Annotated in this window: 45 protein-coding genes (1 of these 45 running past the window's edge); 19 read left to right on the top strand and 26 right to left on the bottom strand. The window is 70.1% G+C overall.

The window, feature by feature from the left end:
* Positions 1–1,962 (bottom strand): Hsp70 family protein (locus ACX80H_RS11095; RefSeq protein ID WP_459313421.1); only part of this gene is annotated, 1,962 nt, incomplete at its 3' end.
* A 280-nt stretch (positions 1,963–2,242) separates the two neighbouring features.
* Here ACX80H_RS11095 and ACX80H_RS11100 point away from each other — a divergent pair.
* Positions 2,243–3,532: a right-handed parallel beta-helix repeat-containing protein gene (locus ACX80H_RS11100; protein WP_459313422.1), complete on the top strand. Its 1,290-nt coding sequence runs from the start codon at positions 2,243–2,245 to the stop codon at positions 3,530–3,532.
* A gap of 73 nt (positions 3,533–3,605) precedes the next feature.
* Here ACX80H_RS11100 and ACX80H_RS11105 read toward each other — a convergent pair whose 3' ends face one another.
* The 9 genes from ACX80H_RS11105 to ACX80H_RS11145 all read right to left on the bottom strand — a co-directional run bounded on the left by ACX80H_RS11105 (position 3,606) and on the right by ACX80H_RS11145 (position 16,045).
* Complete coding sequence (locus ACX80H_RS11105) at positions 3,606–5,015, bottom strand: UDP-glucose dehydrogenase family protein (protein WP_459313423.1); 1,410 nt, start codon at positions 5,013–5,015, stop codon at positions 3,606–3,608.
* A gap of 79 nt (positions 5,016–5,094) precedes the next feature.
* Complete coding sequence (locus ACX80H_RS11110; protein ID WP_459313424.1) at positions 5,095–6,180, bottom strand: right-handed parallel beta-helix repeat-containing protein; 1,086 nt, start codon at positions 6,178–6,180, stop codon at positions 5,095–5,097.
* Entirely contained in the window at positions 6,177–8,018 is a 1,842-nt protein-coding gene (locus ACX80H_RS11115) for a right-handed parallel beta-helix repeat-containing protein (protein WP_459313425.1), read from the bottom strand. Before ACX80H_RS11115 ends, ACX80H_RS11110 begins: the two co-directional genes overlap by 4 nt.
* Complete coding sequence (locus ACX80H_RS11120; RefSeq protein ID WP_459313426.1) at positions 8,015–9,367, bottom strand: glycosyltransferase; 1,353 nt, start codon at positions 9,365–9,367, stop codon at positions 8,015–8,017. Before ACX80H_RS11120 ends, ACX80H_RS11115 begins: the two co-directional genes overlap by 4 nt.
* 519 nt (positions 9,368–9,886) lie before the next feature.
* The gene (locus tag ACX80H_RS11125) at positions 9,887–10,987 is read right to left on the bottom strand and encodes a glycoside hydrolase family 26 protein (protein ID WP_459313427.1); all 1,101 of its coding nucleotides are present in this window, start codon (positions 10,985–10,987) and stop codon (positions 9,887–9,889) included.
* Between the two features lie 5 nt (positions 10,988–10,992).
* Entirely contained in the window at positions 10,993–12,807 is a 1,815-nt protein-coding gene (locus tag ACX80H_RS11130; RefSeq protein WP_459313428.1) for an ABC-F family ATP-binding cassette domain-containing protein, read from the bottom strand.
* 29 nt (positions 12,808–12,836) lie between these two features.
* Positions 12,837–13,808 (bottom strand): 4-(cytidine 5'-diphospho)-2-C-methyl-D-erythritol kinase, encoded by a 972-nt coding sequence (locus ACX80H_RS11135; RefSeq protein WP_459313429.1) that lies wholly within the window; start codon positions 13,806–13,808, stop codon positions 12,837–12,839.
* A gap of 23 nt (positions 13,809–13,831) precedes the next feature.
* Positions 13,832–14,725 carry a 16S rRNA (adenine(1518)-N(6)/adenine(1519)-N(6))-dimethyltransferase RsmA gene (rsmA, locus tag ACX80H_RS11140; protein ID WP_459313430.1) on the bottom strand — a complete coding sequence of 298 codons (894 nt, stop codon included), beginning with the start codon at positions 14,723–14,725 and terminating at the stop codon, positions 13,832–13,834.
* A 351-nt stretch (positions 14,726–15,076) separates the two neighbouring features.
* The gene (locus ACX80H_RS11145; RefSeq protein WP_459313431.1) at positions 15,077–16,045 is read right to left on the bottom strand and encodes a TatD family hydrolase; all 969 of its coding nucleotides are present in this window, start codon (positions 16,043–16,045) and stop codon (positions 15,077–15,079) included.
* Between the two features lie 184 nt (positions 16,046–16,229).
* On the opposite strand from ACX80H_RS11145, the gene ACX80H_RS11150 reads away from it, so the two are divergent.
* The 3 genes from ACX80H_RS11150 to ACX80H_RS11160 are packed head-to-tail and all read left to right on the top strand — an operon-like array spanning position 16,230 to position 21,250.
* Positions 16,230–17,255 (top strand): AAA family ATPase, encoded by a 1,026-nt coding sequence (locus ACX80H_RS11150; RefSeq protein WP_459313432.1) that lies wholly within the window; start codon positions 16,230–16,232, stop codon positions 17,253–17,255.
* A gap of 39 nt (positions 17,256–17,294) precedes the next feature.
* On the top strand, positions 17,295–18,824 hold the full coding sequence (locus tag ACX80H_RS11155; RefSeq protein ID WP_459313433.1) for a DUF58 domain-containing protein: 1,530 nt from the start codon (positions 17,295–17,297) through the stop codon (positions 18,822–18,824).
* The gene (locus tag ACX80H_RS11160; protein ID WP_459313434.1) at positions 18,821–21,250 is read left to right on the top strand and encodes a transglutaminase TgpA family protein; all 2,430 of its coding nucleotides are present in this window, start codon (positions 18,821–18,823) and stop codon (positions 21,248–21,250) included. Before ACX80H_RS11155 ends, ACX80H_RS11160 begins: the two co-directional genes overlap by 4 nt.
* A 170-nt stretch (positions 21,251–21,420) precedes the next feature.
* Here the strand turns inward: ACX80H_RS11160 and ACX80H_RS11165 are convergent, their stop codons facing one another.
* Together ACX80H_RS11165 and rsmI are read right to left on the bottom strand one after the other, a co-directional pair.
* Positions 21,421–22,902, bottom strand: coding sequence for an NAD-dependent succinate-semialdehyde dehydrogenase (locus tag ACX80H_RS11165; RefSeq protein WP_459313435.1), 1,482 nt, complete (start codon positions 22,900–22,902; stop codon positions 21,421–21,423).
* Between the two features lie 138 nt (positions 22,903–23,040).
* Positions 23,041–23,910: a 16S rRNA (cytidine(1402)-2'-O)-methyltransferase gene (rsmI, locus tag ACX80H_RS11170; protein ID WP_459313824.1), complete on the bottom strand. Its 870-nt coding sequence runs from the start codon at positions 23,908–23,910 to the stop codon at positions 23,041–23,043.
* A 277-nt stretch (positions 23,911–24,187) separates the two neighbouring features.
* On the opposite strand from rsmI, the gene ACX80H_RS11175 reads away from it, so the two are divergent.
* Both ACX80H_RS11175 and ACX80H_RS11180 read left to right on the top strand, forming a co-directional pair.
* Entirely contained in the window at positions 24,188–25,819 is a 1,632-nt protein-coding gene (locus ACX80H_RS11175) for a dolichyl-phosphate-mannose--protein mannosyltransferase (protein ID WP_459313436.1), read from the top strand.
* A gap of 48 nt (positions 25,820–25,867) precedes the next feature.
* Positions 25,868–27,718 (top strand): AMP-dependent synthetase/ligase, encoded by a 1,851-nt coding sequence (locus ACX80H_RS11180; RefSeq protein ID WP_459313825.1) that lies wholly within the window; start codon positions 25,868–25,870, stop codon positions 27,716–27,718.
* 125 nt (positions 27,719–27,843) lie between these two features.
* Here the strand turns inward: ACX80H_RS11180 and ACX80H_RS11185 are convergent, their stop codons facing one another.
* Positions 27,844–28,869: a TIGR01906 family membrane protein gene (locus ACX80H_RS11185; protein ID WP_459313437.1), complete on the bottom strand. Its 1,026-nt coding sequence runs from the start codon at positions 28,867–28,869 to the stop codon at positions 27,844–27,846.
* A 781-nt stretch (positions 28,870–29,650) separates the two neighbouring features.
* A complete protein-coding gene (locus tag ACX80H_RS11190) occupies positions 29,651–30,643 on the bottom strand; it encodes a stage II sporulation protein M (protein ID WP_459313438.1) in 993 nt (330 codons plus the stop codon).
* Positions 30,644–30,757: 114 nt separating this feature from the next.
* On the opposite strand from ACX80H_RS11190, the gene ACX80H_RS11195 reads away from it, so the two are divergent.
* A complete protein-coding gene (locus ACX80H_RS11195; RefSeq protein WP_459313439.1) occupies positions 30,758–31,558 on the top strand; it encodes an RDD family protein in 801 nt (266 codons plus the stop codon).
* 27 nt (positions 31,559–31,585) lie between these two features.
* Here ACX80H_RS11195 and ACX80H_RS11200 read toward each other — a convergent pair whose 3' ends face one another.
* The 4 genes from ACX80H_RS11200 to ACX80H_RS11215 form a co-directional block, all read right to left on the bottom strand.
* Positions 31,586–32,875 carry a L,D-transpeptidase gene (locus ACX80H_RS11200; protein WP_459313440.1) on the bottom strand — a complete coding sequence of 430 codons (1,290 nt, stop codon included), beginning with the start codon at positions 32,873–32,875 and terminating at the stop codon, positions 31,586–31,588.
* A gap of 173 nt (positions 32,876–33,048) precedes the next feature.
* Positions 33,049–34,548 (bottom strand): adenosylhomocysteinase, encoded by a 1,500-nt coding sequence (gene ahcY, locus ACX80H_RS11205; protein WP_459313441.1) that lies wholly within the window; start codon positions 34,546–34,548, stop codon positions 33,049–33,051.
* Positions 34,549–34,605: 57 nt separating this feature from the next.
* The gene (locus ACX80H_RS11210) at positions 34,606–34,785 is read right to left on the bottom strand and encodes a Trm112 family protein (protein ID WP_459313442.1); all 180 of its coding nucleotides are present in this window, start codon (positions 34,783–34,785) and stop codon (positions 34,606–34,608) included.
* A gap of 92 nt (positions 34,786–34,877) precedes the next feature.
* Entirely contained in the window at positions 34,878–35,264 is a 387-nt protein-coding gene (locus tag ACX80H_RS11215; protein WP_459313443.1) for a DUF3499 domain-containing protein, read from the bottom strand.
* Between the two features lie 126 nt (positions 35,265–35,390).
* Between ACX80H_RS11215 and ACX80H_RS11220 the strand changes: the two genes are divergently transcribed.
* Positions 35,391–35,885 carry a metallopeptidase family protein gene (locus tag ACX80H_RS11220; RefSeq protein ID WP_140395055.1) on the top strand — a complete coding sequence of 165 codons (495 nt, stop codon included), beginning with the start codon at positions 35,391–35,393 and terminating at the stop codon, positions 35,883–35,885.
* Positions 35,886–35,918: 33 nt separating this feature from the next.
* Here ACX80H_RS11220 and ACX80H_RS11225 read toward each other — a convergent pair whose 3' ends face one another.
* Genes ACX80H_RS11225 through ACX80H_RS11235 form a run of 3 tightly spaced genes read right to left on the bottom strand, consistent with a single transcriptional unit; the run spans position 35,919 to position 41,880 of the window.
* Positions 35,919–37,688 carry a DUF5719 family protein gene (locus ACX80H_RS11225; RefSeq protein ID WP_459313444.1) on the bottom strand — a complete coding sequence of 590 codons (1,770 nt, stop codon included), beginning with the start codon at positions 37,686–37,688 and terminating at the stop codon, positions 35,919–35,921.
* Positions 37,685–41,383, bottom strand: a complete 3,699-nt coding sequence (locus ACX80H_RS11230; RefSeq protein ID WP_459313445.1) for a glycosyltransferase family 2 protein — start codon at positions 41,381–41,383, stop codon at positions 37,685–37,687. Before ACX80H_RS11230 ends, ACX80H_RS11225 begins: the two co-directional genes overlap by 4 nt.
* Positions 41,287–41,880: a WhiB family transcriptional regulator gene (locus tag ACX80H_RS11235; RefSeq protein ID WP_459313446.1), complete on the bottom strand. Its 594-nt coding sequence runs from the start codon at positions 41,878–41,880 to the stop codon at positions 41,287–41,289. The genes ACX80H_RS11230 and ACX80H_RS11235 overlap by 97 nt, the downstream gene beginning before the upstream one ends.
* Before the next feature lie 240 nt (positions 41,881–42,120).
* Here ACX80H_RS11235 and ACX80H_RS11240 point away from each other — a divergent pair, with 240 nt between their 5' ends.
* The gene (locus tag ACX80H_RS11240) at positions 42,121–42,897 is read left to right on the top strand and encodes a TIGR03089 family protein (protein WP_459313447.1); all 777 of its coding nucleotides are present in this window, start codon (positions 42,121–42,123) and stop codon (positions 42,895–42,897) included.
* On the opposite strand, the gene ACX80H_RS11245 is transcribed toward ACX80H_RS11240, so the two are convergent.
* Positions 42,872–43,414: a GtrA family protein gene (locus tag ACX80H_RS11245; RefSeq protein WP_459313448.1), complete on the bottom strand. Its 543-nt coding sequence runs from the start codon at positions 43,412–43,414 to the stop codon at positions 42,872–42,874. The genes ACX80H_RS11240 and ACX80H_RS11245 overlap by 26 nt on opposite strands.
* A gap of 301 nt (positions 43,415–43,715) precedes the next feature.
* Here ACX80H_RS11245 and ACX80H_RS11250 point away from each other — a divergent pair, with 301 nt between their 5' ends.
* The 4 genes from ACX80H_RS11250 (at position 43,716) to manA (ending at position 48,500) form a co-directional block, all read left to right on the top strand.
* The gene (locus ACX80H_RS11250; protein ID WP_459313449.1) at positions 43,716–44,870 is read left to right on the top strand and encodes a 5-(carboxyamino)imidazole ribonucleotide synthase; all 1,155 of its coding nucleotides are present in this window, start codon (positions 43,716–43,718) and stop codon (positions 44,868–44,870) included.
* 138 nt (positions 44,871–45,008) lie between these two features.
* Entirely contained in the window at positions 45,009–45,512 is a 504-nt protein-coding gene (gene purE / locus ACX80H_RS11255) for a 5-(carboxyamino)imidazole ribonucleotide mutase (protein WP_459313826.1), read from the top strand.
* Positions 45,512–47,083, top strand: a complete 1,572-nt coding sequence (locus ACX80H_RS11260) for an LCP family protein (RefSeq protein WP_459313827.1) — start codon at positions 45,512–45,514, stop codon at positions 47,081–47,083. The genes purE and ACX80H_RS11260 overlap by 1 nt, the downstream gene beginning before the upstream one ends.
* A gap of 49 nt (positions 47,084–47,132) precedes the next feature.
* Entirely contained in the window at positions 47,133–48,500 is a 1,368-nt protein-coding gene (gene manA, locus ACX80H_RS11265) for a mannose-6-phosphate isomerase, class I (protein ID WP_459313450.1), read from the top strand.
* Between the two features lie 72 nt (positions 48,501–48,572).
* Here manA and ACX80H_RS11270 read toward each other — a convergent pair whose 3' ends face one another.
* Together ACX80H_RS11270 and glpX are read right to left on the bottom strand one after the other, a co-directional pair.
* Entirely contained in the window at positions 48,573–49,616 is a 1,044-nt protein-coding gene (locus ACX80H_RS11270) for a lipid II:glycine glycyltransferase FemX (RefSeq protein ID WP_459313451.1), read from the bottom strand.
* 60 nt (positions 49,617–49,676) lie between these two features.
* Positions 49,677–50,729 (bottom strand): class II fructose-bisphosphatase, encoded by a 1,053-nt coding sequence (glpX, locus tag ACX80H_RS11275; RefSeq protein ID WP_459313452.1) that lies wholly within the window; start codon positions 50,727–50,729, stop codon positions 49,677–49,679.
* Positions 50,730–50,882: 153 nt separating this feature from the next.
* Between glpX and ACX80H_RS11280 the strand changes: the two genes are divergently transcribed.
* The 5 genes from ACX80H_RS11280 (at position 50,883) to ACX80H_RS11300 (ending at position 56,194) form a co-directional block, all read left to right on the top strand.
* A complete protein-coding gene (locus ACX80H_RS11280; RefSeq protein WP_459313453.1) occupies positions 50,883–51,629 on the top strand; it encodes a DUF4245 domain-containing protein in 747 nt (248 codons plus the stop codon).
* Positions 51,630–51,658: 29 nt separating this feature from the next.
* The gene (locus ACX80H_RS11285) at positions 51,659–52,273 is read left to right on the top strand and encodes a carbonic anhydrase (protein ID WP_459313454.1); all 615 of its coding nucleotides are present in this window, start codon (positions 51,659–51,661) and stop codon (positions 52,271–52,273) included.
* A 22-nt stretch (positions 52,274–52,295) separates the two neighbouring features.
* The gene (locus ACX80H_RS11290) at positions 52,296–53,771 is read left to right on the top strand and encodes a class II fumarate hydratase (RefSeq protein ID WP_459313455.1); all 1,476 of its coding nucleotides are present in this window, start codon (positions 52,296–52,298) and stop codon (positions 53,769–53,771) included.
* Positions 53,772–53,870: 99 nt separating this feature from the next.
* Positions 53,871–54,551, top strand: a complete 681-nt coding sequence (locus ACX80H_RS11295) for a TetR/AcrR family transcriptional regulator (RefSeq protein ID WP_459313456.1) — start codon at positions 53,871–53,873, stop codon at positions 54,549–54,551.
* Positions 54,548–56,194 carry an MDR family MFS transporter gene (locus ACX80H_RS11300; protein WP_459313457.1) on the top strand — a complete coding sequence of 549 codons (1,647 nt, stop codon included), beginning with the start codon at positions 54,548–54,550 and terminating at the stop codon, positions 56,192–56,194. The genes ACX80H_RS11295 and ACX80H_RS11300 overlap by 4 nt, the downstream gene beginning before the upstream one ends.
* Here ACX80H_RS11300 and ACX80H_RS11305 read toward each other — a convergent pair.
* Both ACX80H_RS11305 and ACX80H_RS11310 read right to left on the bottom strand, forming a co-directional pair.
* Positions 56,187–56,657 carry an NUDIX hydrolase gene (locus ACX80H_RS11305; RefSeq protein WP_459313458.1) on the bottom strand — a complete coding sequence of 157 codons (471 nt, stop codon included), beginning with the start codon at positions 56,655–56,657 and terminating at the stop codon, positions 56,187–56,189. The two genes, ACX80H_RS11300 and ACX80H_RS11305, sit on opposite strands and share 8 nt — an antisense overlap.
* Positions 56,658–56,662: 5 nt before the next feature.
* Positions 56,663–57,169 carry a prepilin peptidase gene (locus ACX80H_RS11310; protein ID WP_459313459.1) on the bottom strand — a complete coding sequence of 169 codons (507 nt, stop codon included), beginning with the start codon at positions 57,167–57,169 and terminating at the stop codon, positions 56,663–56,665.
* Between the two features lie 59 nt (positions 57,170–57,228).
* Between ACX80H_RS11310 and ACX80H_RS11315 the strand changes: the two genes are divergently transcribed.
* A protein-coding gene (locus ACX80H_RS11315) for a hypothetical protein (RefSeq protein ID WP_459313460.1) crosses the window boundary here: on the top strand, positions 57,229–57,671 show its 5' portion. Its footprint extends 319 nt past the window's final position; 443 of the gene's 762 nt are visible here — the first part of the coding sequence; it begins with the start codon at positions 57,229–57,231; its stop codon lies beyond the right edge, outside the window.

Genomic DNA, 57,671 nt, shown 5'->3' on the forward strand with positions numbered 1-57,671 from the left:
CACGGGAGGATCCGTCACGGGAGGATCCGTCACGGGAGGATCCGTCACGGGAGGATCCGTCACGGGAGGATCCGTCACGGGAGGATCCGTCACGGGAGGATCCGTCACGGGAGGATCCGTCACGGGCGGTTCCGGCGAAGGAGTCGGGTCCGGGATGGGCCCCTGAGTGGGACCCGCCGGCGGGAAGGGAACCGGCGGCGTGGGGTCGACCGGGCTCGTGCCCGGCTTCTGGACAGCACCGGGAGGGGTTGCCACAGAGGAGGATGGAGCCGGTGCCGGGCTGTTCCCCAACGGGGTACCGTCGGTCGACTCCCGGCGGGTCTTCGCTCCCTCGCCTGCAGCACCCGGGGCTTTGCTCGTGGCTCGTCTCGTGCTGTCGGGCGAGCTGAAAGAACCAGCCTCTGCGCTCTTCGCCTCACCCGCTGCCGTTGGTTCCGCGACCAGGATTCCTGCACGGGCCAGGAAGTTCGAACCGTCATCAGGCGCGACGACGGGCCCGAGCATCCCTTCGATCCCTTCTGCCTCCGCAGGAGTGGTAGCGCCCTCCGTCCCCTCACCGGGCACGGGCTCCTCGGCGGCCTCTGCCCGTGGGTCGCCCGCTAGCGCCGAGAGGGCTGCCAGTGGATTGGGAGAATTGGTGGCTGATGCAGTCGCGATGCCCAGCAACGCCACTGCTGCGGCGATGGCCCCTGCGCGCAGTCCGAGCCGCCTGTTCGACGTCATGGCCGCCGGTCCGTGGCGCGGCTCAGGAACCCTGGACGGTAGCCCGAATCCGGCTGCATTGATGCCCGGGATTGCCCTGTCGAGTCCGGGCGGACCGCCGGAGGTGACACCCTGGGAAGCAGTTCCGGCAGCAGGAGCTGCCTCCTGGTCCGGGGCGTCCTCCAGGGCGGCTGTCGCGAAGGCCGCACCGAGCGCAACCGACGCCTTGGGGTCCAGATCGACGGCGAGCGGTCGGTCGAATTCGACGGACAGGAGCTGTGCGACCAAAGGAATCCGCGACGATCCGCCGACCAGCAGGATCGCGGTCAGGTCCTCCGCGCTGACCTGCGCGCTCTCGAGGGCTGCATGCAGAGTGTCGATCGTCTCGGCGAGGGCGGGTTCGATCATCGCCTCGAACTCCGACCGCACCAGGCGTACGGAGGAGTGGGTTCCGGGAACCATCACGGAGACGGTCGCCTCGGAGTCCGATGACAGCGCCTCCTTGGCTTCCGCGCACTCCCTGCGCAGGCGATTGAGTGCCGTGACGACGTCTGGATCGGCCGGATCCAGGTCCGCGGTGGGGATTTTCGCGCTGTCGAGGACGTGGTGGAAGATCTCCTGGTCGAAGTCCGCCCCGCCGAGGCGTTCGAGCCCCTGGGGAACCCCGAGGACGCTGAACGAGTCCGCGTCGGACTTCCGTACGACCGTCGCGTCGAACGTGCCGCCGCCCAGGTCATAGACAGCAAGGGTGCTGCCGCCGGCGACGTGCTCGCGCGAGGCGTACGAGAGCGCGGCCGCCTCGGGCTCGGTCATCAGGACGACGTCGCCGATGCCCGCCTCGCCCAGTGCCCGCGTCAGGCGGGAGGTCCTGTGCCCACCCCAGCTCGCTGGATGTGTCAGGGTGACCACCTCGGGACGTTCGCCCTCCCGTTCGGCGGCCACCTCCACCACCCACGTGACCACGGCGGCGAAGAGTTCTTCAGGCCGGACCTCCCTGCCACCCACGATCAACGGGACGTCGTCGCCCATCCGCCGCTTGAATTCCCGGGCGACGCATTCCGGCTGCGAGAGTCCCCGGCGTTCTGCGGCCTCACCGACCAGCCGGGTGCCGTCCTCCCCGAGAAAGACGACCGTCGGTATCGATGCGGACCGGCTCCCCAGCGGCAGGATCTGTGGCGTGTCCGGCCCGGAGGTGCCGGCACGGACGACAGCAGCGGCCGTGAAGATGGTTCCTACATCGATCCCGAGACCGTAGCTCATAGATTCCCCACGTCATGCTCGTCATTGACCATTCCTCCCCAGCTAACAGGACAGCATGGAGCAAGACGAGAGTGGTGTCGCGCGCCCCCCTACTTGTCTTCCGCGAAGGACTACCTGATTCACGCAGCGGTGATTGGCACAAGTAATTCCGAGCATTTGCACAGGTTCCACTGTTTCTTGCAAGGCTGGTCCCGGAACTGTAGAGGCCCATCCGCGACCTTGGCTAGCCTCAGGTGAACTGGCCCGCGGAGCGCGGGAAGGTCTCTCCAGAAAGATGAGCATGTTCCCCTCCCCTATGCTGCGCACCGTCGGTGCCCGCACCGCAGCAGGCGCAGCCGTCGCCGCCATCGCTGCTTTTTTTCTCGCCGCCCCCGCCGTCGCGGCGACGCCTCCCGTCCTCGCCGACGGCGCGGTCCTCGCCAACAGCGTCCAGGCCGACGGCGTCTTCTCGACGACCGTCGCCGCCGCCGCCGGTTCCACGGTGAAGTTCAAGCTGGACGGGATCTACATCGGTCAGGACGCGAAGGCACCGTACACCTGGCCCGTGACCACCGGAGCCGGAGCGCATAAGCTCAACGCCCGGTGGGAAACGCCCGCCGGACGTCAGGAAGTCACCGTGTCCTTCACCGTAGCCGCCCGGCCGCCCGCCAAACCGACCCCCGTCGAGGCTCCCGCACCTGCGCCGGCGCCCGTACCCGCGCCCGCCGGCGTCGTGCAGGTCTCGACCGCGGCCGCCCTGAAGTCCGCGCTCGCCACCGCCCGGCCCGGCCAGGTCATCGAACTGCGTGACGGGCGCTATCTCGGTGGCTTCACGGCGTCGTCCTCGGGCACGGCGTCCGCTCCGATCACGCTGCGCGGATCCCGTAATGCAGTGCTCTCCACGGGCTCGATGTCCTCGGGCTACGGCCTGCACGTCACGGGCTCGAACTGGCGCATCACCGGCATCTCGGTCGCCTCGTCGGCCAAGGGCATCGTCCTCGACGGCTCGAGGAACACGGTGATCAGCGGCGTGGACGTCGGCACGATCGGCGCGGAAGCAGTGCACTTCCGCTCCGGCAGCAGCGACGGCGCCATCCTCAACTCCTTCATCCACGACACGGGCCTCCGGCAGCCCGAGTACGGCGAGGGGATCTACGTGGGCAGCGCCGCGAGCAACTGGGTCGGCGCGGTCCCCGACCGCTCGGACCGCATCTCGGTGCGCGGCAACCGCATCACCAACACCGCCGCGGAGGGTGTCGACGTCAAGGAGGGCACCACCGGCGGCGTGATCGCCGGCAACGTCTTCACGAACTCGGGCACGTCGGGTGCGAACTTCGCGGACTCCTGGGTCGATGTGAAGGGCAACGGCTACCGGGTGGAGGGCAACTCAGGACTCGGCACCAAGCTCGACGCCTTTCAGGTGCACGCGGTCTCCGCGGGCTGGGGCACCCGCAACGTCTTCACGGGCAACACGGTGCAGGGCGGCGTCCCCGGCTACGAGGTGTGGGTCCAGTCGGCCTCGCTCGGGACCACGGTCACGTGCAAGCCGAGCGGTGCCGCGCGCGGCCTGACCAACATCGCCTGCCGCTAGCCGCAGGTCCGGACGACGGCAGGGGCCGGGTGGTACATCCCACCCGGCCCCTGCCGTTCCCGCCGCTCCGTGCCTAGAGCGCGAGGGTCGGCGTCTCGTCACGGACGTCGCTGGCCAGTTCCACCGTCGCAGCCTGGGCCGGGCGGCCGAGTGCCCGGTACTGCCAGCCCTTCGACGTGTAGTCATTGGCGTTCAGGGCGTGCCGGCCGTCCAGGATCCGGCGGTGGCTGACCAGGGCGCCGAGAGTGTCGGGATCGGCGTTCCTGAACTCGGACCATTCGGTGAGCAGGGCGACGACGTCGGCCTTGTCCACGGCCTCGGTCATCGAGTCCACATAGTTGAGGTCCGGGTAGGCGCGGTGCGCGTTGGCGTTGGCCTCCGGGTCGTAGACCGTGACGATCGCTCCCTCGAGGTAGAGCAGCCGTGCCACATCAAGGGCCGGGGCGTCGCGGACGTCGTCGGAGTTGGGCTTGAAGGCGGCACCCAGGGCGGCCACGCGGACCCCGGCGAGGTTCCCGCCGGCGAGCTCGCGGATCAGATCGACGGTGCGCACGCGACGACGGTTGTTGATCGAATCGACCTCACCGAGGAAGCTCACGGCCTGTCCGACCCCGAGTTCCTCGGCGCGGTGCTTGAACGCCCGGATGTCCTTGGGGAGGCAGCCGCCGCCGAACCCGAGACCCGGCTTCAGGAAGCGTCCGCCGATCCGGTCGTCCAGGCTCAGGGCCTTGGCGAGGTGGTTGACGTCCGCCCCCGTGGCCTCGCAGATCTCCGCCATCGCGTTGATGAAGGAGATTTTGGTGGCGAGGAAGGAGTTCGCCGCGACCTTGACGAGCTCGGAGGTCGCCAGGTCGGCGACGATTACGGGCGTGTCCAGATCGAGGATGGGCTTGAACACCTGGCGGAGCTGCTCCTCGGCCCATGCGGAGCCGACGCCGAAGACGAGGCGGTCGGGGTAGAGCGTGTCCTGCACGGCGAACCCCTCACGGAGGAACTCCGGGTTCCAGGCGACCTCGAGCTCGGTGCCGAGCGGGGAGATGGACTGGACCAGTGAGGTGATGCGCGCGGCGGTGCCGATGGGCACCGTGGACTTGCCGACGAGCAGGGCCTTCCGGTCGATCCGCGCGGCCAGCGCGGTGAACGCGGCGTCGACGTACTTCAGGTCGGCGGCTGAGGAGTTGGGGGCCTGCGGAGTCCCGACGCAGACGAAGTGCACGTCACCGAAGGACGCTGCCTCGTCGAAGTCAGTGGTGAAACGCAGACGGCCGGAGTCCAGCGCCTCGCGGAGCTTCTCCGGGAGGCCCGGTTCGAAGAAGGGCACCGTGCCGGCGGCGAGCATGTCGACCTTGCGCTGGTCGACGTCGAGGCCGAGGACGTCGAAGCCCATGATCGCCATGCAGACGGCGTGGGTGGCCCCGAGGTAACCGGTGCCGATGACGGTCACCCGGGGTAGTGGCTGGTTGCTCTCCTGCGAAATGCTCATCGTTGGTCCTCTTTCTGGGTAAGGGGTATCGCGGATCGTCGGACGGAAGTCGTTGCGCTGATCGCGGGGGTTGGTCTGGTCAGCCGGAGGTGCAGGGTTCGTTCGACAGGCCTTCTCCGGCATCGGAGGCCGTGTTGCTGCATTCGACGACGTTGTCGCGCACGGGCTTCAACGAGTACCCGACTCCGGGTCCGTTGACCTGGGCGACGTTGTCGCGGAAGACGTTCTCGGTGCCCCAGCCGTCCACGATCTCGTGGGTCTGAAACCCGTCCTGGGGCGAGTCGGCGCCCGTGTTCCCGGCGATCACCCAGCCTCGGCCCTTGACGTCCACCCAGGAGTCGGCCTCGATGATCGCGGAGCCGTCGAAGCTGTTGGCCTGCAGGACACCGTCGGAGGTGCCCTCCTTGATGTCGACGTTCTCGGACGTGGTGCCGGAGATCGTGTTCCCGGTGATCTCGTTGCGGTCGCTGCGGTCGGGCTCGCAGTTACTGATGTCGCACCAGTTGCTCTCAGCGGTGCCGATGTAGATGCCCTCACCGAACTTGGGCTTGCGCAGGCCGGTGTTGCTGATGGTGTTCCCGATGACCCGGTTGTCGGTGCTGAACTTCCGCAGGTGAATTGCCTCGTCGCCGGTGGTGGTGACGGTGAGCCCGGAGATCACGGTGTTGGTGCTCTGGTCCACCATCACCCCCTTCTGGCCGTTGCGGACGGTGAATCCCTGCAGCACCCAGTAGGAGGAGTCCTCCAGATGGAACACGTAGCCGTCGTCGGTGGTGCCGCCGTCGAGGATGCTTTCCGCGTTGCCGCAGAGCATGATGGGCTGCTCGGCCGTTCCTGCCGCGGCCGCCGTGAAGTTGCCCGTGTACACCCCGGCACCGAGGCCGATCACGTCACCGGGCTGGGCCGCGTCGAGCGCGTTCTCGAGATCCGTCGAGTTCGCCACCCGCACCGTCGGCTCGGGGCACTCGACCGGTGTCGCCACCGGTCCGGGCGCCGGTCCGGGCGCCGGTTCGGCCTCCTGGCTGTTCTGCTGCCGGGGCTCCTGCTCGTCGCGCGCAGCGCCCCTGCCGTCCGTCCGGTTCAGGCCCACCACCACGACGACGGCTGCCACCACGAGGGCGAGCACTGCTAGGACGAGGGCGATCATCCCTCCGCGGCGCGTCACTGGGCCTTCCGGACGTCGTCGATGCGGACGATTCCTCGGCTGAGGGCCGTGAGGGGCACCCGTTCCTCGTAGGGGTTGCGGATGGTCCGCACCCGCAGGTGGCGCTTGCGGGTGAAGGCGGTGGCCACGAGCAGCGCGCCGAGCAGCAGCCAGATGAAGGTCAGCGGCTGGAAGACGGAGGTCATCACGCTGTGCAGGGTGGGGGCGGGATGCCAGTTCAGCAGCTCGTTCTCCTCCACCACCGCGCCAGTCGACCTCTCGTCCCAGATGGCGACGGTCCCGTAGCCGCCGACATCGTTGCCGGCGACCCGGGTGTCGGGCACGTTGCCGACCAGGGAGATACCGTGTCCGGACAGCGACGTCATGGTGTTCCGCGTGATCGTCGCGGTCGCGTCGCGGACATAGACCCCGGTGTCACCGCCGGAGATGGTGTTCCTTCGGATGTCGGCATGCGCCCCCGCCTCCCGGACGGCGATGCCCTGCTGGTGCTGGTCCCGGAACTCGTTGTCGATGATGCTCACGCCTTCCGCTGCGTAGTTCACGACGACGCCGACCTCGTTGCCCCGGATGGTGTTCCCGGTCACCCGCAGGTTGTTGCCGCCGCTGACCTCGACGCCGTAGCGCCCGTTGTCGGCGACCGTGCTCTTCACGACGCGGTTTCCTCCGTAGGTGACCACGGCCGTCCCCACGGCATTCGGGCCGTCCGCGAGCGGCTGGCCGTCGAGCGAGATGCCGTTGCGGCCGTTGTCGCTCGCCGTCACGTCCTTGAGCTGGACACGGGTGCTCGAGCGCCCCACGGTGATGCCGTCCACGGCGTTGTCCGACGACGTCGTGCCGGTGATCGTCGCGTCGGTGACGGAGCGGTGCAGCACGAGGCCGTCCACCAGGCTGCCGCTGATGGTGGTGTCGCGGATGGCGACGTCGCGGGCGTTCGTGACGAACAGGCCGAACGCGTTGTCGCGGACGGTCAGGTTGTCGATCCCCGCCGTCACCACGCTGTAGTCGAGGTCCGTCTGGTCGGCGAGGGACTTCAGGTCCGCTTCCGGCAGCAGGCGGGCGCCGGCGGGCGCCACCGGTTCGGCCGTCACGGGAGCATCCTGGAAGGTGCCGGCCGTGTCCGTGCCGGTCAGGGCGAGGCCACCCGTGTTGCCGCTCCAGAATCCGAGGGAGGACACGCTGGCGTGCGAGAACGAGGCGTGGCCGCCGATCATGCGGACGTAGGCGCGCCCGTCGGAGGTATCCGTGTCGGCTCCCGCGCCGTTCCAGCTCGTGATCTCCACATCGGACTCCTCGGTCCCTGCGACCGCGAGCGAGCCGCCGAGCGCGACGATGGACACGAAGGCGTCCTTGTTGCTCTGCAGGCGCACGGTGATCCCCTCTCCCCCGCTGATGGACAGGGTGGCGCCGGGTAGCACCACGATGTTCTCGGTCAGCATGAAGGTCGAGGACGCCAGTTCCTTGAAGGTGTCCGGGGCGAGCTTCAGCAGGTCCGCCGTGGTGTACGGCGCGGTGCGGGCCGGCAGGACGAGGGTGTTGGTGGCTCCGGTGTGGAGACGGTACGGCCCCTCGAGGCCGTCGACGCGCCACCGGGCGGCGGAGGCGATGGTCCGCACGTACACGAGGCGCTCCTCCTCGCTCTGCACGATGCGGGCCTCGCTGCGGGGGTCGCCGGTATACAGCTCGCCCTGCACGTTGCCGTTGGCTGCGATCTCGTTACGCCCGACGGCGTCGGCCTCTGCTTTCTTCCAGAGGTTGCCCGCAGCGATGAAACCCGCTCCCACGAGCGCGATGAACACGAGGGCGAGGATGCTGAGGAGGATCGGTTTCCTGCCGGTCATGCCACGGCCTCCCGTTCGTCCTGGGCGGTACCCTGCGCGGCGTCGGTCTTCGACTCGAGGCTTACGGCATCCTGGCCGTCGCCGCCGATCTGGTGCGCGTGGCGGGTGAGCCAGCCCTGCTTGTTCATGGTGGCGAACGCATAGAGCTTGATGGGCAGTGCCACCAGGATCACCGCGAAGGCGAGGACGGGCAGGATCAGGATGTCCCGAGGATGGCGCCGGAGGTGGGAGATACCGCGGACGCCGCGGCCGAGGAGCAGCCAGCACAGCGCGGCGGCGATACCCAGCGCCGTGAAGTCCAGCCGGTTGAAGATGAGGTAGAACATCGTCAGGCCCATGGTGACCGGCGTCAGGAGGATCTGCAGGACGGTGACCTTGGTGATGAAGGGCACCCGCCACAGCCAGCCGGTGCCGATCGCCGTCAGGTAGCAGCGGTAGGAGTTGCGGCTCCACCGGACGCGCTGCTTGACGAAGGCCCGGAAGCTGGCGGGGAACATCGAGAGGGCGCGTGCCGACGACTGGTGCACGGTCTTGTACCCCGAGGCGAGGACCAGCCAGGTGAGGCGGCCGTCGTCACCCGAGATGCAGCGCTTGCCGAGGAAGTACTCGTTCTCGAGGTGCTCGAGGACGGGCAGGACGGCGGAGCGGCGGTAGACGGCAGTCCTGCCGGAGATGCAGGGGACCGCGCCGGCCGCGCCCATCGCCGGCACGTAATCGAGGTAGCGCAGGTTCACGAGCCAGTCGGCGACACGGCGCCAGACGCTCGTGTCCCGCTTGTAGACGGTCTGGTGGGTGCCCACCGCGCCCACGAGCGGGTCGACGAACGGCATCTGCACATTCCGCAGCAGCTCCGGCTGCCACCAGGTGTCCGAGTCGGTGAGCACCAGGATCTCGTACTGCGCGAGGCGGATGCCGACGCCGAGTGCGGAGCGCTTGCCGACGTGGTGGAACAGGATCGGCTTGACCGTCGGGTCCTGCAGCGCCTCGATCCTGGCGTAGGCGTCGAGGTCCTCGACGTCGAGGACGATGATGATCTCGTCCGGCTTCTGCGCACGCCACGACTCGAGGGCACTCATCAGGATGTCGGGGTCCTCGTGGAAGGACGGAACCACGACGGACGTGGTGGCCCGGTGGTCCGTCACGATGGCCTTGGCCCGGTGGGACAGGATGAACCGGTAGAGCCAGAGGCCCCACACGATCGCCCCGGCGACGGCGACCGGGAAGTAGGGGGAGACCTCGGCCCAGAACGCGCTGACGTCGGTCCAGTCCAGGTCGGCCGTCCAGGCGGACCACAGGGCGTCGAGGGCGGGCCCGGCATCGGGGGCGGAGGCAGGCAGGATCGGGTGCATCGATGTCCTTCATCGGGAGGAAGCGGCTGGTGGACTGCACGTCAGCGGGCATGGTGCGCCCGACCGTTCCTCCGCGATCGGACTGCGGAGCTGGCAAGCGCTGGGTCACCGGAAGATCGTCAGTAACCTTCTGAACCGACATTAGGGGTGCCATTGATGAACGCGAACACCTGAAAATTCCGGGCTTCTACTTGGTACCAGGGCGTTGGCCACTCACGGTCGGGGCGGGTTTGCGGGTATTGACTCCCGACCGGAGAGAGGGCCATCGAGGCCCGGAGACGCTGTTCCGGTGCGCTTCCTACCCCTCTGACGTGGACTTTTGTTGCCCTGGCGTCTCACTGGAGCGCCGAGCCCGGCTGCGTCACCCGCCGGACGGGCACCTCTTGGGTGCACTACGGGTGTGCCGAACGAACGATCAGCTTTTATGCGCCATGTCACACAGAGTTTTAACAGCCCGACTCCCGGGCAAAATGTTCCCGAAACATGCCGTTAACATTCGGACCAGGTCCGGAGGGACCCTCACCGGTCGGAGAGAGCCGCTCGAAGGGCGTCGCGTGAGGCGTCGCTGCTGTCAATGCGCCAGTCGGACTCCTTCCGGTAGTCGAACCAGATGAACGCCAGGACGTCGGGCTGCGCCGCGAGGTAGGCCACCAGCCCTTCCGCCCACTCCGCTTTCGATCCGCCCAATTCCGTCGAGGCCGTCTCGCCGATCATGATGGGGACACCCGGAGCCAGTTGACGCAGCTGGCGCAGTCCCTCCGCGAAGAGCTCCCGCGGGGTGTGCCACGCCTCGTTCTCCCGTGTGGTGCCCCAGTTGTAGGCGTCCAGCGCCACGACGTCGACGTACCCGTCCCCGGGGTAGAAGGCCTTCAGCGGCAGGGAGTCGCAGGTCGGCGCCTCGGGATTCCAGACCCATGAGACGTTGGTTGCGCCGGCGTCGGCGAACAGGTCATGCACGTGGCGCCACGCGTCGACGTAGTCGGCAGGCTCATTGCCGTTGGTACCGGCTCCCCAGGGATACCAGGGGTAGTTCATCTCGTGCGCCAAGCGGAGAAGGACGGGCTTGCCGTAGGCACGCAGGGCACCGGCCCACTGCTGCAGGTACGCGTCGTGGTGACCGGCCGTGATGGTGCCCAGCGCGAAACGCGTCTGGTCCGGGCCCGTTGCGGGATCCCAGGGTTCCCAGGTCACGACGGGTGTGGCGCCCCGGGCGGCGACTGCCTCCAGACCGGCCCAGGGCACGGGCTCGGTGAAGTTCGAGTAGGCCATGATCAGGGACGGGCTCTCGCCGAGGGCGGTGGCGACCTCGTCCCACTGCCCCGGCGAACCGAACCCGCCCTCCGTCGCGATTCCGAAGGCGGGACGCTTTCCGCTGATGGCCGGAAGACCGGCGGGCCCCGGACCGCTGGAGGCAGGCAGGGAGCCGACCGCCGATGGTCGGCTGTCCGCGTTCCCGCACACCTCCTCCTGGCCGTCGTCCGACCCGCTCCCCTGCCCGCCCTGCTGCCCGCCCTGCTGTCCGGCCAGGAACAGGACGACGGCCAGGCAGGCGATGAGCACCGCAGCCACGACCAGGACAGCCCTCCGTATTCCCGTGGTCCCGCCCGTCGCCGCCGGCATGGGCCCTACTCCCCCAGGACCTCTGCGGTTTCCATCCACTGGGCCTCGAGGTCCTCGATCTCCGCCTGCAGCTCCTGCAGGCGGAGGTTGAGGCCGGCGATGTGCTCGAAGTCGGCGTCCGGCTTCGCGCCGGCGTCGTTCATCTGCTCCTGCAGCTTGCCCTTCTGCGCGTCGACCTTGGTGATCTGCCGTTCGATCCGGGCGAGGTCCTTGCGGGCCTGCCGCAGCTCCGCCTCGGAGGAGCTCCCCGTGGATCCGCCGCTGATGGCGGGTGAGGCGGCGCTCCCGGTGGCCGTCAGCGGACCTGCCGCCTTGCGCAGCTCGAGGTACTGGTCCACGCCGCCGGGCAGGTCCCGCAGCCTGCCGTCGCCGAGGAGCGCCATCTGGCTGTCGGTCACACGCTCCAGCAGGTAGCGGTCGTGGGAGACCACCACGAGGGTTCCCGGCCAGCCGTCCAGGACGTCCTCGATCGCGGACAGGGTGTCCGTGTCGAGGTCGTTGGTCGGCTCGTCGAGCATCAGCACGTTGGGCTCGCCGACGAGCAGCCGGAGCAACTGCAGGCGCCGTCGCTCACCGCCGGAGAGCTCGCTGACCCGCGTCCACTGCTTCTCGTTCGTGAAGCCGAGCTGCTCCACCAGCTGGCTCGCGGACACTTCCTTGCCGCCGACCGCGAAGACGCGCTTCTCGGATTCGATGACCTCGATGACCCGGCTGTTGCTCACGTCGTCGAGCTCGCGCACCTCCTGCGACAGCACGGCGGTCTGGACGGTCTTGCCCTTCTTCACCTTGCCGGCCGAGGGCTTCACCTCGCCGTTGAGGAGCCGCAGCAGGGTCGTCTTCCCGGATCCGTTGACCCCGACGAGCCCGAGGCGCTGGCCCGGCGCCAGCCTCAGCGTGATCTTGTCGAACAGCTGCCGGTCCTCGCCGTCGTCGAGGGTCAGGCTCACGTCCTCGAGGTCCAGGACGTCCTTGCCGAGCCGGGACATGGCCATCTTGCTGAGGGCGAGGGAGTCCCGCGGCTCGGGGACGTCAGCAATGAGCTCGTTGGCCGCTTCGATGCGGAACTTCGGCTTGGCGGTCCGGGCCGGAGCACCACGGCGCAGCCACGCGAGCTCCTTCTTGACGAGCTGCACGCGCTTGGACTCGACGACGGAGGCCATCCGGTCCCGCTCGGCGCGCGCGAGGACGTAGGCGGCATAGCCGCCGTCGAAGTCGTCGACCATGGCGTCGTGGACTTCCCACGTGTGGTTGCAGATCTCGTCGAGGAACCAGCGGTCGTGGGTGACGACGAGCAGGCCGCCCTCGGTGGCACGCCAGCGCTGCTTGAGGTGGGTGGCCAGCCAGGCCACGCCCTCGACGTCGAGGTGGTTGGTGGGCTCGTCGAGCATGATGACGTCGTCGTCGCCGATGAGGAGCTTGGCGAGGGCCACGCGCCGCTTCTGCCCGCCGGAGAGGGAGGACACCCTGGCGTGCCAGTCGACCTCGGAGACGAGGCCGCCCATCACGTCGCGGATCTTGGGATTCGAGGCCCACTCGTGGTCCGCCTGGTCGCCGACGATCGCCTGGCCCACCTCGAGGTCGCCGTCGAGCACGTCCGACTGGTCGAGGTAGCCCACGGAGACATCGCGCCGCTTGGTGACGCGGCCGGAATCGGGTGTGCTCCGCTGGGCGAGCAGGCGCATGAGGGTGGACTTGCCGTCGCCGTTGCGGCCGACCATGCCGATGCGGTCGCCGTCCTCGAGGCCGAGGGACACGTTGTCCAGGATGGTGCGGGTGACGAAGGCGACGCTGAGGTTTTCCGCGCCGAGGAGGTGTGCCAAGGAGATGCTGCTTTCGGTTGGAACGGGCGTCAGCCCGCGAAGTCTGGAGTGATCCGAGCCCCGTGCGCCGGGCCGTGCACGGACGCCGCCTGCAGTCCCTCGGACTCGAGGAGGGCCTCCAGCTCGGCGGCGTGGCCGGAGCTCTGGGTCAGGAAGGCGATGGTGGGACCGGAACCGGACACGATGCCGGCCAGTGCACCGGTGGCCTTTCCCCTGTCAAGGATATCGCCCAATGCCGGCGCGAGTTCGAGCGAGGCCTGCTGGAGGTCGTTGTGCAGCAGCGGGGCGAGGCCGAGCGCGTCCCCGGCGCGCATGGCGCCGAGGATCGCAGGGTCGATGGAGGGCTGGGGATCGGCGTCCACGCCGTCGCGCAGGCGGATCTCGTCGAGGGTGCGGTAGACCTCCGGCGTGGACAGCCCGTACTCGGAGGTCACCAGGACCCAGTGCAGGGGCGTCTTCGAGATGGCCGGGGTCAGCTGGTCGCCCACGCCCAGTCCGACGGCGGTGCCCCCGACGAGCGCGAACGGCACGTCGGCTCCCAGGTCGACGGCGATCTTGGCCAGCTCGTCCCGGGAGAAGCCGCTGCCCCAGAGGGCGTCGCAGGCCAGCAGGGCCGCGGCGGCGTCCGCCGAGCCGCCGCCCATCCCACCGGAGATGGGCACGCGCTTCGTGATGTCGAGGTGCACGCCGGTCCGGCCCGGGCTGACGTCGGCGAGGAGCTCGGCGGCACGCACCGCGAGGTTGGTCCTGTCGAGCGGGATGGAATCGGCGGGCAGGTTGAGCGTGCCCTGCCCGTTCACCGTCACACTGATGCCGCTGCCTGCGACCTCGGTGGCGGTGACCTCCTCGTAGAGGGACACCGCGAGGAACACGCTGGCGATCCCGTGGTAGCCGTCCTCGCGGGGCGGGCCGACCTTGAGGGTGACGTTGATCTTCCCGGGAGCCTTCACGCGCACCGAGCGCGCGCCGGAGCGGATGTCGACTGTTCTGCCCGAGACCATACCCACCAACCTAGCCCACCGGCTCAGATCACGCCGGGCCGATCCCCTGCTTCCGCCCGGGCTTCCGCGATGCGAGCGAAGGCGCCGATGTCGAGGACTTCGCCGCGGGCCGTGGGGTCCACCCCGGCGGCACGCAGGGCCTGCTCCGCGAGAACCGGGCTGCCGGCCCAGCCGGCGAGCGCCGCGCGCAGGGTCTTCCTCCGCTGGGCGAAGGCCGCGTCGATGACGGCGAAGACCTGCTCGCGGGTCGCGGTGGTGGCCGGGGGTTCCCTGCGGGTGAAACGGACCAGGCCCGAAGCGATTTTCGGCGCCGGCCAGAACACGTTCATGCCGACCACCCCGGCCTTGGCCATGCTCGAGTACCACGCCGCCTTGACGGACGGGACGCCGTAGGTCTTCGACCCCGGAGGAGCCGCGAGCCGGTCGGCCACCTCGTCCTGCACCATGACGAGGCCGTGGCGGAGGGAGGGGAACCGCTCGAGGAGGTTGAGGACCACCGGGACGGCGACGTTGTAGGGCAGGTTCGCCACGAGCGACGTGGGCTGGTGCGGCAGCTCCGTCACACGCAGGGCATCCTGGAGGACGACGTCGAGCGCGGCTGCTCGTTCCGGCCGCCACTGGGCGATCGTACCGGGCAGCTTGGCGGCCAGGACGGGATCGATCTCGACGGCGACGACGCGCTCGGCCGCGTCGAGCAGGCCGAGGGTCAGGGAACCGAGTCCGGGCCCCACCTCCAGGACGGTCTCGTCCGTCCCGAGGTTCGCGGCGGCGACGATCCTGCGGATGGTGTTGCCGTCGATCACGAAGTTCTGCCCGAGGGTCTTGGTGGGCCGGATGTCCACCTCGGCCGCCAGGCGCCGGATGTCTGCGGCTCCGAAGAGGGGGGCGGGCTGTCCGGCGTCAGGGGGCGTGGTCACCCGATCATCGTATCCGTCCCGCTGGTGCGCTCCGCCGCGGCCGGCGTTCTGCGACACCTCAGTCGCGAGTCGGCGGCGCACGTCTGGGAACCCTGGTCTCAGGAGGGCTCCCGGCGCCGCCGACTCGCTGGGGCAGCTTCCCTGCTGGGGGAGGAAACCGCCGGTGCACTGCCGTCCTCCGGTCTCAGGGGAAGGACGGCGGGAGGTGTCTTCCGACCACACGGGGTGGCGGGCGGACAGTGCTTCCTCCTCGAGAAACACTACGGAGAAGTCCCTGCCCCGGCACGAGTGCCGTCCACCCGACTTCGCCGGCCGGGCACTCGGATGGCCTCGGGAAATTACTCGCCGGGTTCAGTCCCAGCTGCCGTAGACGGCCTCCGTGTTCGCCGTCAGCCGGGCGCAGAGGGAGTCGAGGTCCGCTTCGAGGATTCCGGCCATGGCCCGCACCGTGTAGGGGACCAGGTAGGAGGCGTTGGGGCGGCCCCGGTGGGGGTGCGGAGTCAGGAACGGCGCATCGGTCTCCGTCAGCACGAGGGCGGGGTCGGCGACGTGCAGCGCCTCCCTCAGGTTCCCGGCATTCCGGAAGGTCACGGTTCCCGCGAAGGACATGTACCAGCCGTGCTCGTTGCAGGTACGTGCCAGGTCCGCGTCTCCCGAGAAGCAGTGCAGCACCACGCGCTCCGGGGCGCCGTCGGCGAGGAGCGTGGCCACCACGTCATCGTGCGCCTCGCGGTCGTGGATCTGCAGTGCCTTGCCCAGTCGCTTCGCGATGTCGATGTGGCTGCGGAAGGACCGGAGCTGGCCGCCCCGGCCCTCCTCGCCGGTGCGGAAGTAGTCGAGGCCCGTCTCCCCCAGCGCACGGATGCGCGGACCGGCGGCGAGCTGCTCGATCTCGGCGAGCGCGTCGTCGAGGGTGCCCGCCTCCTCGAGGAGCGGTGCGTCGTTGGGGTGCAGGGCGACGGCTCCGAGGAGTCTCGCGTCCTGTCCGACGACGTCGGCGGTGAAGCGCGAGGAGGCCAGGTCGGTGCCCACCTGGACCGCTCCCCTGACCCCGGCAGCCTCGGCGGCGTCCAGGGCCTGCCGGATCGACACCTCGACCGGCCCCTCCCGGAAGTCGAAGTGCGTGTGGTTGTCGATGACGGGAACGGGCAACGGTTCAGGCAGCGGCGGGTACCCGCCCTTCCGTCGTCGCCGCTCGGCCGGTGCTCCGTCTGCTGTGTCTGCCGTGTCCGTGCCGTCCGTGCCGTCCGGCTCCCGGTAGGCCGGCGGGGTCTCCCCCGCGGCGTAGGGGTGGGGGGCGTGGGCTGCACTGTTACACATGGTTCAAGCCTAGCCAGCACGCGGAACTTATCTCCCGGGGAGCAAGTTGAGCTAGTAATCTGTTCGAACAGTCGGCCCTGCCCGCCCAGCCCCGAGCCGGACGGGCAGCGGCCGTTCCCTGCGTGCCGATGAACACGGTCCTCCGGCCGACGTCTGCCGCCGCAGCCGCACATGGAAGGCGCCCATGGACGTCCAGCACAACATCGCCGAATCTCCTGCGGATCCCCGGTTGGCGGCACCAGCGGATCCGGGCGTCCCCGGCGCGACCTTCCACGACATCAGCGCCCGCATCCTCCACACCATCGAGACGGTCATCGACGGCAAGCCCGAAGCGGCGCGCCTCGCGCTCACCGTGCTGCTGGCCCAGGGCCACCTGCTCCTCGAGGACGTACCCGGCGTCGGCAAGACCCTGCTCGCCAAGTCGCTCGCCCGCACGATCGACTGCACGGTCAACCGCATCCAGTTCACGCCCGACCTGCTGCCCTCCGACGTCACCGGGGTGTCGATCTTCAACCAGGATTCCCGGCGCTTCGAATTCCGGCCGGGCCCTGTCTTCGCGAACATCGTCATCGGCGACGAGATCAACCGGGCGTCGGCCAAGACCCAGTCCTCGCTCCTCGAATGCATGGAGGAGCACCAGGTGACCGTGGACGGGCACACCCACACGCTCGGCGAACCGTTCATGGTGGTCGCCACGCAGAATCCGATCGAGATGGAGGGGACCTATCCCCTGCCCGAGGCGCAGCGCGACCGTTTCATGGCCCGGATCTCCATGGGCTACCCCGATGCGGACGCGGAAGCCGCGATGCTCGAGACCCACCAGTCCGTCTCCCCGCTCGAGGCGATCCGCCCCGTGGCGAGCGTGGCGGACATCGCCGGCATGATGCGGCAGGTGCGCGGGGTGTACGTCTCGCCGGCCGTCAAGGACTACACCGTGGCGATCGGGCGCGCCACCCGCGAGCACCCGCGCCTGCGGCTGGGCGCTAGCCCCCGGTCGCTGCTGCAGCTCCTGCGGGCCGCGAAGGCCGGAGCAGCACTTGAGGGCCGCGATTTCGTCCTTCCCGATGACATCGCGGCCACCGCCGACGCCGTCCTCGCCCACCGGCTCCTGCTGGACCGCAAGGCCACCAGCGCCGGTGACACCGCGTCGGGCATCGTGCACGACGTCCTCTCACGGGTCCCGGTGGCCCGCGGGGTGCACCGGCGATGACGCCGCCCTCCCCCTACCTTTCCTAGCCTCGGATACCTGATGGCCCTCCTGGACAAGCTCCCCTCGCGGATCCTGACCGTGCGCGGCTGGGGCTTCATCCTCACCGCCGTCGTGGCGCTGCTGTTCGCACAGGTCCTGGGCCGGCGCGACCTCCTGTACGTGGGCGTGCTGCTCCTGGCGCTGCCGCTGGCCTCGCTCATCGTGCTGAGGCTCGTCAAGCCCCGGTTCACGGTGGCCCGCCGCTTCCAGCCGCAGTCCATGGAGATCGGCTCGACGACGACGGTCACGCTCTCCCTCTCTGCCGCGGTCACAGGAGGTGCGAGCGTCTCGATGGAGGAGCAACTGCCCGCCCGCTTCGGCCAGGCACCCCAGTTCACCTACCCCTCGCGCAATCCCCGGAACGGCGTCTCCCTCTACGAGTACAGGATCCGCTCCACCTCGCGCGGGGTCTACGACATCGGCCCGGTCACCGCGGAGTTCACCGACCCGTTCGGACTGGGAAAGTCGCGGCACGTGCTCGGCGGGACGGATGCCCTCGTGGTCACCCCGGCTCCCGTCGAGCTGCTGGTCTCCGCGCTCTCGGGGTCCCGCGGCAACGACGGCATGGCGACCACCCACCGCCAGGCGAACCCGAGCGACGACGACGTCATGACGCGTGAGTACCGGCACGGTGACTCGCTGCGGCGCGTCCACTGGGCTGCAACGGCACGCCACAGCGAACTCATGGTGCGGCAGGAGGAATCCGTGACCACCCCGCAGGCCACCCTGCTGATGGACCAGCGGCACCACAGCTTCAGTACGGGCTTCAGCGCGGCCTTCGGCAGCGACGGGGGCGGCGGCAACGGCCTCTCCAGCTCTCCGACCTTCGAATGGGCTGTCACCGCGGTCATGTCCATCAGCGCCCACCTGCTGGAGCGCAACTATGCCCTGCGGTTCCTCGACCACCACGGTGCCCCCGCGCTGCTGCACTCGTCGTCCGCGCCGTTCCCTGCCGACGAGGAGCACCAGGGACCCGGTGCCGTCGCCGGGATCGCAGAGGGTCTTGCGGCCCTCGAACTCGCTCCGGAGACGGGGCGCCGCCCCCAGACCGAGGAGCACGGAAGCACCGTGATCCGGGCCGGCGAGGCGGCCCGGGCTGCCGCACGCCGCATCCGCCGTACGGCGGCCGAGACGTCCCAGGGGGCGTCCCACGCGGCCTTCGGGGACGACCTGCTCGACAAGCTGGTCGCAACCCGGCACCGCGGACCCCTCATCGCCGTCCTCGGCCTCATCACCCTGGACGAGGCACGGGCACTCGCGTCCGCGTCCGACTACGGATCGGCGTCGTACGCCATCATCTCGTCCGAGAGGCCCGCCGATTCGCAGCGGCAGCTCGACATCCTGCGGGACGCCGGCTGGCATGCAGCCGCCGCATCCCCCGCAGCGGACCTGCCCGCGGTCTGGGCAGGGCTCGAACACGCGGTCGGCCGGGTACCCGCCCCCTCCGCCACTTCCCCCGGCACGGTCCCGGCCCGCTCGCCGCACCGCGCCCACCCTTCCCGAGACACTTCGCACGGAGGACCGGCATGACCTCGACACTCTCCCGTTCGGCACCCGCCCCCGCGCCGGTGCCCCCCACGCCGACCCGGCCGGCCTCCGCCGCCGATCCCTGGCACTGGTCCGTCACGGGCGCCTCCCTCCTCGCCGTGCTCGCCGCGGCGACGAGCCTCGACGGAGTCGTGGAACCGGGGACGTGGCTCCTGCCCGTGGTCCGCACACTCGTCCCCGTGCTGTTGGCGATGGCGCTGACGCGGGCACTCCGCCTGAGCGGCGTGCTGGCACCCCTCGCGGGTGTGCTCGCGCTCGTCGGCACCCTCACGGCCCAGTTCTTCCCGCGGCAGAGCATCCTCGGCGTCGTGCCGGGCCCGGGCACCTCGCTGCAGCTCCAGCGCCTCCTCGCCCAGGCCGAGGAGACGGTCGTCTCCCAGGTGGCTCCGGTGCTGCCCGGCCCCGGGATCTTCCTCATCACGTGCTCAGCCCTGGGGCTCATCGCCATCATCGTGGATCTCTTCGCGGTGACGATGCGCATGCCGGCCGCGAGCGGCCTGGGGCTCCTCACCGTCATGGTCGCGCCGGCCATCGTGAAGCCGAACGGCGTCGGGATGTTCGCCTTTCTCGCCACCGTCGTGGCCTACCTGCTGCTCCTCGCCGTGGCGCAGTGGCGCGAGAACCGGCTCGCATCGGGCGGCGCGCGGGCGTCCTCGGGGTTCGCGGGCCGGAGCATGATCATCGGCGCGGCGGCCCTCGCCGTGACCGTGGTCCTGCCGCTGTTCGTCCCCGGCTTCAACTCCGGCGCCTTCCCCCAGGGAGCGCGCCTGAACGTGTGGGGCACCGCCACCGGACTGAATCCCGCCGTGACGCTCGGCAACGACCTCCGCAATCCCACAGGCTTCGGACGGATCGCCTACTCGACCAATTCGGACAACCCCCTGTACCTCCGCGCGGTCACCATCGAGGACTTCAGCGGCAGGCGGTGGGAGCCCGAACAGCGGAACGGGGACCGCGAACAGGGCATCACCGATCTCGAGGCGGAAGAGGGCGCGCCCGCCATCCCACCCGAGGCACAGACCGTCTTCACCCGCGTCACCACGCAGAGTTACGCGAGCCCCTGGCTCCTGGCACCCTATTCGCCGGTCGGCGTCTCGAACGTCCGGGGGACCTGGGCCTGGGATCCGGCCAACCTGACCATCCTCGCCACGGACGGAGGCTCGACGGCGCGCCAGCGGTATCTCGTGGAGAGCCGTTCGGCGGAGCTGACGCGCGACGGGCTCGGCGCCATCCGGCCCTCGGACCCCGACGCGGTCGCGGAGATCTTCACTCGGCTGCCGGACGACACCCCGGACATCGTGCGCACCACGGCCGAGGAGGTCGCCGGCGACTTCGTGAATCCCTACGACAAGGCGCTCGCGATCCAGAACTTCCTCCGCGGACGGGACTTCACCTACTCGGTGGAAGCACCAGTGGACGGCGGGTACGACGGCAGCGGCCTGGACGTGATGGCCCGGTTCCTCGAGTCGAAGTCCGGGTACTGCGTGCATTACGCGGGGACCATGGCCGTCATGGCCCGCGCGGCGGGGATCCCCAGCCGCGTCGCCATCGGCTACACACCGGGCAGCCCCACGGGCAACACGGAGGAGGGCCCCGAGGGAACGGAGCTGCGCGAATTCGTCGTCGACTCCCGCAACGCCCACGCGTGGCCGGAGCTGTACTTCGAGGGCGTGGGATGGGTCCAGTTCGAACCGACCCCGTCGCGCGGCGTCGTTCCCACCTACGCCCAGCAGGCGTTCGCGCCGGTCGGTCCCCGCGCCGACGACACCGACTCGCTCAATCCCGGCGGCCTTCCCGACGTGACCGGGCAGTCAGGATCGACGGCCGAGGGGTCGGACGCCGCCGACGCCGCCGGAGCGAACGGGCCCTCCGACGAGGCGCGGCCCGTTGATGGCCTGCTCGCCGTCACGGGCATCGCACTGCTCGCATTCCTGCCGTTCCTCGCCCGCACGGCCAGGACGCGGTCGCGCCGACGGGCCGTGGCCGGAACCGACGCCCTCGCGGGCACGAACGGGGCGGCGACCGCGGCCTGGGCCGAGACCACGGAGATCGCGGGCGACTACGGCTACCCGCTCCAGCCCACGGATACGCCGCGCACCTTCGCCGGCCGCCTCGCCCGCGACGCCGCCCTGGCAGCAGAACCGGCGACGTCCCTCGCACGGCTGAGGACGGCCTACGAGTTCGAGGAGTACGCCGGGCAGGGCGCGGAAACCCGGGTCCCCCGGGTTTCTTCCGGGGGCATCCGGCCGCCGGCGACCTCGGCACGGCCCACGGCGATCCCCCGGTGGGACGACGTCGACACCCTCACCAGTGCGCTCCGCAGCGGCAGTTCCCGGCGCACCAGGATCCGGGCGCGGCTGTTCCCACAGTCACTCCTCAACCGCTTCCGCAGCAGCGCCCGCCGCTGAGGAACGTACCGAGAAGTACCTGGCCAAGCCCCGGAAGAACCGGCGGCGTCGTCGTCCATGGACGACGCCGCCGGTCCGGGTTCCATTCGGTCAGGGCGCAGCCGACATCCTGACCGGGCACCACGCCGTCATTCGGAGGAAGAACCCCGAGAGGACGTCCCGCAGGACACCTAGGAGGCGTAGGGGTCCGCGATGCCTACGTACTGGGTGTAGAGGTACTCCTCGATTCCCTCGGCGCCGCCCTCACGCCCGAGACCGGACTGCTTCACGCCCCCGAAGGGAGCGGCGGCGTTGGAGACGACGCCCGCATTGAGGCCCATCATGCCCGTCTCGAGGCGCTCGCCCATGCGGAGCCCGCGGTTGAAGTCGCGCGTGAAGACGTAGGCCACCAGCCCGTACTCCGTGTCATTGGCGAGCTCCACTGCCTCGTCCTCGGTGCGGAAAGTGACGATCGGCGCGACCGGTCCGAAGATCTCCTCCTGCAGGATGCGCGAGGTGCGGGGGACGTTCTTGAGCACCGTGGCCTGGTAGAAGTAGCCGTCGCCCGTCACGGGCGATCCGCCGGTCACGGTCTCGGCGCCGGCACCGACGGCCGCGGTCACCAGTTCGTGCACCTTGTCGCGGCTCTTCTGGTCGATCAGCGGGCCGAGCTTCGACTCGTCCTCCGTGCCCCGGGCGGTGGTCATGCCCTTCATGCGCTCGGCGAGCGCCTCGGCGAAGCGGTCCGCGATGGACTCGTGGACGATGAAGCGGTTGGCGGCGGTGCAGGCCTCGCCCATGTTCCGGAGCTTCGCGAGCATGGCACCGTTGACCGCCGCGTCGAGGTCGGCGTCCTCGAACACCAGGAACGGCGCGTTGCCACCGAGTTCCATGGAGGTCCGCAGCACGTTCTTCGACGCCGCCGCGAGGAGGTTGCGCCCCACGGGGGTGGAACCCGTGAAGGAGAGCTTGCGCAGGCGCGGGTCCTCGATGAGCGGCCCGGTGACGGCACCCGCCGTGGTGGTGTTGACGATGTTGAGTACGCCGGCGGGAAGACCGGCCTCCTGCAGGACCGTCGCGAACAGGGAGGACGTCAGCGGCGTGAGGTTCGCCGGCTTGAGCACCATGGTGCAGCCCGCCGCGACCGCGGGGGCGATCTTCCGGGTGGCCATGGCCAGCGGAAAGTTCCAGGGCGTGATGAGCAGGCACGGGCCCACCGGCTTCTTGTTCACGAGCAGCCGGGACTTGCCGTCGGGAGACATGGAGTACCGGCCGGAGGTGCGCACGGCCTCCTCGGAGAACCAGCGCAGGAATTCGGCGCCGTAGGCGACCTCCCCGCGGGCTTCGGCCAGCGGCTTACCCATCTCGAGTGTCATCAGCAGCGCGAACTCGTCGGCACGCGCGGTGACCATGTCGAAGGCGCGGCGCAGGATCTCGCCGCGCTCGCGGGGAGCGGTGCGGGCCCAGTCGGCCTGTGCCGCGGCGGCGGCGTCGAGCGCGGCCATGCCGTCCTCGGGTGTGGCATCGGCGAGCGTGAGGAGGGTGCGTCCGGTCGCCGGGTCCTCGACGTTGAACGTCGCGCCCGAGGACGATGCCCGCCACTCCCCGTCGATGAAGAGCCCCGTGGGCACCTTGTCGAGTACTGCCTTCTCCTGGTCGGCCGTGACAGCCATACTGAGCTCCTTCGCGAAGTTTCCGGGGCGTTCCCCGAGGGGGACATTCCCGCTCACGCTAGACCCGGCGGCGAAGGAGTGTCCAGTGAAGGGTGCACCGCGAAGTAGCGATTCCTTTGGCCGATTGCACAGCGCGTCTCAGCGCGCTGCGATCACCGCTGCGTACAGTTCCCGCTTGTTGACGCGGGTCTCGGCGGACACGGCAGCGACGGCGTCCTTGAGCCGCATGCCGCCCTCGATCAGTGCATTGACGTCCGTGACGTGGTCCTCCGGGCGGGACGCGGCCGCTTCCGGCGCACCGGCGACGACGACGGCGATCTCGCCCCGCACCTCGGTGGCCTGGGTCCACTGGAGGAGCTCGAGGAGTGATCCCCGGATGACCTGCTCGTGCACCTTGGTGAGCTCGCGTGCCACAGCCGCCGGCCGGTCCGACCCGAAGGCCTGCTGCAGCGAGCGCAGCATCGGCTCGAGGCGATGGGGTGCCTCGAAGAAGACCATGGTGCGGCGCTCGGCGGCGAGGTCCGCCAGACGACCGGCCCGCACGCCCGGCTTCCGCGGAAGGAAGCCTTCGAAGCAGAACCTGTCCGTGGGCAGGCCGGACAGTGCCAGCGCCGCGAGGACGGCGGAGGCGCCCGGCACCGCCGTCAGGTCGAGGCCCTCGGCGACCGCTGCCTCGACGAGGCGGTAGCCGGGGTCGGAGACCGAGGGCATGCCGGCGTCGGTCACCATCAGGAGGGTGGCGCCGTCGCGGACCAGGTCGAGGAGTTCCGGCGTCCGCTCCGCCTCGTTGTGCTCGTGGTAGCTGATGACCCGGCCCGCAACCGTCACTCCGAGCGCCTGCACCAGGCGGTGGAGGCGGCGCGTGTCCTCCGCCGCGACCACGTCGGCGGACCTGAGCAGGCCGATCAGCCGTTCCGTCGCGTCGCCCATGTTGCCGATCGGAGTGGCGGCGAGGACGATGCGCCCGCGCCCGCTGCCATCCCCGGCCGTCCCCCGGTACGCCGTCAGGGGGGCGCGTGCCTCCACCTGGTCGTCGGGGGTCCCGTCCGGGTGCCCATCCGGATCCTCTTCGGGATACTCGTCCGCCTGATCAGCGGCGGGGTGGTCCGGGAGCTCTTCGGGATGCTCGTCCGGGCGCCCGGACGGGTCCTCGTGGCTGAGGTCGGGGGCGGCGTCGTCGTATGGCTGGTTCACCGGTCCAGCCTAGCCGCCATCGTGGGCGGGACCCATGGAACAGCCGGGCGTCATGCGGAGCCTGCACAGGCACCGCCGGTAGCATGGCAGGGTGAGCTACACCGCCGTCCGTCCCCGGGAGGACAGCCCGAAGTACGGCGGGTCCTGGGTTCTTGCTCCCGGGTACGCCTACACACGCGATGCGCTGACTGCCCGCCTCCTCGGTGCAGCTTCCCCCGGAGGATCCCTCCGCTGGATCATCCCGTTCGTCCTGGCCCTGCTCGGCGGCGTGCTGCGCTTCGTCCGGCTCGGCGACCCCGGGTCGCTCGTCTTCGATGAGACGTACTACGTCAAGGACGCCTACTCGATGCTGCAGTCGGGCTACGAGCGGGAATGGCCCGACAACGCGAACGACTCCTTCAACGCAGGCAACCCCGACGTGCTGCTCGATGCCCCGAACTACGTGGTGCACCCGCCCGTCGGCAAATGGATGATCGCCTTCGGCATGCTGCTGTTCGGCTCCGACAACGCCTTCGGCTGGCGGTTCTCCGCGGCGGCGGTCGGGACTCTGTCCGTCCTCCTGCTCGCCGTCGTCGCCCGGCGCCTGTTCGGCTCGGCACTGCTCGGAGCCGCCGCGGGGCTCCTGCTGGCCGTCGACGGCCACCACCTGGTGGAGTCGCGCACGTCGCTGCTCGACATCTTCCTGAGCTTCTGGCTCCTCGCCGCGTTCGCGGCCCTCCTCCTGGACCGTGATGACGGGCGACGACGCCTGGCGCGCCGCCTCGCCGCTCTCGCGGGGCGGAACGGCGACGGCCTGCCGACCCGTGCCGAGCTGTCGTGGGGTCCTTTCCTGGGGTTCCGTCCCTGGCGCCTGGTCGCCGGTGTGTGCCTCGGGCTGGCGCTGGGCACCAAGTGGTCCGCCCTCCCGTTCGTCGCCGCGTTCGGCCTGATGACCGTGGCGTGGGACATGAGCGCCCGGCGCATCGCCGGTGTGCACCACTGGTTCCTCGGGGGCGCGGTCAAGGACGGCCTGCTCGCCTTCGCGTGCATCATCCCCGTAGCACTGCTGACCTACCTGGGCACCTGGACGGGCTGGTTCCTCTCCGAGGACGCCTACGACCGGACGTGGGCCGAGCGGCACCCGTCGGAGCAGTGGGGCTGGGTGCCGGACAGCCTGCGGTCCCTGGCCGAGTACCACCGCAGCGCCTTCACGTTCCACCAGGGACTGAGCTCGGACCACCCCTACGAGGCGAGCGCCTGGTCCTGGCTGGTCATGGGCCGGCCGACGTCGTTCTACTACGAGAAGCCGACCGGCTGCGGAGCTGATGCCTGCTCGCAGGCCGTCACCGTGCTCGGCAATCCGCTCATCTGGTGGAGCGCCGCGCTGTCCCTGATCGTGCTGCTGTTCCTCTGGCTCGGCCGGCGGGACTGGCGTGCTGCCGCCATACTCACCGGCATCGCCGCAGGGTACCTCCCCTGGTTCCTCTACCCGGAACGGACCACGTTCTACTTCTACGCGGTGGCCTTCGAGCCGTTCCTCGTACTGTCGCTGGTCCACAGCCTCGGACTCGTGCTGGGCGGTCCGGGCTCGGACCGGGCCCGGCGCCGAAAGGGTATCGTGCTGGTGGGGGTCTTCCTGGCCGCTTCCGTGGCGCTGTCGGCCTACTTCCTCCCGATCTGGACGGCCGAGATCATCCCCTATGACCAGTGGCGCGTGCGCATGTGGCTGCCGAGCTGGATCTAGGGCAGGTCCACGAGGTCCACGGGACCCCCGCAACGAAAGCGAGCAATGGTGCGCGAAGCCATCACGGAACTCCTGGTCGACCTCCCGCCGGCCGGCAACATCACCGATCTCCTCCTCAGGACCCACGACGCCGACCCCGGGCGGGCGCTGTACGCGCTGCAGTCGGGCGGGCGGTGGCGGGATGTGTCGGCCGCGGAGTTCCTCCAGCAGGTGTCGGCGCTCGCCAAGGGGTTGCTGGCCTCCGGCGTCCAGCCGGGCGACGCCGTCGCCGTGATGTCCCGCACGCGCTACGAGTGGACCCTCGCCGACGTCGCCATCTGGTTCGCCGGCGCCGTGACCGTCCCGATCTACGAGACCTCCTCCGCCCACCAGGTGGCCTGGATCCTCGAGGACGCGCGTCCCGCCGTCGTGTTCGTCGAGGACCGGCAGAAGGCGCAGATCGTCCTCGAGGCCGCCGGACGAGCACGCCGGGCGGACACGACGACGGTGGTGCGCCTGACATCCGGGGACGCCGGCGACCCCGGCGACGAGGCCACCCTTGCATCGCTCACCGGGGCCGGGACGGCCGTGTCCGATGCTGCGCTGGAAGCGGCGCGCTCGTCCCGGAGTGTGGCCGACGCGGCGTCCATCGTCTACACCTCCGGCACCACGGGCAGGCCGAAGGGCTGCGTCATCACCCACGGCAACTTCGCGCTGTTCGCCGTCAACACGCTGGAGTTCCTCCCGGAGTTCCTGAAGCAGCAGGGCGCCAGGACGCTCATGTTCCTGCCGCTCGCCCACGTGCTGGCACGTGCCGTGCAGGTCGTGTGCTTCACCGGAGGCATCAAGCTCGCGCACTCCGGCTCCGCGGCGCAGCTGCTCGAGGACCTGACGACCTTCCGCCCCACGTTCCTCCTCGCCGTCCCCCGGATCTTCGAGAAGATCCACACCACCGCCGGGCAGCGGGCCGCCGAGGCCGGCAAGGGCCGGCTCTTCGCGGCGGCGGAGCGCACCGCCGTCGCCTATTCGCGTGCCGTGGACGCCCGTGGACGGGGAGGGCGCGGCCCCTCCCCCGTCCTGCAAGCGGCGCACGCGCTCTTCGACCGCATCCTGTACCCGCGGCTGCGGGCCGTGTTCGGGGGCGAGGTCAGGTATACGGTGTCCGGGGCCAGCCCGCTCAGCGAACACCTCACGCATTTCTTCCGCGGCGCCGGCATCCTGGTGCAGGAGGGCTACGGCCTGACCGAGAGCACGGCTCCCTGCACCGTGAACACCGTGCGCCTGACGCGCGTCGGGTCGGTCGGCATCCCCGTGCCCGGCATGAGCGTCCGGATCGACGACGACGGCGAGGTCCAGGTGAAGGGCGCCGCCATCTTCGCCGGCTACTACCGCAACGACGAGGCGACAGCCGAGGCCTTCACCGCCGACGGGTACTTCCGCACCGGTGACCTCGGTGTCCTCGACGAGGACGGCTTCCTGACCATCACCGGCCGCAAGAAGGACCTGCTCGTGACGGCCGGCGGCAAGAACGTGGCACCCGGTCCCCTCGAGGAGAAACTCCGCGAGAGCGTGCTCGTGGCACAGGCCGTCGTGGTGGGCGAGGGAAAGCCCTTCATCGGCGCGCTCATCACCCTGGACCGCGAGGCCCTCGGACCCTGGGCGGTCGCCCGCGGCAAGCCCGGCCTGACCGGAGGACAGGCCGCCACCGATCCCGGGGTCCTCGCCGAGCTGCAGTCCGCCGTCGACGCCGCGAACGCCACCGTCTCCCGGGCCGAGCAGATCCGGCGCTTCACCGTCCTCGACGTCGAGTTCACCGTGGAGTCCGGGCACCTGACGCCGACCCTCAAGCTGAAGCGTGCCGCCGTCGTCGCCGATTACGCGGATGCCCTCGACGAGCTGTACAGCACGGGGAAGCGCTAGCCCCCGGGGGTGGCGGGCCTGCGCACATCCGGGTGCGCACATCCGGGTGCGGGCACCCGGCGCGGCGGCCCCGATTCGCCGGACATTCCCACCGGGTCTGGGCACCCGGCGCGGCGGCCCGTCCGCTAGGAAGCCTCGAGGGCCTCGCGGTACCGGGCCTGCGCCGCTTCCTGCGCCAGCATCGAGCGTTCCCGCCGCGCCCGCGTCGGCCAGGTGAGGACGAGCGTGAGGATGGTCGCCGCCAGGACGAGCACCGCGATCGTGACGGCGGAGTCCGTCCAGAACTGCTCCGGGAACAGCCTGATCAGTGTGTCGTCGATGCGGAAGGTCCAGGTCCCGTCGGCGAAGAACAGTGCGTGCACCTGCGTGAAGAAGGCCTCCCAGGCAAGGACCGCGAGGACGGTCAGGACGGCGATGCCGGCGAGCGTGAGGACGGCACCCGAGAACAGCGCACGCCGGACTCCGCCCTTGTACTTCCGTGCGAGATAGACGCAGGCGAGGACCGCGAGCACGAACAGCACGAGGGCGATGAGGAAGGACAGGCCCAGCACGCCCTTCACATCCGCCATGTGGCCGACCTCGGATGCGAGGAACAGCGGATCGCCCTCCGGGGTCACAAGGCCCCCGAGGTACCGCGGCGGCGCAAGGTTCACCACGTAGTCCAGCGCGTAGGAGCCGTAGGTCATGCGGTCGTCCAGCGAAAAACCGAATCGGTCGGCCGGGAAGCCCGGCCGGTGGTATTCGAGCCATAGGAACGACGACGTCGCCACGGCACGGACTGCCGCTGCCACGACGATGACGGGGAAGAAGAGTGCGACGACGACCTGCAGGAACCGCGGGAGGGCGGGCTTCGCAGCCACGGCCTGGTCTCGTACCGCCGCCCGGCGTGCTGCGTCCTTGTCCGGCGGGCGCACGGAGAGGGCAGCGGTGTCCGTCGAGGGCTCCTCACGGCCCGATGACGTATGGCTCCCGCCGCTCTGCGCACCGGCTGAGGGCTGGTCGCCGGCCGAGAGCTCGTCGCTGGAAGAGGGCTGGTCGTCGACGGACGGGTGCGCCATCGGGGAAGGAGGTACGGCCCCGGCACCAGTGGAGACACCAGCGGCGTCCGGACGGTCCGCGGGCTCGGCGCCCCGGTCCGCGTCCGGGTTCACGTCCGGATCCGATCCACCGCCGGCCGCATGCGCTCCTCGAGGGGGCGCATCAGCGGAATGGGTGCCGACCGAATGGGTGCCGGCAGCGTGGGTCCCGGCGGAACGGGTGCCAGCAGCGTGGGTCCCGGTGGCATGGGTCCCGGTGGCATGGGTCCCGGTGGCATGGGTCCCGGTGGCATGGGTTCCGGTGGCATCAGTTTCTTCAACGGTCCCGTCCAATCCAGGGCCACCATCCAAGGCATGGGCGGGACGCACTGACCTCGCCCCCGCGTCATCAAGCCGTCCGTCCTGCACAACAGGCAGCATGCGGGTCTCGGGTTCACTCCCGTCGGCGCGGCTGCCCTCCTCGGAGCCCGGCTGCTCTTCCGGGTCATCCCCCAGCCGGGAGACCTCGGGCAGCGTGCCCGCCTTCCGCATCGGCAGGTTGTGGCGCTGGGCTACGCCCGATACCGGGACGTCGTCCGGCACTGCTGCGCGAGCGCCCGACCGGCCTGCCGCCGCTTCATCGTCGTCCGGGCGGTGCACGCCGGAAGCGGTTGAACGTGTGCTGTCGGTCTCTGACACTGCGCTGTCTCCTCATTTGTCGCCACCGGCGCTGGCCCCGGCATCTCCGACATTACCGGCCGTGCGGGCGAGCGGCCGGGAGACTCCCCGGCACCCCTCCGGTCGTGCGTGGTAACTGCGCCCGATCACGATACGTTGTGCCGGCAGGACCCGATGATGACACGCCGTGCCGATAGCACCCGGTCATGTCACGCCGTGCCGACAACTCCCCGTCACGTCAGGCCGTGGTGACGGCGTCGCCCCGGTCGACGGCACCGAGGTCCCCCCGGTACCCCGCGGCGACGGCCCGCCGACCGAGGATCAGCGTGTAGGCCCAGTACGCGGCGAGAACGAGGAGGCCGATCGTGAGGCGGAGCCAGTGCGGCAGTCCGCTCGGTGTCACGAAGCCCTCGACCAGGCCGGAGACGAGGAGCACCAGGACCAGGCCGAGCGCCACGGTGATCAGTGCACGCCCTTCCTCCGCCAGTGCCACGGAGCGGAGCCTGCGCCCCGGCGCCACCCAGGCCCAGAAGATGCGCAGGCCGGCCGCCGTGGCGATGAAGATCGCGGTGAGCTCCATGAAGCCGTGCGGCAGGATGTAGAAGAAGAAGACGTCGAGCCTGTCGTGGGCGGCCATCATGCCGGCGGCCACGCCGAGGCCCTGCGCGTTCTGGTACAGGATGAAGGCCGGCCAGATGCCCGTCACCCCGAAGGCGACCGCCTGCAGCGCGATCCAGGCGTTGTTGGTCCACACCATGCCCGAGAAGGAGGCCGCGGGGTTCTCCGAGTAGTAGTTGATGAAGTCCTCCTCCACATAGCGGCGGAGGTCTTCGTCCGTCCCGAGCGCCTGGAGCACGCCGGGCGTTCCCACCACCCACTGTGCGTAGAGCCACGTGACAGCGAGGAAGAGCACGCCCACCACGACGGTGAGCCACCGGATGCGGTAGAAGGCAGCCGGCAATGAGAACACGAAGAAGGAGGCGACGTCCTCCATGACGTTGGACCTCGCTCCGGTGAAGCGCGTCCGGGCACGCGAAAGGCGCGTGGACAGCGACCCGGACAGCGCGCTCTCGGGGTCGACCGAGCGGATGATGGACAGGTGCGTCGACACCCGCTGGTAGAGGACCAGCAGTTCGTCCGATTCCGCGCCGTCCAGCCTGCGCCGTCGTACGAGGTCGTCCAGGCGTTGCCAGTCGCTGCGGTGCACGGCGATGAATGCGTCCACGTCCATGTGCCTAACCCTATAGTCCGCTCCCGCCGGCGATAGGCTGGGCACGGCGTCGCGGGGCGGCTATCCGCCCCGGCACCGGAATCGCACCAGCAGCAGCTGCCCAGGGGGAACATCATGAGTTCGGTCGTCACCGGTGAAGCAGTCGTCCTGGAGCTCAGACCCGCCGGCTTCGCCGCGCGCGGACTGAGCATCCTGATCGACGTCGTCGCCCAGGTCATCCTCGCGTTCCTTCTCCTGTTGCTGATCGGGAACGTCTTCGACGGCGTCCTCGATGCCGCGCTCACGAGGGCGCTCGTGCTCGTCGTCGTCGTCCTGCTCCTGGTCGTCCTCCCGGTGACCGTGGAGACCCTCACGCGCGGCAAGTCGCTGGGACGCCTGGTGATGGGCCTGCGGATCGTGCGCGACGACGGCGGTGCGATCCGCTTCCGCCACGCCTTCATCCGCGGGATGCTCGCCATCCTGGAGATCTACATGCTCGGCGGATCGCTCGCGTTCATCGTGTCCCTGTTCAACGAGAAGTCCAAGCGCCTCGGGGACCTCCTCGCCGGAACCTATGCGATGCGGGAGCGCGTCGTCGTCCGGCCACGCGCACTCGCCGTCATGCCACCGGGGCTGCAGCAGTGGTCGGAGACCGCTGACATCGGCCGCCTCCCCGATGCCCTCGCCCGCAGGATGTCGCAGTTCCTCGCCTCCGCGCCGAAGCTCACGCCCCAGGCGCGGCACACGCTGTCCCTCGACCTCGCCACCGAGGCGAGCCACCACGTCTGGCCCTCGCCGCCCGGGGGCACGCCTCCGGAGGACTTCCTGCACGCAGTCATCGCCGCACGCAGGGACCGCGACTACGCGGCGATGATGCGCCAGCGGGAACGGACGGAGGCGACGGCGGCGAGGCTCCACACACTGCCGTTCAGCTAGCGCCCGGAGCCCGCGTCGACGGTCCGCCTACGGCTGGTTGACCCACTCGTCCCAGGGGACGTTCCAGTCACCGAAGCCGTCCCAGACGTACATGGGTCCATAACCCGTGTTCAGGATCTGCACCACGTCGCCCGGGCCGAAGGTGTTGTAGAAGTACTCCGCGCCCTCGGGCGACATCCCGATGCAGCCGTGGGAGACATTGACCCTGCCGAGGGCCACCTGCGCCGCGGGCAGTGCTTCGTGGACGAAGGCGCCGCCGTTGCTCAGCCGGCTGGCGTGGTTCACGACAGTGGGCGGGTAGTACGCCGGGTCGCCGGGCTCGAGCCCGATCGACTCCGCCCTGAACTGTGTGGAGGCGTAGTGCTCCATCACCACCATGTACCCCTCGGTGGAGGGCCATTCCTCGGTGCCGAGCGTGATGGGGAAGGTCCGGTCCAGCTTCCCGTCGAGGTACACGTTCATGGTCTTGGTCGCATTGTCGACGACGGCGATGCGCGCGTTGTGGGTCTTCACGGTCATCGTCCTGTCGGCGTTGCCGATCATGCCGTTGCCGAAGTCGACCCCGAAGAGGTCGAGCTCCACCGTGATGGTGCTGTTCGGCGCCCAGAACGTCTCGGGGCGGTAGCGCACCTTGGTGTCGGACAACCAGTAGAAGGCACCGGGCTGCGCGCTCGTGCTGGTCACCGTGATGGCCTTCTCCACCGCGTCGCGGTTCGTGACGGGCTCGCTGAAGGTGAGTTCCAGCGGCTGGCCGGTGCCGACCGTGCTTCCGTCGAGCGGGAACAGCGAGGCATCGGCCGCATTGGCCGGGTCGACGGTCGTGAACGTCGATATCGTGTTCCGGGCCTGGCCCGCGGAGTCGAGCACCGTGTAGGAGAACGTGTACTCGGTGTCGAAGGCGAGCCGTTCGGTGGCGGTCCAGCTCGCACCGTCGGCGGAGATGGTCCCGGCCACCGGCGTGCCGCCCGTGCTGGGTATCAGTTCGACGGCGTCGAGCGTGGCGCCCTCAACCGTCACGGCCGCGACCGTGGCCGGGTTGACCGCGTAGGCTTGATCGGTGGGAGTGACGCCCAGGGTGTACTCGCCGGCGGGGCCCGGGGAGGCCGCGGGCTGCGAAGTTGCCGGAGCGGTCCGGGCCGGCTGCGAGGACGACGACGGCGAGGCGGAGGACGACGAGCCGCCGGCCGAGGCGTCGTTCCAGGGTGACGCCGTGGCGATCCCCACGCCACCCCCGACGACGACGACCGCCGCGGCTCCGATGGCGGCGATCTTCCAGCCCTTACGGCGTGCCGCGGCCTCGTTCGATTCCTGTTTCATGCGCATGCATCCGCCCCTCACGTAGCTGCCCGGAAGCGATGTTACGCGACAGGACAGGCCCCGCCGGGCAGGCGGGGTGCAGTTTTGACAACGATTCGGCCGCTACCGGAGCCCCTGACGGGTGCGGCAGCGGCCGAAGGAGAAGCGCTCGACTGAACGGCGCCCGATGGGATCTAGTAGCGGTACTGCTCGGGCTTGTACGGCCCGGCCACATCGAGGTCGAGGTACTCGGCCTGGCCCTTGGTCAGCTCCGTGAGCTCGACGCCGAGGGCATCGAGGTGCAGGCGGGCGACCTTCTCGTCGAGGATCTTGGGCAGGACGTAGACCTCGTTCTCGTACTCGCGGTTGCCCTCGGCGTCCTCCTTCTCGAACTTGGTGAAGAGTTCGATTTGGGCGATCGTCTGGTTCGCGAAGGAGTTGCTCATGACGAAGGACGGGTGTCCGGTGGCGTTGCCGAGGTTCAGCAGGCGGCCTTCGGACAGCATGATGATCGAGTGCTTCTCCACACCCTCGGCCTCGTTCGCCGGGATGACCCACTCGTGGACCTGGGGCTTGATCTCGATCTTCTCGACACCGGGGATGCGGGCGAGTCCGGCGATGTCGATCTCGTTGTCGAAGTGGCCGATGTTACCGACGATCGCCTGGTGCTTCATGCCTGCCATGTGGCGGGCCATGATGACGTCCTTGTTGCCCGTGGTGGTGATGAAGATGTCTCCCTGGCCGAGGACGGTCTCGAGCTTCGCGACCTGGTAGCCGTCCATGGCGGCCTGCAGGGCGCAGATCGGGTCGATCTCCGTCACGATCACGCGGGCACCCTGGCCGCGGAGGGCTTCGGCAGCGCCCTTGCCGACGTCGCCGTAGCCGCAGACGACGGCGACCTTGCCGCCGATGAGGACGTCCGTGGCGCGGTTCAGCCCGTCGGGGAGCGAGTGGCGGATCCCGTACTTGTTGTCGAACTTGGACTTCGTGACGGAGTCGTTCACGTTGATGGCCGGGAAGAGGAGCTTGCCCTGCGCGGCGAGCTGGTACAGGCGGTGCACGCCCGTCGTCGTCTCCTCCGTGACGCCCCGGATACCGGCGGCGATGGCCGACCACTTCTGCGGCTCGGACTCGATGGTGGCGCGCAGGGTGTCGAGGAACACGGTGTACTCGTGCGAGTAGTCGGCGTCGCCCTCCTGGGGGTTCGCCGGCACTGCGCCCAGGGCCTCGAACTCCGCACCCTTGTGCACGAGCATGGTCGCGTCCCCGCCGTCGTCCAGGATCATGTTGGGGCCGAGGCCCTCGGCCTGTCCCGGCCAGGTGAGGATCTGGGTGGCGGTCCACCAGTAGTCCTCGAGCGACTCGTTCTTCCACGCGAAGACGGGGACGCCGGCGGGCTCCTCGACGGTGCCCTTTCCGACGACGACGGCCGCTGCGGCCTCGTCCTGGGTGGAGAAGATGTTGCAGGATGCCCAGCGGACCTCCGCCCCGAGGGCGGTCAGGGTCTCGATGAGCACGGCCGTCTGCACGGTCATGTGGAGGGAACCTGCGATGCGGGCACCCGCGAGGGGCTGCGTGTCGGCGAATTCGCGGCGCAGCGCCATGAGTCCGGGCATCTCGTGCTCCGCGAGGCGGATCTGGTGGCGCCCCGCCTCGGCGAGCGAAAGGTCGGCAACTTTGTAGTCGAACGTCATGGTGTGCTGTTCCTAGCTGGAGTTCGGAGGATGCGGGGCAGTGCGTGCGCTGCTGCCCTAGGAGGCGCGGAGTTCGGCGCGGAGGAGCACGGGGATGCCTTCGTCGAGTTCGTACGTCAACGCCTCGCCGTCGGACCCCTTGGCGGTGGACCGGAGGACGGCGCCTTCCTGGACCAGCCTGGACCCGGTGACGGGGCACCGCAGGACGTCGAGCAGCTGTTGTGGGAGGTTAGCCATGGGAAAGCTTTCGCTCGGGGAGATGGGGATTCTGTGTCCCATTCTACCGCGAGGGGGTTCGGCAGCCTCAATCGGTGCCGGGCGAAGCGATGTCAGGGGTCCCGCAGGATCCTCAGGTGGCCGCGCCGGGGACCGCTGACCCCGGCCGGGGGCTCCATGGGGGCCCTGCTGCCGCGCTGGGGAGTCGCGGGCTGCTCCGCCGAGGGCTCCGCCGCGGCTTCCCGGACCGCGTCTGCCAGGGCCAGGAGATCGTCCGAATTGTGCTCCGGCACGACGTCGGGAAGCGTCAGTCGGACCACCTCCCACCCCCTGGGAACGGTCAGGCGCTCGGCATGGACCGCGCAGAGGTCGTAGGTGTGGGGTTCCGCGTACGTCGCGAGGGGGCCGAGCACCGCCGTCGAGTCGGCGTAGACATAGGTGAGAGTGGCTACCGCCGGCCGCTGGCAGGCTGATCTGGAGCATTGACGGAGTGATCCCACGATCGGCAAGCCTACCGGGGTTTGCGGCCCGTGGGCCCCATGACGCGCTCCGGGGTCCGCGCATCCCACGATGACAACGCCTTTCGGGGAGTGCAGGCGCGAGGTTCAAGGCTTACAGTTCTTTACATGCACGATGCTTCCACTTTTTCGGTCAACCTGACCGATCCGACGGCCTCCGAAGGCCGTTCGGCGAGGTCGTTCTACGAGCGTCGTCGGAACCGCCGGGGGCGCGGCATGCGTGGCGAGCTGCTCCCGCCGCACCTGCCCGGCTCGCGCTCGAGGTCGGAGCAGTTCGACGACTGGGTGATGGAATCGGCGCAACGGCTGGAGCGGCTGTGGGGCGAGCGCATCCAGGACCTGCAGATCGTGGTGCAGGAGATCCCCGACGGGCTCGAGGACATGACGCCCGAGACCCTGCGGGGCCTGCTCGGCTCCTGCTCCCCCGCAGCGCCCGGGCGACCGGCGGTCATCACCATCTACCGCCATCCCGTGCTGATGGCGGCCAAGGCCCTCATGCCGGTCAACGAACTCATCCACGACGTCGTCGTCGAACAGACCGCAGAGCTCATGGGACTGGCGCCGGAGGCCGTGGACCCTGCGTACGGTCGCTCCCAGGCCTGAGCGCGCAGCATTCTCCGACGGCCGGACGGCCGGCTAGTAGCGGAGTTCCACCGGGATGCTCAGGGGGCCCGTGGTGCCGGCCGGCACACCTGCCACCGAGATCCCGGCCCGCGCCCCGGGAAGTGTCATGACCTGGGCCCCGTAGACCGGATCTCCTGTCGCAGCGATGAGGACGGCGGCAGGTGACCGGCCGAGTGACGACGACGGCACCGACACCGAGGTGCCTCCCGCGATCCCGATCACGACCGGAGTCCCGAGTGCGCCGCCGGCGGCGACGGGGGTGAGCGTGACCTCGCTCCTGCCGCTCGGCGCGCCGAGCAAGAGGGACGTGTCCACGCCCTCGGCGAGGGACATGGCGGAATCGCTCCCCAGGCGGACGGCGGCGGGGGCCGAAGCGAAGTCGACGGGATCGCCGTCGTCGATGCCGCGCGGAACGCGTGCCGATGCCACCACCGAGACGTCGGAGACGATGGCGATGGTATAGCTGCCCTCGGGCAGGGACGCCAGGGGCACGGCGGCCACGGATCCGGCGGCCGCCGTCACGACTCCCCCACCGGGCAGCTCGACTTCCCCGTCGAGGCCATGGACCTTGATGTCGAGGACGGCGTCGCTCGACCCGGGCGCGAGCACCTGCAGCTCAGGGGCGGCGGCCGCATATCCCTTCTGTTCGCGGATGCGGCGCGCCGTCGCGGCGTCCTGGACGACGACGCCGGGCACCACCTGCGTCGTGCCGGCGGGCGCGCTGGGCGAGAGCAGTTCCACCCCGCCGGGCGTGAGGCTGCGGAGGACACTCTGCTGGATCACGCCTGCGATCCGTCCGCCATCGCTGCGGACGCGGACAGCCATGCGGTCCTGGTCGCCGGCCAGCCCTGCGAGCACGATGCGGCGGGTCTCGCCGGGAGCGACCAGCTGGCCGCGCGTGCCGGCTGCCTCGATGGGTCCGTCCTGTCCGTACAGCTCGAGAGTCACGGTGGCCGGGGTCCCGGTCGGGTTCGTCAGCAGAAGGACCGAGGACTGGCCGACGGCGGTGGCGGCACCGACGAGCCAGAAGTCGCTCGAGGGCACCTGGCAGGCCGTCGCGGCGAGGCCGCGGAGGTCTCCGTCACTGGCGGTGTAGGTGGAGGTCGCAGCAGCAACGGGCGTGAGGCCGCCCTGCGGCTGCGCGCGGAAGACCGAGGCGTCCGCAACTCGGACGCCTCGGGAGACACCGGCGACGCGGTTGGTCAGGCCGTCCGTGCCGCTGCTTGCAGGACGGTCCGCCAGGGACGCCTCGGGCGCGAACTCCTCGATGAGAGACAGCGGTGCGCCCCCTCCGACCGGCAGCAGCCCGCTTCCGGTCAGCGTTGCACTCAGGTCGCTGAGCACCATCCCGGACACGGTGGTCTTCGCGGTGGCGGACGCCGGGCTGAACTCGGGATCCGCACCCTCGACGGCTGTCTCCAGCAGGCGGGGCGGGGCAGGGCAGACCGCCGTGTAGTCGCCGGCCGGCACTGCGGCCACAGGTACGGGACGGACGGTGTCGGACGGCGGGACAAGAGCATCCGTGACGGTGCCCGACGCGATGGCGGCTGTCGCCGCGAGGAGGACGACGCCCGTCGCCGCACCGACCGCGGTGCCGACCCGGGCCCGGCGCACTGCGCTGGCGCCGGTCCCTGCCGCCTTGTCGCGGGCGACAGCCCGGGCGGCGACGGCCGTATCGGCGGACTCCTGCGAAGGGGTCCCGGCACTGGACCGGCCACCCCCGTCACGGTCCTGCAGTCCCGCGTTCGCCGCCGTGCTGTCGCGCTTGCGTCCCCGGATCACGGGCGGCCTCTTCCACTGGTCACGGGCTGTGGGTCGTCCTCGAGGCCGTCGTCCTCCGCACCCGATCCACCGGTCGGGCCGATCGCGTCGGTCCAGACGGTCGATCCGGTCGGGTCGGTCGGGTCGGTCGGGTCGGAGGGGTTTGCCGAGGCGGTCCGGTCGGTCGCGTCCGAGGGACGACGCGGGCTGGTCGGGCTGGCCGTGTCGGGCACGTCGGTCATGTCGACCGGGCCGGTCGTGTGGTCCCGGTACGGCGGACGACGCCGCTCGGAGGACTGCGGACGGCGGCCGCCCGTCGGCCGGACGACCCGGGGTCGCGACGGGATGGGAACCGCCAGGAGCACGGTGAGCCCGAGGATGATGGCCTGCGAGGCCTCTGCCCAGGGCTGGTAGGGGCTCACGTAGGAGACCGCCACCGTTCCGCCGGCGGCGGGCAGGGCGAAGGCCTGGTGCCAGCCGGCCGACGTCGTCTCCAGCCTTCGCCCGTCGAGGGTCGCCTGCCAGCCGTGGTCGGTCTCCTCGGCGAGGACGAGGACCCTTCCCTCGGCCCCGGCCGCTATGGTGCCCCTCGCGTCCACCGCTCCGGACGCGACCGTCTCCTCCGTACGGCCGTCCGCGTCGACCACCCGGACGCGTGCCGTGCGGTTGCCTGCGTCCTCCGTGCCGTCATCGAGCACGGGGGCTGCACGCCACAGCCGGCCCGCGTCCGTGTCGCCCACGGCCGTGAGGCCCGGGACGGAGTCGATGCGGCCACTGAGGAAGTCCCCCGCGGTGCCGGATTGCTGGAGGACCACGAACCCGACGCCGAGGTCGCGGAGGTCCTCCCGCGGGTCTGCACCGGTGGCGCCGACGATCACCGCGACCGTTGTCCGGAGGATCCGCGCGGACTCGCTGTCCTCGCGCAGTGCGTCTCCGCTCCCCTGCAGGGTGCGGGCGGCGACCATCGGGTTCAGCGCGTCCAGGGTGGTCCCGGATCCGCGCATGAGGGCAGCACCCACGGTGTCGTCGTCGTCGACGGTGATGACGAGCGTGCGCGTGCGGTCGGGTCCGGTGCCCCGGTCCGCGGCGGTGGCGGGCAGGGGGCGCTCGGCTGCGGGTTCGAGCACGAGGCCCGTCCCGAAATCGGTGGTGCCGGTCCCGGCGTCGGGTGCCTCCTCCGCCGGGGCACCCGGAAGAACCACGGGTTCGGCGGCCACGGCGGGGGGACCGGAGATCTCGGGTGCCAGCCACAGGCCGAGGCTGAGCAGCGGTCCCGCGGCGAGGACGACCCCACCCGCGATCCGCACCAGCCGACGGCGGGTGCCGGGACGTGCTGCCGGCGCCTCCCCGTCCTGCGCACCGGGCAGCCCCGAGAGTCCGGCCGCCAGGAGGCACAGGGACACCACCGACACGAGCGGACCGGAGAAGGGCTGGATCAGGGAGGTGGCGGCCACCGCGACAGGCAGCGCCGGCGCTGCAGCCGCCAGGGCGAGGGCGAGGACGCTGAGCAGCCAGAGGAAGCGCGCGGCGGTGCGGTGACCGCCGCGGCTGAACAGTGCGGCGGCCGCCAGGACGAGAACCGGCCCGCCGATGACGACGGCGGCCACGAGTGCGGGGCCCATCCCGAGGACGCCGGTCGATGCCGGCGGAAGCAGGGGCTGGAAGGACACGGGGAAACCGAGGAGTTGCTGCCAGGCGGCAGCCGGAGCGAAGGGAACCGCGACACCGGGATCACCCAGGAGTCCGCGCGGGTTCCGCAGCGCCGACAGGACATACGGCAGGTGCAGCGCCACGACCGGCAGGAGCGTCCACCACAGGGTACGGGCGCGGCGTCGACCTGCCACCAGGGCGAAGGTCAGCCCGACGAGCACGAAGGGGAGAAGGGACGGCGCGGAGGCGGTGACGACAGCAAGGACCAGCCCGGCGGCCGCCGCGGCTGTCCAGCTCCGGGTTCCATTGATGCCCGGCTTGATGATGCCCTCGGGCAGCGCGTGTGCTGCCAGGGCACCCCCGACCGCCCGGACCGTCCCGAGCAGGGCCAGCGGCAGCAGGACGTGGGCGATCAGGGCGCCGAGGCGCCCACTGCCCAGTGCCACCTGCAGGGCCGGTGCCGCTCCCCAGAAGAGGGCAACCCACAGGCGCAGGCCGCGCGAGCGCGTGAAGGCCGCGGAGGCGAACCACGCGGAGAGCCCTGCCAGCGGCAGGGCGCAGACGATCGTGGCGACGACGGCGGTGTTCGCCGAGCCCAGTCCCAGCAGCGAGAGGAGCCACAGGACGTAGGAGAACGGGGAACCGTGGGCACCGAACCCTGTGCCGAGGCCCGTCCACCACGTCGTCGCGCTGTCCCAGACGGCACCGGGTGTCTGTGCCACCGGCAGCAACGCACCGCCCGCGAGGGCCGACGCTCCGACCAGCCGGTGCAGGCCCACGAGGGCCGCGGCCAGAAGGACGGTGACGGCGACGACGGCGCCCCAGCCGACCCACGGCCGGGCGGGAGCAGTGAGTGCGGCGAAGTCATCGTGGCTGTCACCCGACGGTATGTACTCCTCCGTGGCCTGCAGTCCCTCCGGTCCGCTGTAGCCCCCGCGTGAGGTGAAGGCGTCGAGGACCGACCTGCGGTGGGACCAGACGTCACGACGGGAGGTGACCAGCGACCGGACGATCGACCGGGGCAGTGTCCTGGTGCGGGCGGCGGAGCGGCGGGAACGCAGGAGATGGAGTGGCCGGAAGACACCGCCGAGGCTCCCGAGCAGCTGTCCCGTGCCGTGCCCAGGATCCTTCGCCAGGAGCCCGAGGAGGAACCGGACCAGGCCCCCGAGCACGGCTCCGACGGCCAGGAAGGGCACGTTCCACGGGGCCGCATGCTTGAGTCGAAGGTACACCTCGGCGGCACGTGCGGCATGGGGAGTGGATGCGGGATGCGGCCTCGAACTCGCGTGGCGCAGGACGGCGTGGGGTACCACCACCACCCGGTTGCCGGCGAGGCGGTTCCGCCAGCACAGGTCGACGTCGTCGCCCACGCCGTGGAAGGCGGGATCGAATCCGCCGAGGGCGTCCCACACGTCCCGGCGCACGAGCATCCCCGCGGAGTTGACGGCGAAGACGTCGCTGCGGGCGTCGTACTGACCCTGGTCGTGCTCGTCGACATCGATGAGCGTGAGGCGCTCGGCCCACCTGCTGATGGACAGACCGACGTCGACGAGTTCGCGCGGGTCGTCCCAGGCCACCTGCTTCGCTCCCGCGACGGTCACCGAGGGCGCACGCTCCACGGCGAGGAGGAGCTCGGCGAGTGCGTCGGGCTCGGGCGCGGAATCGTCATGGAGGAGCCAGAGCCAGTGCTGGGTGCTCCCGTCCTCCGATGTCCGGCGCGCAGGGATCTCGGCGACAGCGGTCCGCACCGCAGTGCCGAATCCGGCCCGTGCCGGCGCTCCGACGACCGGGCTCCCGGTCGGCAGGTTGAGCTGGAGGATGGAGGCGGACTCGTCCGTCGATCCACTGTCGACGCCGACGCAGAAGTCGGCCGGTCGGGTCTGGCGTTCGAGGGCTTCCAGTGTTCGCGGGAGGTACTGGGCGCCATTGTGGGCTACGACGATGGCGGTGACGCGGAGGTGGAGCTGAATCAGACTGCTCGCTTCCGCAATCTGCGCCGCTCGCGCTCGGAGAGGCCACCCCAGATACCGAAGCGCTCGTCGTTCTCCAGCGCGTACTCGAGGCATTCGGACTTCACGATGCAGGCGCCGCAGACCTTCTTGGCGTCGCGGGTCGAGCCGCCCTTCTCGGGGAAGAACGCTTCGGGGTCCGTCTGCGCGCACAGCGCGTCGGTCTGCCAGGACAGTTCGCCGTCGTCGTCCGGGTTGCCCGGCGCCAGCGGCAGACCGACCCAGGCCGGCTGCCCGGTGGGGGCCGAGTGCGGCCGTGCGTCCTCGAGCTCATCCGGCAGGATGCTTGAGGTTTCCGGCTCCAGGCTGGGCAGGGCGAACAGGCTGCTCGGGCGGTCCTCGACGCCGGGGAGCGAGGTCAGCGTCTCATGCGCAGCGAGGAAGGCCGTTGCCTGGTCCTCGAGCACGGAGCGGGTTTCTTCACGGTACCGCTCCCCCGCCAGGGGATCTGCGGGGTCGAGGAACCAGTCGGCAGGAACGCCCCGTGAGCCGTAGCGGGCCGAGGCCTGCGCTGCGATGTCTGGTCGTTCTTGGATGCGTTCTGCCTGCCCCATGTCAGCCTTCCCGGTGTTGCCGTTCCAACATCAGCATGGGTCGACCCTCGCGCCCCGCTGCTGGAACAAATCCGATGAGCTAATTACACGTGTGTAAGTCCGGCCCGTCAAGCGGGGAGGGAATCTTATAGACTCGGAAGCAGACAATCACGGCCGCCACGCCGATTTGACTACTCGTTCGACTACCTGCTTTTCTCAGCGAATACGCGTAGCCCGGTCACCCGGAACGGAAGGGCCATCATGCCACAGACACCTGCAGAGATCCTGGTGAAGCTGCGGTCCGTTCATCCCTCCTCGCCCCGCCTCGTCTGGCACGGCCGGGACGGCCGGATCGAGCTGTCGGGGCGCGTGTTCGACAACTGGGTGGCCAAGAGTTCGAACCTCCTCGCGGACGAACTCGACGCAACCGGCGGAACTGTCGTGGAGTTCGACCTTCCCGTGCACTGGAAGTCCGTGGCACTCGCTTTCGCGTGCTGGCAGGTCGGCGCCATCACTGTTCTGCCGGACGTCCTCCCCGGATCTGCGTCTCCGGTCTCGCCGGCTTCCCCCGAACACCGGCAGGGGGCCGACATCGTGCTGTCATCGCGCGAGGGTGCCGACGTCGCTCCGCCCCGCCTGCTCGTCTGCGTGGCGCTCGGGTCCCTCGCGCTCCGGTGGGACGGTCCGCTGCCCCGGGGTGCAGTGGACTTCGCGGCGGACGTCCGTTCCCACGGCGACGTCTACCTCGGAGAGCCCGCCCAGGCCGGCGATGCACCGCTCGTCCACACCGCCGGCCGGCCCCTGGCGGCCGGAGATCTCGCAGGCCTCGTGACGCTGCCGTCCGACGGGGGCCCCGGCAACTCCGGTGATGCTCCCACGGTGCTCCTCGAACCGGGAACGGACCTCTTGCGCGCGCTCGCTGCCGCCCTCGCCGTGTGGCAGCAGGACGGCACGCTCGTCCTCGTGGAGGAGGGCGTCCCCGTCACCGACCGTCTGCTGGCCGGCGAACGGGTCACGGGCCGGCTGGGAACTGCCTGACGGGCTCGCCCGCTTCGACGGGGTGGTCGACCGGCTTCGTGCTGTGCGGGTGGATGATTTCCTGGTCGTGGCTGAACTCGGGCTCGGCGTCGAGCTCGGCGCTGAACACCCAGAAGCGGTAGGCCACGAAGCGCACCAGGGTGGCGAGCGCGGTGCCGAAGATGCCGACCACGAAAAGGGGGCTCGGCTCCGTGACGTCGAAGACGTACTTGGCGACCCAGACGCAGCCGGCGGCGATGCCCATGCCGATCACGTTGATGAAGATGAACATGACGAGCTCGCGGGCGGCGTTGGCCTGCCGCCGGTGCCGGAACGTCCAGTAGCGGTTCGCCACCCAGGCGAAGATCGTCGCGACGCCGGCGGAGACGAAGCGGGCCTTCACCTCGCTACCGCTCATGGGACCGTGGATCAGGTACCAGTACAGGCCGTTGTCTATGACGAACGCCACTCCACCGACGGCGCCGAACTTCGCGACTTCGCGCCAGAAAAGGGACGCGAGACCCCGTATCCGATCCATGAGTCCTGCCACTACAACCTCCACGGTCTGGGTGAGAACGCCGTGAATCCCGGGGCGGAAACCCCGGCGATTGCAGGATCGGCCGCGTCAGGGGCCAGCAGAGCGAGCCACCCCGGCTGACCTTTGCTTGGCGTGTTTCGTCCTATTTTACGGTGTGGGTGCCGCCGCAGGGTTGCCGAACGGACTCCGGCGGCCTGAGAGTCCGCCGGGAATCCGTGGTAGCGGACCCGCGCGCGGCTGCCCGGAGGATGTGCGGGCCGGGAGCGATGCCGGGAGCGGCCGGCTCGGTGGGTACCCTGTGATGGTGACTTTTCCAGTGATAGGCGTGGTCGGCGGCGGCCAACTCGCGCGCATGATGGCCGGTCCCGCAGTCGAACTCGGGCTCACGCTCCATGTCCTCGCGGAGGGACCCGACGTGTCCGCAGTGGCTGCCGTAGCCCACTCGAGCGTCGGCGACTACCGCGACCCCGAGACCCTGCGGGCCTTCACCGCCGGGGTCGATGTCGTGACCTTCGACCATGAGCACGTACCGGGTGAACTCCTCGACGAGCTCGCCCGCGAGGGCGTCGCGATCCACCCGTCGCCGGCCGCGCTCCGCCATGCCCAGGACAAGCTGGTGATGCGACGGGCCGTGGAGGAGCTGGGCCTGCCGAATCCCCGGTGGAGGGCCGTGAGCAACACCTCCGACGTCGAGGCCTTCGCGGCGGAGACGGGGTGGCCCGTGGTCCTGAAGACGCCGCGCGGCGGGTACGACGGCAAGGGAGTCCTCGTTCTGCGCGACGCCGACGGGCTCGCGGCCGCGGCGTCCTGGTTCACCGGCGGAGAGTTGCTGGTGGAGCAGTTCGTCCCGTTCAGCCGGGAGCTCTCCGTGCTGGTGGCGCGCCGCCCGTCCGGCGAAGCCGTCACGTGGCCGGTCGTCGAGTCGATCCAGGTGAACAGCGTCTGCGACGAGGTGATCGCGCCCGCACCGGATCTGCCCGACGACGTCGCCGCAGCCGTCACCGCAGCCGCGCTCCGCCTCGCCGAGAGCCTCGATGTCACAGGTGTCATGGCCGTCGAACTGTTCGAGACGCCCGGCCTCGGCGCCGGGTACCTCGTCAACGAACTCGCCATGCGTCCGCACAACTCGGGCCACTGGACCATGGACGGCGCCGTGACCGGCCAGTTCGAGCAGCACCTGCGCGCGGTCCTCGACCTGCCGCTCGGAGCGACGGACCCCGTGGGCCGGCACACCGTGATGAAGAACATTCTCGGCGGACCGAACACCGACATCTACGCGGCGTACCAGTCGGCCTTGTCCTCAGGACCATCGGCTAAAGTGCACTTCTACGGCAAGGACGTACGTCCCGGCCGGAAGATCGGACACGTCAACGCGCTGGCGGCCCCGGAGGAACCGCTCGAGGCCGTCCGGGCCAGGGCCACGAGGGTTGCCGCGATACTCCGCGACGGCGCCTGACAACCCCGCCAGGACCGAGGGCCGGGATCGACAGGCCCGGATCGACGGACGGGGTTCGCCCGGATTACACAGGATTACCAAGGATTACCAAGGATCAACCGGAGGAATGCAGTGACGAACGCGCAGGTAGGCCTTGTGATGGGCTCCGATTCGGACTGGCCCGTCATGGAGGCTGCAGCGGCGGCGCTGGCCGAGTTCTCCATCCCCTACGAGGCCGACGTCGTCTCCGCGCACCGCATGCCCACCGCCATGATCGAGTACGGCCGGACCGCGCATGAGCGGGGCCTGCGCGTCATCATCGCCGGTGCCGGCGGAGCAGCGCACCTTCCCGGCATGCTCGCCTCCGTGACTCCGCTTCCCGTGATCGGCGTGCCGGTCCCCCTGCGCTACCTCGACGGCATGGATTCCCTGTTGTCGATCGTGCAGATGCCGGCAGGCGTTCCCGTGGCGACGGTGTCGATCGGTGGGGCCCGCAACGCCGGCCTCCTCGCCGTCCGGATACTCGCGGCCGGTACGGACGAGCGGTCGAAGGTGCTGCGCGGGCAGCTCGTCGAGTTCGCGGACGCGCTCCGGGAGACCGCGGAGAACAAGGGCGCGGCCCTTCGGCACCGCATCGCGGCGTCGACGGCCGAGAACGCATGATGACCGGCACGCGCGTGCAGGACACGGGTGGCGAGGGCACGACCGGCCTCACCAATCCCGTGAGGTACCCGGAGGCCGCATCGCCCGCGGTCCGCACGAAGCGCGCCTTCGTCCTCCTGGCTCTGACGCTCGTCCTCCCGGGGTCCGCGCAGGTCGTGGCCGGGGACCGCCGGCTGGGCCGCCGGGCGCTGAGGACCACCTTCACCTGCTGGGCGCTCGTCCTCCTCGGACTGGTTCTCGCCCTGACCAACCGCAGCCTCGTCGTTGGCGTCGTCACCCACCGCTGGTGGTCCCTCGTACTGATCGCTGCGCTGCTGGGCATGGCCCTGGCCTGGGCCCTGCTGTTCATCAACACCCTGCGCCTCATCAGGATGCCCCTGCTCGACCGCGGCGTGCGTCCACTCGTCGCCGGCGCCCTGGCCCTGCTCATGGCGCTCACCAGCGGATCCCTGGCCTACGGCGCCTACGTGCTCGGGGTCGGCCGATCGACCGTGGGGTCGATCTTCCAGACCGGTCCGGCGTTCGATCCCGTGGACGGTCGGTACAACTTCCTGCTCATGGGAGGTGACGCCGGCGAGGACCGCACGGGTCGCCGGCCCGACAGCATCTCCGTCATCAGCGTCGATGCCGAGACGGGCTCGACAGTGACCTTCAGCATCCCGCGCAACTTCCAGAACGCGCAGTTCTCCGACGACTCCCCACTCTGGGAGGCCTATCCCGACGGGTACAACTGCGGGGACCCCTGCATCATCAATAGCCTGTACACCGACGTGGCCCAGAACTACGCCGACCTGTACCCGGGCGCTGCGGATCCGGGTGCAGAAGCGATGATGGACGCCGCGAGCGGCGTCCTCGGGATCGAGGTCCAGGCCTACCTCCTCGTCGACATGAACGGCTTCGAGCAGCTGGTGGACGCCATGGGCGGCATCAGGATCAACGCGGGCGGCTGGGTCCCGATCACGGCCGGCGAGATCCCCGGGTCGGATCCCATCCGCCACTATCCGCCCGACGGGTGGATCAAGCCGGGCGTCCAGACGCTCGATGGCTACCACGCGCTCTGGTACGCGAGGTCGCGCGAGTTCGTGACGGACTATGACCGCATCTCCCGCCAGCAGTGCGTCCAGCAGGCCATGATCGCCCAGCTCGATCCCGCCACCGTGCTGACCCGGTTCCAGTCGATCGCGGCTGCCGGCACCCGGATCGTCGAGACGGACATCCCCCAGGACCAGCTGGCGAGCTTCGTGGACCTGGCGCTGAAGGCGAAGGGCCAGGAGACCCGCCGCCTGACCATCGGCCCCCCGGACTTCGGCACGCCTGCGGAGAACTTCGTGACCTACCCCGACTTCGACCGCATCCACAGTCGGGTGCAGCAGACGCTCGCGCAGGGTGCGGCAGAGCCGGGCGCAGCGGCCCCCCTGCAGCTGGACCGCGCGGCGCTCGTTGAGGAACTGCCGGCACAGACCGCCGACGACGGCATCACGGAGGAATACCTGCAGGAACTCGCCACCATCGGTGACGACGCCACCCTCGGCGAACTACTGTCGAACAACGGCGAGTGCTCCCCCGCCTGACCCGGTCCTGACCGCACGCCCGACGACCACCCAGCCGAAGGATCCGCCGATGTACCTCCTGGACAGCACCCTCCGCCCCTACGCGTGGGGCTCGGTACGCGCGATCGCGGACCTGCTCGGCCGGGAGCCGTCCGGCGGACCCGAGGCCGAACTGTGGGTCGGCGCCCACCCCGACTCGCCCTCGCAGGCCGTTCGGCCGGACGGTACCCGGCGCAGCCTCGCGGACCTGATCGCCGAGGACCCTGAGGGGCTCCTCGGCGAGGCGACGGCAGAGCGCTTCGACGGCCGCCTCCCCTTCCTCCTCAAGGTCCTCGCCGCGGACTCGGCCCTGTCCCTCCAGGTGCATCCGAGCCTGGAACAGGCCGCCGCCGGGTACGACGCCGAGGAGGCTTCCGGTGTTCCGCGGGACGCACCGCACCGCAACTACCGGGACCGGAACCACAAGCCCGAGATGATCTACGCACTCACCCCGTTCGAGGCGCTGTGCGGATTCCGGCCCCTGCCCGAGGCTCTGCGTACCTTCACGGCCCTCGCGTCCGCCGTCGAACCCGGCTCCTGGACACACGAACTCCTCGACTCCGTCGCCGCCCAGCTGTCGTCCGGCGCGGATTCGGCGCTGCGGTCGGCCTTCACCCTGCTGCTCGAGGCGGCGCCTGAGGTCGTCGACGCCGTGGTGGCCGCCGTCGCCGGCGCGGCGGGCCCGGCCCAGGCCACCGGCGCAGAGGAGGCGGACGCCGTGGCCGCCGATCTCGCGACCCTCTCCGAGCTGTCCGCGCAGTACCCGGGCGACCCGGGGGTGCTCGTCGCGCTGCTGCTCAACCGCGTCTCGCTCCGGCCCGGGGAGGCCCTCTACCTGCCCGCCGGGAACATCCACGCCTACCTGCAGGGCCTGGGGATCGAGGTCATGGCCTCGTCGGACAACGTGTTGCGCGGCGGCCTCACGCCCAAGCACGTCGACACTGCCGAACTGCTCTCCACCGTGGTCTTCGAGCCCATCGCACCGCCCGCGCTCGCGCCCGAGTACACGCTCCTCGACCAGGAGCTGTACCGCCCGCCGTTCGAGGAGTTCCAGCTCCAGCGGATCGAACTGGGCGACCCTGCGGCGGGACCGCGTGGCGAACCCGCGGACGGCGCGGACAACGGCCACGGAGACAGTCCGCTGCCCGCCGGCGAGAGCCTCACCCCGGCGCACGTCCCCGTGCTGCAGAACGGTCCCGTGCTGGTCATCGCGATCAGCGGGTCGATCCTGCTCGACACCCCCAACTCGACCCTCGAGGTTCCCCGCGGCGGCAGCGCCTTCGTCGCCGCCTCCGAGGCGCCGCTCGTCGTGCGTCCCGCGGCGGACAGCCACGGCGCGACGGACGGCCCGGTACTGGCGTTCGCCGTCACGACCGGCGGCGAGGCACCGGCGCTCTAGGAGCGACTCGCCCCGAAGGACCAGGCGCCGGCGCTCCAGGAACGGGCCGCCCCAAGGCTAGGCACCGGCGCTCTAGGAGCGACTCGCCCGCGCCTGCCGCACCACGCCGAGGACCCGCCCGGCCTGCCTGCGCGCCACCTGCATGCTGCGCTTGGCGAGCGGCAGCGCGCGGCTGAACAGCGGGTAGAACGGCGAGAGCGGCAGGTCCCAGGTGCCTGCGAGCTGGTCCTCGTGTTTCGCCCAGCCCATCTTGAACTTGGAGACCCCGTCGTTGAGCAGCCCGTTGAAGTCGTAGCGCACCACGCCGCGCGCCTTCATCTCGGAGATCGCGAACCACTTGAGGGCGTAGTTCGCGCGCAGGCGCTCGCCCTCCTCCGTCATGCCGCCATAGAGCTCGAAGGACGTGGTGTCCGTCACCGACAGCCACAGGAAGGCGACGACGTCGTCCCCGGAGAACGCCGCATACACGGGTGAGGCGTCACCGAGGTTGTCGAAGATGTCCAGGTAGTAGGAGTCCTCGTGGATGCCGAACCCGGCACGCTCGGCCGTCAGCCGGTAGACGTCGAGGCACGCGCCGATCTCGCTCCGGACGACCCGCCGGATCTCGAGGCCCTCCCGCCCGGACTTCCGGATGTACTGGCGGTGCTTCTTGGTCATGTCGGCCAGCAGCTCGTCCTCCGACCGGCTCAGGTCGAGGATGAGCGTCCGTCCGATGAGGATGGTGTTCGTGCTCACCTTCCAGCCGGCGGCAGGCAGCGCACGGACCGCATCGCTTGCGGCGTCCCAGTCCGGTTCGATGGACAGTGCGACCGAGCGGTGCGCGGCGCGGACGTAGCCTGCGACGGCCTCGAGGACCTCGACCTCGCGTCCCGGGGCGGTCTGGGGACCACGGGGGATGTAGGCCAGGTTCCGTAGCGGAAGCGGCAGGGACCTGCAGACGATCTGCGCCGCGCCGACGACGACGCCGTCCTCGGCGACGATCACGCGGTCGGCGCTCCAGCCGTGCGCCGCCTTCGTCTCGCCCCATCCCCACAGCTGCTGGGGGTGGCCTCCCAGCTGGTTGACGGTGGTGTCCCACAGGGCACGGTCGAAGCAGGGCGATACGGAAAGGGTCATTCGACCAGCCTATAGGGGCGCACCGCCTGTCCGTTGCCGAGCGGCGCGCCCGCCGTGCTCCTAATCCTTGATGCGGGCGTAGGTCTCCCACTTGTGGGCCTGGTGCTCGCCGTCGACCACGCGGATGGTGCCGGACTTGGAACGCATGACCATGGACTGGGTGAGGACCTTGTCCTTGCTGTAGCGGACGCCGCGGAGCAGGTCGCCGTCGGTGATGCCGGTCGCCGCGAAGTAGCAGTTGTCGCTCGTCACGAGGTCGTTGGTCGAGAGCACGCGGTCCAGGTCGTGGCCTGCGTCGAGGGCCTTCTGCTTCTCCTCGTCGCTCGTGGGCCACAGCCGGCCCTGGATGACGCCGCCCAGGGACTTGATGGCGCATGCCGCGACGATGCCCTCGGGGGTTCCGCCGATGCCCATGAGCGCGTCGACGTCGGTACCCTCGCGGGCCGCCGCGATGGCACCGGCGACGTCGCCGTCCATGATGAACTTGGTGCGCGCACCGGCCGCGCGGATCTCCTCCACGAGCGGCTTGTGCCGGTCGCGGTCCAGGATCATGACGTTGAGCTGGCTGACCTTCTTGTTGTTCGCCTTCGCGATGAGGTGCAGGTTCTGCTTGACGGGCAGGCGCAGGTCCACCATGTCGGCGGCCTCCGGCCCGGTCACGAGCTTCTCCATGTAGAACACGGCGGACGGGTCGAACATCGAGCCGCGCTCGGCGACCGCGAGGACGGCGAGCGCGTTGTTGATGCCCAGCGCGGTCAGGCGCGTCCCGTCGATCGGGTCGACGGCGACGTCGCACTCGGGTCCGCTGCCGTCTCCCACACGCTCACCGTTGAACAGCATGGGCGCCTCGTCCTTCTCACCCTCGCCGATCACCACGACGCCGTTGAAGTGGACGGTCTGCAGCAGGGAGCGCATGGCGTCGACGGCGGCACCGTCGGCCAGGTTCTTGTCGCCGAAGCCGACCCAGTGGCCGCCGGCGATGGCCGCGGCCTCCGTGACGCGGACCAGCTCCAGCGCGAGGTTCCGGTCCGGCTCGTCATCCCCGACGGCCAGAGCCGGTGACAGTGTCGAGTACTGGGCATTCTTGGCGTTCTGGGACACGTCTATCCTCATCGTCGAAGGTGTTCAGGCACTGCGCGGGCGTACCTGTCCGTGCTGTCATCATAGGCGGGCCGGGCGCCGTCGTCCCTGTGATGCTGCATACGTGACCGCCGATGAAGCCCCTTCCGGTTAGGTGGCGCGGCCGGCATCAGCGAAAATGGGAGGGTGAGCGATTCAGGCGATGAGCGGGCGACCCCGGGAACCGAGGCAGGCTCCGGCGTACAGCATGCCGGCGGACGAGCCGTCGAGCGGCCGGCCGGGAGCCCCCGTCCCGACACCGCCCGGGACGACGACCTGTACGACGACGCGCCTCCCATCACGCTCACGCCGAGCCAGGCGAAACGTGCCAGCTCGACCGCGCGCGGAATGCTGATCGCCACCGGGGCGACCATCGCCGTCGTCCTGCCCGTCTACTTCCTGAACCCCACCTACACGGCCGAGACGTACAAGCGCGACATCGACGTCGAGACCGTGGCACGCCAGGCTGCTGGCGATGCGGGCTACCTTCCGGCGTCTCCGGGCCTTCCCGAGGGCTGGTCCTCCAACTACGCCCGCTGGGTCACCGGCCGCAGCGACAGCGTGGATTTCTGGGAGGCGGGGTTCCTCACCTCGGACAGCGGCTTCATCCAGCTCACCCAGACCGACGACGCCAACCCCACCTGGGTGGCCCAGCGGGTCGGCGATGCGCAGGTGTCCGGCACCCGGACCATCGGCGGCCTGGAGTGGGAACTCCTGGACGCGCCGAACGGCGACACGGTGCTGACGTCCGACGTCGACGGCGCGACCGTCATCCTGAACGGGGAGGCGTCCCTCAAGGAGTTCGACACCATGGGTGCAGCCGTCATCGAGGACGTACGGCAGAATGCCGCCGAGGAGGCCGAGCGCCTGTCATCTTCCGACACGGACGGCTGAGGACGGCCGCGCCCAGTACAGTGGTCGGCGTGACACAGCAACTGACCCCGGCCGCAGCATGGCGTCGACTCCAGGACGGCAACGCCCGGTTCGTCGCCTCGGACGTCTCGCATCCGAACCAGGACGCATCCCGCCGGACCGCGCTCGTGAACAACCAGAACCCGTTCGCCGTCATCTTCGGCTGCTCGGATTCGCGCCTGGCGGCGGAGATCATCTTCGATCTCGGCCTCGGCGACGTCTTCGTGGTGCGGACCGCCGGCCAGGTGATCGACGACGCCGTCCTCGGCTCGCTCGAGTACAGCGTCAGCGTCCTGGGCGTACCGCTGATCGTGATCCTCGGACACGACAGCTGCGGGGCTGTCACCGCGACCGTCGACGCCGTCGAGACCGGGGAGATGCCCGTCGGGTTCATCCGTGACCTGGTGGAGCGCATCACGCCGTCGGTCCTCACGGCGCGCAGGGCCGGCGTCACCGACATCAACGCGACGGTCATCGAGCACACGAAGCAGACCGCGGGGCGGCTCGTCGACAGCTCGCGGGTGATCGCAGAGGCCGTGGAGAACGGGTCCGTCGCCGTCATCGGCGTCTCCTACCGCCTGGACGAGGGCAAGGCCGTGCTCGTGTCAGGATTTGGCGCACTGTAGCGCCAGCGGTGAGAATTGCCGCATGACTCCAACGCCTGCAGCCAGCCCTGAATCCAGCTCCACGACCGGCGCGACGCCGGGCACGGAGGATGCGGAGTACCGCATCGAACACGACACCATGGGCGAGGTACGCGTCCCGGTCAACGCCCTGTACCGGGCCCAGACGCAGCGCGCCGTCGAGAACTTCCCGATCTCCGGCACCACCCTCGAGCGCGCGCACATCGAGGCGCTCGCCCGCATCAAGAAGGCCGCCGCGACGGCCAACGCCGAACTGGGCGTGCTCGACGAAGAGCGTGCGCGGGCCATCGAGGCGGCAGCCGAGGACGTCGCCTCGGGCCGGTACGACGGCGACTTCCCCGTGGACATCTACCAGACCGGTTCGGGGACGTCCTCGAACATGAACGCCAATGAGGTCATCGCGACCCTTGCCAGCCGGGCGCTCGAGGCCGCCGGCAGCTCGACCTCGGTCCACCCCAACGACCACGTGAATGCGTCGCAGTCGTCCAACGACGTCTTCCCGACGTCCGTCCATGTTGCGGCGACGTCCGCACTCGTCAAGGACCTCATCCCCGCCTTGGCACACCTCGCGGAGGCGCTGGAGCGCAAGGCGGAGGAATTCAGCACCGTCGTGAAGTCCGGCCGCACGCACCTCATGGACGCCACGCCGGTCACGCTCGGCCAGGAGTTCGGCGGCTACGCGGCGCAGGTCCGCTACGGCATCGAACGCATCGAGGCGTCGCTGCCCCGGGTCGCGGAGGTGCCCCTGGGCGGCACGGCCGTCGGCACCGGCATCAACACCCCGGCCGGCTTCTCGGCACGCGTCATCGAGCTCCTCGCCGAGGACACCGGGCTCCCCCTCACCGAGGCACGCGACCACTTCGAGGCCCAGGCCAACCGCGACGCCCTCGTCGAGGTCTCGGGCATGCTGCGCACCATCGCCGTCTCCCTCACCAAGATCCACAACGACCTCCGCTGGCTCGGATCCGGCCCCAATACCGGCCTGGGCGAGATCGCGCTCCCCGACCTGCAGCCCGGCTCGTCGATCATGCCCGGCAAGGTCAACCCCGTCATCGCCGAGGCCGTTCTCATGGTCTGCGCCCAGGTGGTCGGCAACGACGCCACGGTGGCCTGGTCGGGGACGAACGGTGCCTTCGAGCTGAACGTCGGCATCCCCGTGATCGCCCGCAACGTGCTCGAGTCCATCCGCCTGCTCAGCAACTCGACGCGGGTCTCGGCCGACCGCATGATCGACGGGATCACCGCCAATGTCGAGCGTGCGCGCTTCCTGGCGGAGGCCTCCCCCTCGATCGTGACGCCGCTGAACAAGTACATCGGCTACGAGAACGCGGCCAAGATCGCGAAGAAGGCCGTCGCCGAGGGCCTCACCGTCCGCGAAGCCGTTGTCGCACTCGGCTTCGTGGAGCGCGGCGAGCTCACCGAGGAGCAGCTGGACTCGGCCCTCGACGTGCTGTCGATGACCCGGCCGCCGCAGGCCTGACCGCAGCGGACACCGGTTCGGGGAGGGCGCACCACGTGGTGCGCCCTCCTTTTATGCCTACCGGCAGTAAATTTGCACCATTAGATCACTAGTGCAAATATGTACTTCGTGACCACAAGTGCAACAAACGGCGATCTCGGGCTGCGGGAGCGCAAGCGCCGACAGACTCGAGCCTCCCTCGTCACCACCGCCCGGCGGCTGACGCTCGACCACGGTCTCAGCGGATTCACGGTCGAGCAGCTGTGCGACGAGGTCGGCATCTCCCGCCGGACGTTCTTCAACTACTTCCCCTCGAAGGAGGACGCCGTCCTCGGCTCCTCCGACGAGGGACTCCCGGAGCAGCTGCTCTCCGACTTCGTCGCATCAGGCCGGGGAGATCCGCCCCGCCCCCTCATCGACGCGCTCGCCACCCTGTTCGCCGAGTTCGGCAGCAGGATCGGCATCTCCCGTGAGGAGTACGAGACGATGTCCGCCGTCCTCCACCGGGAGCCGCAGCTCCTGGCCCGGATGTTCGCGAAGGCCGAGTCGAAGTCCCAGCTCCTGACCGAACTCATCACCACGCGGGAAGGCCTGCCCGCGGGGCATCCCACCGCCCGCGTCGCCGTCCACGTCTTCGGAGAGCTCTTCCGCCGGTCACTGGACGAGTTCTTCGCCGAGGGCAACGACCTGAGCTACGCACAGGTCTTCCGCCGCAACCTGGACGCCCTGCACTCCCTCTTCATCTCCTCCGCTCCCGAGGTCCTCGCCGACCGACCCTCCCAGAACCAGGAACCAGCATGAGCACACAGACGGCGCCGGACGGCCCGCTCCTCCTGACCCAGCGGCGCATCTGGATCATCTTCTCGGCGCTCATCGCCGGAATGCTGCTCTCCAGCCTCGACCAGACGATCGTCTCCACGGCGATGCCCACCATCGTGGGCCAGCTCGGCGGCGTCGAGCACCAGACCTGGATCACGACGGCGTACCTGCTCGCCACGACGATCGTGATGCCGATCTACGGCAAGTTCGGCGACGTCCTCGGGCGCCGGAACCTGTTCCTCTTCGCCATCGCGCTCTTCACGGTCGCCTCCATCGGGTGCGCCTTCGCCACCGACTTCTGGGCCTTCGTGGTCTTCCGTGCCATCCAGGGCCTGGGCGGTGGCGGCCTGATGATCCTGTCCCAGGCGATCATCGCCGACATCGTGCCCGCCAACGAACGCGGCAAGTACATGGGCCCCCTCGGCGGCATCTTCGGCCTCAGCGCCGTCGCCGGCCCCCTCCTCGGCGGCTACTTCGTGGACCACCTGACCTGGAACTGGGCCTTCTACATCAACATCCCGGTCGGCATCGCGGCCTTCACCATTGCGTGGTTCACCCTGCGCCTCCCCTCCAGGAAGGCCACCCGGCGCATCGACATCCCCGGCGTCGTGCTGCTGTCCATCGCCACGACCTGCCTGATCTTCTTCACCGACTTCGGTGGCGACGCGGCCGAGGGTTGGACCTCCCCGCTCACCTGGACCTTCGGAGCGGGCATGGTCCTCGCCGGCATCACCTTCGTCCTGGTGGAACGACGCGCGGAGGATCCCATCATTCCGCTCGGGCTCTTCCGCAACCGGACCTTCGTCACCAGCACCGGCATCGGCCTGACGCTGGGACTCGGCATGTTCGCCGCGCTGGCCTTCATGCCCACCTTCCTGCAGATGGCATCGGGCACCTCGGCCGCGGTGTCCGGCCTGCTCCTCGTCCCGATGATCGTGGGCCTCATGGGCACCTCGATCTTCTCCGGCATCGCCATCTCCCGCTCGGGCCGGTACCGCAAGTACCCGATCATCGGCGTCTCGCTGACGCTCGCGACACTGCTCTGGATGTCCACCCTGACCGCGACCACCCCCATCTGGGTCATCTGCACCATGCTCTTCTTCTTCGGTGCGGGCCTCGGACTCATCATGCAGGTCATCGTGCTCGTGGTGCAGAACTCGGTGGCCCCGACCATGGTGGGCGTCGCGACCAGCACCAACAACTACTTCCGCGAGGTGGGCGCGTCCCTCGGCGTCGCCGTCTTCGGCGCGATCTTCACGAGCCGCCTCTCGGAACGGCTGAACGCGACGTTCGCCTCCTTCGGCGCCAGCCCGGAAGCGGCGGGGCAGGCGACGTCCAGGCTCGATCCGGCCGCCCTGAACGCCCTGCCGGACCAGGTGCGCGACGCCGTCGTGAGCGATTATGCCGAGTCGCTCGCACCGGTCTTCCTGTACCTGGTGCCGTTCCTCGTTCTCGCCCTGATCCTCGCGTTCCTGCTGCGGGAGATCCCGCTGTCCGATACGGCCGGGATGGTGGCGCGCGGCGAGGCGATCGGCGGCGAGGAAGCGCTCCGGCTGGAGCGCGAGCGCGCCGCGGCGCCGGCCGTCGGAGGACGGGGCGGTCAGGGAGAAGGCGCGGTCAGCTGACGAAGCGGGTGACGCCGTCGAAGCCGCCCGCGCCCTGCACCAGCCGGAGGTGCCGCGCGTTGAGCTCCGGGAGGTCGTCCAGCGGGAACCAGCGGACGTCGAGGGACTCGTCGTCGTTCACGCGAGCGGTCCCGCTGATCCAGCGGCAGCGGAAGTCGAGGGTGAGGAAGGTGCACACGTCACCGTTCGGATAGGTGATCGGGCCCACGACCGACGTGTCGAGCAGGTACTCGACCTCGACGATGACGCCGGTCTCCTCCAGGACCTCCCGCCGCAGTGCCTCGGCGGGTTCCTCGCCGGGATCGACCATTCCGGTGATGATGGTCCATCGGCCGTTGTCCGAGCGCTGCCCGAGGAGCACGTGCCCCTCGTCGTTGAACACCACACCCCCGACGCCGGGCAGCCAGAGCGGATCGTGGCCGATCTTGCGGCGCAGGGCGACGACGAACTCCGGGGTAGGCATGCTTTTCACCCTAGTACAGCAAGGGCCAGCGCGGCTCCGGCGATGAGGAAGGGCCCGAACGCCACCGAGGAGCGGAGTGTCGCCCGCCGTGCGGCGACGAGCACCAGGCTCCAGAGGCCACCCAGCACGACGGCGAGGAAAGGCCCCCACCACACCTCCGGCCACCCCGCGAAGCCGAGGTAGAGGCCGAGCAAGCCGGCGAGCTTGACGTCGCCGAAGCCCAGTCCGCGCCGATGCAGCAGGTGCAGCGCCGCGAAGCCCGCGCCCAGGAGTGCACCCCCGGCGAGCATCCCTCCGATGCGATACCACTCCCCCGCAGCACCGGCCGCGGCACCGAGCAGGAGGATGGCGGCGGGGTAGGACGGGAGGATGATGCTGTCCGGCAGCCGGTGCGTCCGCCAGTCCACCAGGCCCAGCCGCACGCCGACCACGACGAAAGCGGCCAGCGCGACGGCGAGGAGGACGAAGGCGAAGGGCTCGTCGCCCCGGTATCCGGCGAGGACGGGGATCACGCGCCCCACGGTACGCGAGGCGCGTGATGCCGCGACAGGGGTCCGGCTACACTGTGGAAATGGCGGCCCAGAACAGTCCCGGTACCGGTTCCGAGGAGACATTCCGCTCCCTCTGCCGGTCCTCCCCCTGGCGCTGGGAGACCCTGCGGTTCACCATCACCTGGCGTGCGCCGTCGGGCCAGGGCATCGACACGCCGCCACCCCTCAAGGCATGGCTGCGCAGGCCCGCGGCGTTGCGCGTGGAGGCGGCGGACGGCTCGCTGCTCCACTCGACGACGGGCACCGAGGCCTCCCGCGACACGCTGTACGTGAGCGCGACGCGGAAGTCGTGGCTCCTCCCCCCGCGGCTCGTGACTCCCGTGTACGACCACGCCGGCCTCGTCCGGCGGCGGCCCGAAGCGGCCTACGGCGAGGCTGCCTTCGGCGACCCGCGCTGGTCCTCGATGCTCGATCCCGTGGAACTCGCCGGCAATGCGCCGGTCGCGATGGTGTTCCCCGGCGC

It is taken from the genome of Arthrobacter pasteuri, assembly GCF_054510955.1.

Bases quoted from the DNA above. Each gene is read 5' to 3' on its own strand.
- ACX80H_RS11290 (WP_459313455.1), top strand. From the start codon at position 52,296: ATGACTCCAACGCCTGCAGCCAGCCCTGAATCCAGCTCCACGACCGGC.
- ACX80H_RS11300 (WP_459313457.1), top strand. From the start codon at position 54,548: ATGAGCACACAGACGGCGCCGGACGGCCCGCTCCTCCTGACCCAGCGG.
- ACX80H_RS11160 (WP_459313434.1), top strand. From the start codon at position 18,821: ATGACCTCGACACTCTCCCGTTCGGCACCCGCCCCCGCGCCGGTGCCC.
- ACX80H_RS11200 (WP_459313440.1), bottom strand. From the start codon at position 32,875: ATGAAACAGGAATCGAACGAGGCCGCGGCACGCCGTAAGGGCTGGAAG.
- ACX80H_RS11250 (WP_459313449.1), top strand. From the start codon at position 43,716: ATGGTGACTTTTCCAGTGATAGGCGTGGTCGGCGGCGGCCAACTCGCG.
- purE (WP_459313826.1), top strand. From the start codon at position 45,009: ATGGGCTCCGATTCGGACTGGCCCGTCATGGAGGCTGCAGCGGCGGCG.
- ACX80H_RS11270 (WP_459313451.1), bottom strand. From the start codon at position 49,616: ATGACCCTTTCCGTATCGCCCTGCTTCGACCGTGCCCTGTGGGACACC.
- ACX80H_RS11220 (WP_140395055.1), top strand. From the start codon at position 35,391: ATGCACGATGCTTCCACTTTTTCGGTCAACCTGACCGATCCGACGGCC.
- ACX80H_RS11190 (WP_459313438.1), bottom strand. From the start codon at position 30,643: ATGGACGTGGACGCATTCATCGCCGTGCACCGCAGCGACTGGCAACGC.
- ACX80H_RS11245 (WP_459313448.1), bottom strand. From the start codon at position 43,414: ATGGATCGGATACGGGGTCTCGCGTCCCTTTTCTGGCGCGAAGTCGCG.
- ACX80H_RS11230 (WP_459313445.1), bottom strand. From the start codon at position 41,383: ATGCCTCGAGTACGCGCTGGAGAACGACGAGCGCTTCGGTATCTGGGG.
- ACX80H_RS11125 (WP_459313427.1), bottom strand. From the start codon at position 10,987: ATGCCGGCGGCGACGGGCGGGACCACGGGAATACGGAGGGCTGTCCTG.
- glpX (WP_459313452.1), bottom strand. From the start codon at position 50,729: ATGAGGATAGACGTGTCCCAGAACGCCAAGAATGCCCAGTACTCGACA.
- ACX80H_RS11235 (WP_459313446.1), bottom strand. From the start codon at position 41,880: ATGGGGCAGGCAGAACGCATCCAAGAACGACCAGACATCGCAGCGCAG.
- ACX80H_RS11305 (WP_459313458.1), bottom strand. From the start codon at position 56,657: ATGCCTACCCCGGAGTTCGTCGTCGCCCTGCGCCGCAAGATCGGCCAC.
- ACX80H_RS11135 (WP_459313429.1), bottom strand. From the start codon at position 13,808: ATGGTCTCGGGCAGAACAGTCGACATCCGCTCCGGCGCGCGCTCGGTG.
- ACX80H_RS11100 (WP_459313422.1), top strand. From the start codon at position 2,243: ATGTTCCCCTCCCCTATGCTGCGCACCGTCGGTGCCCGCACCGCAGCA.
- ACX80H_RS11240 (WP_459313447.1), top strand. From the start codon at position 42,121: ATGCCACAGACACCTGCAGAGATCCTGGTGAAGCTGCGGTCCGTTCAT.
- ACX80H_RS11165 (WP_459313435.1), bottom strand. From the start codon at position 22,902: ATGGCTGTCACGGCCGACCAGGAGAAGGCAGTACTCGACAAGGTGCCC.
- ACX80H_RS11115 (WP_459313425.1), bottom strand. From the start codon at position 8,018: ATGACCGGCAGGAAACCGATCCTCCTCAGCATCCTCGCCCTCGTGTTC.
- ACX80H_RS11105 (WP_459313423.1), bottom strand. From the start codon at position 5,015: ATGAGCATTTCGCAGGAGAGCAACCAGCCACTACCCCGGGTGACCGTC.
- ACX80H_RS11195 (WP_459313439.1), top strand. From the start codon at position 30,758: ATGAGTTCGGTCGTCACCGGTGAAGCAGTCGTCCTGGAGCTCAGACCC.
- ACX80H_RS11260 (WP_459313827.1), top strand. From the start codon at position 45,512: ATGACCGGCACGCGCGTGCAGGACACGGGTGGCGAGGGCACGACCGGC.
- ACX80H_RS11150 (WP_459313432.1), top strand. From the start codon at position 16,230: ATGGACGTCCAGCACAACATCGCCGAATCTCCTGCGGATCCCCGGTTG.
- ACX80H_RS11155 (WP_459313433.1), top strand. From the start codon at position 17,295: ATGGCCCTCCTGGACAAGCTCCCCTCGCGGATCCTGACCGTGCGCGGC.
- ACX80H_RS11210 (WP_459313442.1), bottom strand. From the start codon at position 34,785: ATGGCTAACCTCCCACAACAGCTGCTCGACGTCCTGCGGTGCCCCGTC.
- ahcY (WP_459313441.1), bottom strand. From the start codon at position 34,548: ATGACGTTCGACTACAAAGTTGCCGACCTTTCGCTCGCCGAGGCGGGG.
- manA (WP_459313450.1), top strand. From the start codon at position 47,133: ATGTACCTCCTGGACAGCACCCTCCGCCCCTACGCGTGGGGCTCGGTA.
- ACX80H_RS11145 (WP_459313431.1), bottom strand. From the start codon at position 16,045: ATGTGTAACAGTGCAGCCCACGCCCCCCACCCCTACGCCGCGGGGGAG.
- ACX80H_RS11295 (WP_459313456.1), top strand. From the start codon at position 53,871: ATGTACTTCGTGACCACAAGTGCAACAAACGGCGATCTCGGGCTGCGG.
- ACX80H_RS11120 (WP_459313426.1), bottom strand. From the start codon at position 9,367: ATGCACCCGATCCTGCCTGCCTCCGCCCCCGATGCCGGGCCCGCCCTC.